49 protein-coding genes and 2 pseudogenes are annotated in these 50,573 nt (G+C 70.2%); 18 read left to right on the top strand and 33 right to left on the bottom strand.

What is annotated here, in order from left to right; genetic code table 11:
• Both EES42_RS27950 and EES42_RS27945 read right to left on the bottom strand, forming a co-directional pair.
• On the bottom strand, nucleotides 1-461 hold a 461-nt coding region (locus EES42_RS27950), incomplete at its 3' end, for an AMP-binding protein (protein ID WP_206433610.1).
• 88 nt (nucleotides 462-549) lie between these two features.
• Nucleotides 550-1,947, bottom strand: a complete 1,398-nt coding sequence (locus tag EES42_RS27945; protein WP_124721056.1) for a serine hydrolase domain-containing protein — start codon at nucleotides 1,945-1,947, stop codon at nucleotides 550-552.
• Nucleotides 1,948-2,178: 231 nt separating this feature from the next.
• On the opposite strand from EES42_RS27945, the gene EES42_RS27940 reads away from it, so the two are divergent.
• Nucleotides 2,179-2,952: an ABC transporter ATP-binding protein gene (locus EES42_RS27940; RefSeq protein WP_206433609.1), complete on the top strand. Its 774-nt coding sequence runs from the start codon at nucleotides 2,179-2,181 to the stop codon at nucleotides 2,950-2,952.
• An 11-nt stretch (nucleotides 2,953-2,963) separates the two neighbouring features.
• Nucleotides 2,964-5,522: an FtsX-like permease family protein gene (locus EES42_RS27935; RefSeq protein ID WP_124721054.1), complete on the top strand. Its 2,559-nt coding sequence runs from the start codon at nucleotides 2,964-2,966 to the stop codon at nucleotides 5,520-5,522.
• Between the two features lie 217 nt (nucleotides 5,523-5,739).
• On the opposite strand, the gene EES42_RS27930 is transcribed toward EES42_RS27935, so the two are convergent.
• The gene (locus EES42_RS27930) at nucleotides 5,740-5,958 is read right to left on the bottom strand and encodes an MbtH family protein (RefSeq protein ID WP_124721053.1); all 219 of its coding nucleotides are present in this window, start codon (nucleotides 5,956-5,958) and stop codon (nucleotides 5,740-5,742) included.
• A gap of 155 nt (nucleotides 5,959-6,113) precedes the next feature.
• Between EES42_RS27930 and EES42_RS27925 the strand changes: the two genes are divergently transcribed.
• From EES42_RS27925 to EES42_RS27900, 6 genes are all read left to right on the top strand, one after another.
• Nucleotides 6,114-6,920 carry an alpha/beta fold hydrolase gene (locus tag EES42_RS27925; RefSeq protein ID WP_124721052.1) on the top strand — a complete coding sequence of 269 codons (807 nt, stop codon included), beginning with the start codon at nucleotides 6,114-6,116 and terminating at the stop codon, nucleotides 6,918-6,920.
• 13 nt (nucleotides 6,921-6,933) lie between these two features.
• Nucleotides 6,934-7,614: a hypothetical protein gene (locus tag EES42_RS27920; RefSeq protein WP_124721051.1), complete on the top strand. Its 681-nt coding sequence runs from the start codon at nucleotides 6,934-6,936 to the stop codon at nucleotides 7,612-7,614.
• Nucleotides 7,615-7,739: 125 nt separating this feature from the next.
• A complete protein-coding gene (locus EES42_RS27915) occupies nucleotides 7,740-7,934 on the top strand; it encodes a hypothetical protein (protein ID WP_124721050.1) in 195 nt (64 codons plus the stop codon).
• A 19-nt stretch (nucleotides 7,935-7,953) separates the two neighbouring features.
• Complete coding sequence (locus EES42_RS27910) at nucleotides 7,954-10,269, top strand: TOMM precursor leader peptide-binding protein (RefSeq protein WP_124721049.1); 2,316 nt, start codon at nucleotides 7,954-7,956, stop codon at nucleotides 10,267-10,269.
• 70 nt (nucleotides 10,270-10,339) lie between these two features.
• A complete protein-coding gene (locus EES42_RS27905) occupies nucleotides 10,340-11,581 on the top strand; it encodes a sensor histidine kinase (protein ID WP_124721048.1) in 1,242 nt (413 codons plus the stop codon).
• 18 nt (nucleotides 11,582-11,599) lie between these two features.
• Entirely contained in the window at nucleotides 11,600-12,211 is a 612-nt protein-coding gene (locus EES42_RS27900) for a response regulator transcription factor (protein ID WP_124721047.1), read from the top strand.
• A gap of 108 nt (nucleotides 12,212-12,319) precedes the next feature.
• Here EES42_RS27900 and EES42_RS27895 read toward each other — a convergent pair whose 3' ends face one another.
• Nucleotides 12,320-12,973 carry a LuxR C-terminal-related transcriptional regulator gene (locus tag EES42_RS27895; protein ID WP_124721046.1) on the bottom strand — a complete coding sequence of 218 codons (654 nt, stop codon included), beginning with the start codon at nucleotides 12,971-12,973 and terminating at the stop codon, nucleotides 12,320-12,322.
• A complete protein-coding gene (locus tag EES42_RS27890) occupies nucleotides 12,961-14,127 on the bottom strand; it encodes a sensor histidine kinase (protein WP_124721045.1) in 1,167 nt (388 codons plus the stop codon). Before EES42_RS27890 ends, EES42_RS27895 begins: the two co-directional genes overlap by 13 nt.
• Nucleotides 14,128-14,304: 177 nt before the next feature.
• Between EES42_RS27890 and EES42_RS44945 the strand changes: the two genes are divergently transcribed.
• Nucleotides 14,305-14,478, top strand: a complete 174-nt coding sequence (locus EES42_RS44945; protein WP_164495340.1) for a hypothetical protein — start codon at nucleotides 14,305-14,307, stop codon at nucleotides 14,476-14,478.
• Between the two features lie 161 nt (nucleotides 14,479-14,639).
• Here the strand turns inward: EES42_RS44945 and EES42_RS27885 are convergent, their stop codons facing one another.
• From EES42_RS27885 to EES42_RS44940, 11 genes are all read right to left on the bottom strand, one after another.
• Complete coding sequence (locus EES42_RS27885) at nucleotides 14,640-15,797, bottom strand: agmatine deiminase family protein (protein WP_124721044.1); 1,158 nt, start codon at nucleotides 15,795-15,797, stop codon at nucleotides 14,640-14,642.
• Nucleotides 15,798-15,879: 82 nt separating this feature from the next.
• Nucleotides 15,880-16,689, bottom strand: a complete 810-nt coding sequence (locus EES42_RS27880) for an ABC transporter ATP-binding protein (protein ID WP_124721043.1) — start codon at nucleotides 16,687-16,689, stop codon at nucleotides 15,880-15,882.
• On the bottom strand, nucleotides 16,682-17,689 hold the full coding sequence (locus tag EES42_RS27875; RefSeq protein WP_241196623.1) for an ABC transporter ATP-binding protein: 1,008 nt from the start codon (nucleotides 17,687-17,689) through the stop codon (nucleotides 16,682-16,684). The genes EES42_RS27880 and EES42_RS27875 overlap by 8 nt, the downstream gene beginning before the upstream one ends.
• The gene (locus tag EES42_RS27870; protein ID WP_124721042.1) at nucleotides 17,686-18,540 is read right to left on the bottom strand and encodes an ABC transporter permease; all 855 of its coding nucleotides are present in this window, start codon (nucleotides 18,538-18,540) and stop codon (nucleotides 17,686-17,688) included. Before EES42_RS27870 ends, EES42_RS27875 begins: the two co-directional genes overlap by 4 nt.
• A complete protein-coding gene (locus tag EES42_RS27865; RefSeq protein WP_124721041.1) occupies nucleotides 18,537-19,496 on the bottom strand; it encodes an ABC transporter permease in 960 nt (319 codons plus the stop codon). Before EES42_RS27865 ends, EES42_RS27870 begins: the two co-directional genes overlap by 4 nt.
• Nucleotides 19,493-21,142 carry an ABC transporter substrate-binding protein gene (locus EES42_RS27860; protein ID WP_124721040.1) on the bottom strand — a complete coding sequence of 550 codons (1,650 nt, stop codon included), beginning with the start codon at nucleotides 21,140-21,142 and terminating at the stop codon, nucleotides 19,493-19,495. The genes EES42_RS27865 and EES42_RS27860 overlap by 4 nt, the downstream gene beginning before the upstream one ends.
• 19 nt (nucleotides 21,143-21,161) lie before the next feature.
• Nucleotides 21,162-22,187 (bottom strand): agmatine deiminase family protein, encoded by a 1,026-nt coding sequence (locus EES42_RS27855; protein ID WP_124721039.1) that lies wholly within the window; start codon nucleotides 22,185-22,187, stop codon nucleotides 21,162-21,164.
• 168 nt (nucleotides 22,188-22,355) lie between these two features.
• A complete protein-coding gene (locus EES42_RS27850) occupies nucleotides 22,356-24,053 on the bottom strand; it encodes an urease subunit alpha (RefSeq protein WP_124721537.1) in 1,698 nt (565 codons plus the stop codon).
• A gap of 119 nt (nucleotides 24,054-24,172) precedes the next feature.
• Nucleotides 24,173-24,886 (bottom strand): urease subunit gamma, encoded by a 714-nt coding sequence (gene ureA / locus EES42_RS27845; RefSeq protein WP_124721038.1) that lies wholly within the window; start codon nucleotides 24,884-24,886, stop codon nucleotides 24,173-24,175.
• 268 nt (nucleotides 24,887-25,154) lie between these two features.
• Entirely contained in the window at nucleotides 25,155-25,736 is a 582-nt protein-coding gene (locus EES42_RS27840; protein ID WP_124721037.1) for a TetR/AcrR family transcriptional regulator, read from the bottom strand.
• A gap of 221 nt (nucleotides 25,737-25,957) precedes the next feature.
• On the bottom strand, nucleotides 25,958-26,134 hold the full coding sequence (locus tag EES42_RS44940; protein ID WP_164495339.1) for a hypothetical protein: 177 nt from the start codon (nucleotides 26,132-26,134) through the stop codon (nucleotides 25,958-25,960).
• A gap of 30 nt (nucleotides 26,135-26,164) precedes the next feature.
• Between EES42_RS44940 and EES42_RS44935 the strand changes: the two genes are divergently transcribed.
• The 3 genes from EES42_RS44935 (at nucleotide 26,165) to EES42_RS27830 (ending at nucleotide 28,664) form a co-directional block, all read left to right on the top strand.
• The gene (locus EES42_RS44935) at nucleotides 26,165-26,338 is read left to right on the top strand and encodes a hypothetical protein (RefSeq protein WP_164495338.1); all 174 of its coding nucleotides are present in this window, start codon (nucleotides 26,165-26,167) and stop codon (nucleotides 26,336-26,338) included.
• 455 nt (nucleotides 26,339-26,793) lie between these two features.
• The gene (locus tag EES42_RS27835) at nucleotides 26,794-27,399 is read left to right on the top strand and encodes a TetR/AcrR family transcriptional regulator (protein WP_124721036.1); all 606 of its coding nucleotides are present in this window, start codon (nucleotides 26,794-26,796) and stop codon (nucleotides 27,397-27,399) included.
• Between the two features lie 110 nt (nucleotides 27,400-27,509).
• Complete coding sequence (locus EES42_RS27830) at nucleotides 27,510-28,664, top strand: agmatine deiminase family protein (RefSeq protein WP_124721035.1); 1,155 nt, start codon at nucleotides 27,510-27,512, stop codon at nucleotides 28,662-28,664.
• 561 nt (nucleotides 28,665-29,225) lie between these two features.
• On the opposite strand, the gene EES42_RS27825 is transcribed toward EES42_RS27830, so the two are convergent.
• Both EES42_RS27825 and EES42_RS27815 read right to left on the bottom strand, forming a co-directional pair.
• Nucleotides 29,226-29,903 carry a GOLPH3/VPS74 family protein gene (locus EES42_RS27825; RefSeq protein ID WP_124721034.1) on the bottom strand — a complete coding sequence of 226 codons (678 nt, stop codon included), beginning with the start codon at nucleotides 29,901-29,903 and terminating at the stop codon, nucleotides 29,226-29,228.
• 1,073 nt (nucleotides 29,904-30,976) lie between these two features.
• The gene (locus EES42_RS27815; RefSeq protein ID WP_164495337.1) at nucleotides 30,977-31,312 is read right to left on the bottom strand and encodes a Gfo/Idh/MocA family oxidoreductase; all 336 of its coding nucleotides are present in this window, start codon (nucleotides 31,310-31,312) and stop codon (nucleotides 30,977-30,979) included.
• A 222-nt stretch (nucleotides 31,313-31,534) separates the two neighbouring features.
• Here EES42_RS27815 and EES42_RS27810 point away from each other — a divergent pair.
• Nucleotides 31,535-32,026 (top strand): annotated as a pseudogene (locus EES42_RS27810) (transposase); the annotation flags it as partial.
• Between the two features lie 127 nt (nucleotides 32,027-32,153).
• Here the strand turns inward: EES42_RS27810 and EES42_RS46445 are convergent.
• From EES42_RS46445 to EES42_RS27790, 4 genes and pseudogenes are all read right to left on the bottom strand, one after another.
• A complete protein-coding gene (locus tag EES42_RS46445; protein ID WP_241196622.1) occupies nucleotides 32,154-32,540 on the bottom strand; it encodes a hypothetical protein in 387 nt (128 codons plus the stop codon).
• A gap of 11 nt (nucleotides 32,541-32,551) precedes the next feature.
• Complete coding sequence (locus tag EES42_RS27800; RefSeq protein ID WP_346775432.1) at nucleotides 32,552-32,749, bottom strand: hypothetical protein; 198 nt, start codon at nucleotides 32,747-32,749, stop codon at nucleotides 32,552-32,554.
• A gap of 63 nt (nucleotides 32,750-32,812) precedes the next feature.
• A pseudogene (locus tag EES42_RS27795) lies at nucleotides 32,813-33,039 on the bottom strand (hypothetical protein); the annotation flags it as partial.
• Nucleotides 33,040-33,113: 74 nt separating this feature from the next.
• Nucleotides 33,114-33,599 carry a hypothetical protein gene (locus EES42_RS27790; RefSeq protein ID WP_124721031.1) on the bottom strand — a complete coding sequence of 162 codons (486 nt, stop codon included), beginning with the start codon at nucleotides 33,597-33,599 and terminating at the stop codon, nucleotides 33,114-33,116.
• A gap of 215 nt (nucleotides 33,600-33,814) precedes the next feature.
• On the opposite strand from EES42_RS27790, the gene EES42_RS27785 reads away from it, so the two are divergent.
• On the top strand, nucleotides 33,815-34,180 hold the full coding sequence (locus tag EES42_RS27785; protein ID WP_124721030.1) for a PH domain-containing protein: 366 nt from the start codon (nucleotides 33,815-33,817) through the stop codon (nucleotides 34,178-34,180).
• 391 nt (nucleotides 34,181-34,571) lie between these two features.
• Here the strand turns inward: EES42_RS27785 and EES42_RS27780 are convergent, their stop codons facing one another.
• The 3 genes from EES42_RS27780 to EES42_RS27770 are packed head-to-tail and all read right to left on the bottom strand — an operon-like array spanning nucleotide 34,572 to nucleotide 36,506.
• The gene (locus EES42_RS27780) at nucleotides 34,572-34,772 is read right to left on the bottom strand and encodes a DinB family protein (RefSeq protein WP_124721029.1); all 201 of its coding nucleotides are present in this window, start codon (nucleotides 34,770-34,772) and stop codon (nucleotides 34,572-34,574) included.
• A 39-nt stretch (nucleotides 34,773-34,811) separates the two neighbouring features.
• On the bottom strand, nucleotides 34,812-35,999 hold the full coding sequence (locus EES42_RS27775; RefSeq protein WP_124721028.1) for a hypothetical protein: 1,188 nt from the start codon (nucleotides 35,997-35,999) through the stop codon (nucleotides 34,812-34,814).
• A 30-nt stretch (nucleotides 36,000-36,029) separates the two neighbouring features.
• Nucleotides 36,030-36,506, bottom strand: coding sequence for an ATP-binding protein (locus EES42_RS27770; RefSeq protein WP_124721027.1), 477 nt, complete (start codon nucleotides 36,504-36,506; stop codon nucleotides 36,030-36,032).
• Nucleotides 36,507-36,715: 209 nt separating this feature from the next.
• Here EES42_RS27770 and EES42_RS27765 point away from each other — a divergent pair, with 209 nt between their 5' ends.
• Together EES42_RS27765 and EES42_RS27760 are read left to right on the top strand one after the other, a co-directional pair.
• Nucleotides 36,716-37,540: a helix-turn-helix domain-containing protein gene (locus EES42_RS27765; RefSeq protein WP_124721535.1), complete on the top strand. Its 825-nt coding sequence runs from the start codon at nucleotides 36,716-36,718 to the stop codon at nucleotides 37,538-37,540.
• A complete protein-coding gene (locus tag EES42_RS27760; protein ID WP_124721534.1) occupies nucleotides 37,540-37,740 on the top strand; it encodes a DUF397 domain-containing protein in 201 nt (66 codons plus the stop codon). Before EES42_RS27765 ends, EES42_RS27760 begins: the two co-directional genes overlap by 1 nt.
• A gap of 122 nt (nucleotides 37,741-37,862) precedes the next feature.
• On the opposite strand, the gene EES42_RS27755 is transcribed toward EES42_RS27760, so the two are convergent.
• The 4 genes from EES42_RS27755 to EES42_RS27740 form a co-directional block, all read right to left on the bottom strand.
• Entirely contained in the window at nucleotides 37,863-39,368 is a 1,506-nt protein-coding gene (locus tag EES42_RS27755; RefSeq protein ID WP_323187724.1) for a sensor histidine kinase, read from the bottom strand.
• 35 nt (nucleotides 39,369-39,403) lie between these two features.
• Nucleotides 39,404-40,129 (bottom strand): response regulator transcription factor, encoded by a 726-nt coding sequence (locus EES42_RS27750; protein WP_124721025.1) that lies wholly within the window; start codon nucleotides 40,127-40,129, stop codon nucleotides 39,404-39,406.
• A 40-nt stretch (nucleotides 40,130-40,169) separates the two neighbouring features.
• The gene (locus EES42_RS27745; protein WP_124721024.1) at nucleotides 40,170-41,711 is read right to left on the bottom strand and encodes a streptophobe family protein; all 1,542 of its coding nucleotides are present in this window, start codon (nucleotides 41,709-41,711) and stop codon (nucleotides 40,170-40,172) included.
• 66 nt (nucleotides 41,712-41,777) lie between these two features.
• On the bottom strand, nucleotides 41,778-43,988 hold the full coding sequence (locus EES42_RS27740) for an MMPL family transporter (RefSeq protein ID WP_124721023.1): 2,211 nt from the start codon (nucleotides 43,986-43,988) through the stop codon (nucleotides 41,778-41,780).
• Nucleotides 43,989-44,391: 403 nt separating this feature from the next.
• Between EES42_RS27740 and EES42_RS27735 the strand changes: the two genes are divergently transcribed.
• Nucleotides 44,392-45,846 carry a sulfatase family protein gene (locus tag EES42_RS27735; RefSeq protein ID WP_241196621.1) on the top strand — a complete coding sequence of 485 codons (1,455 nt, stop codon included), beginning with the start codon at nucleotides 44,392-44,394 and terminating at the stop codon, nucleotides 45,844-45,846.
• A 36-nt stretch (nucleotides 45,847-45,882) separates the two neighbouring features.
• Here the strand turns inward: EES42_RS27735 and EES42_RS44930 are convergent, their stop codons facing one another.
• The 4 genes from EES42_RS44930 to EES42_RS27720 all read right to left on the bottom strand — a co-directional run bounded on the left by EES42_RS44930 (nucleotide 45,883) and on the right by EES42_RS27720 (nucleotide 50,291).
• Nucleotides 45,883-46,059 carry a hypothetical protein gene (locus tag EES42_RS44930; RefSeq protein ID WP_164495336.1) on the bottom strand — a complete coding sequence of 59 codons (177 nt, stop codon included), beginning with the start codon at nucleotides 46,057-46,059 and terminating at the stop codon, nucleotides 45,883-45,885.
• A gap of 82 nt (nucleotides 46,060-46,141) precedes the next feature.
• A complete protein-coding gene (locus tag EES42_RS27730; protein ID WP_124721021.1) occupies nucleotides 46,142-47,632 on the bottom strand; it encodes an amidase in 1,491 nt (496 codons plus the stop codon).
• A 104-nt stretch (nucleotides 47,633-47,736) separates the two neighbouring features.
• Nucleotides 47,737-49,044: an amidohydrolase gene (locus tag EES42_RS27725; RefSeq protein ID WP_124721020.1), complete on the bottom strand. Its 1,308-nt coding sequence runs from the start codon at nucleotides 49,042-49,044 to the stop codon at nucleotides 47,737-47,739.
• The gene (locus EES42_RS27720) at nucleotides 49,041-50,291 is read right to left on the bottom strand and encodes an MFS transporter (protein ID WP_124721019.1); all 1,251 of its coding nucleotides are present in this window, start codon (nucleotides 50,289-50,291) and stop codon (nucleotides 49,041-49,043) included. Before EES42_RS27720 ends, EES42_RS27725 begins: the two co-directional genes overlap by 4 nt.
• Nucleotides 50,292-50,407: 116 nt before the next feature.
• Between EES42_RS27720 and EES42_RS46440 the strand changes: the two genes are divergently transcribed.
• Nucleotides 50,408-50,573: AsnC family protein (locus EES42_RS46440; protein ID WP_241196675.1), on the top strand; the 166-nt coding region annotated here is incomplete at its 3' end.

The following is a 50,573-nucleotide window of genomic DNA, read 5'->3' as shown; positions in this document are numbered from 1 at the left end:
ACCAGGGTGACCTGCGGCGCGGTGGTGTGCCGGGTATCGAGGCCGAGGTTCTCCCAGCACACCGCCCGGCCGCCGGTGGCGACGACCGTCTCCGCGGTCGCGGCCTCGGCGAGCACCACGGCCGCGCCCGAGTCGGCGACCATGAACTCCAGCCGGTCCAGCGGGTATTCGGGGTCGAGCGGCACCGCTGCCGCACCCGCCTTGAGCACCCCGAGCAGGGCGACGACAGGGCGTATGCCCCGGTTCAGGCAGATACCGACGCGGGATCCGGGCACAACGCCCTCGTCCAGCAGCGCGTGCGCCAGCCGGTTGGCCCGGGCGTCGAGTTCCGCGTACGACACCCGTTCGCCGGCACACACCACGGCGGGCGCGTCCGGTGTGCGCACCACCCATTCGCCGAACACCTCCGGGAGCACCACATTCCCGAAGCCACCACCCTGCGAAGCCAACGACCCCAGCACCCGAACCACTCCCCCATGCATAGAAGTCAAAAAATTCAGACGAAAGAAAAGCGATCCGGACACGGAATTCGCGCTCCGGAAAGAGAAATCAGCCGAGGAGGCCGATTCCCTCCCGCACCTGCAGCCGCCCACCGCTCATGTACATTCCGCCGACCTGTCCTGTACGGGAATCCCGCACGAAGCAGTACAGGTCCTTGGATTCGTCGCTGCCGTGTCCGGCCTCGACGGATTCACTCTTCAATCGGAATTCCAGGCCCTGATGGAGTTCCAGCCGGGCCGGCCGCAGCCCGCCGCGGTCCATCAGCAATTCCCCGTGGCCGGCCCGGCGGACGGTGAGGAGGTCCGTGCCGGACCGGTATTCCCCGCACACCTCGGCCGCGGCGGCGTCCAGCGCGGAGCCGGAGAGCGGCCGGCCGAGGTCGGGCGCCTCGGCCCGGCCGACGTCGAAGCCCTTCGCGGCGAGCGCGTCGAAGAAGGCGTGGCCCATCTGGCGGCCGGAGGTGGCATTCGTCATCAGGGCGACCCCGATGCCCCGCCCGGGGTCGAAGCGCAGGGCGCAGCTCGCCCCGCCGGTGTTGCCGTCGTGGCCCAGCCAGCGCCGACCCGCACCGTCGGTGTGGACGGCGAGGCCCAGGCCCCAGCCGTCCGCCAGTCCGAACGCCGCCGAGCCGGGTACCGGGGTGCGAAGTTCGGCGAGCAGTCCGGGCTCCAGCACCGTGCTGCCGCCGGGCGCGAGATGGACGGCGGCGTAGCGCAGCAGTCCGGTCGCGCTGGACATCAGGGCTCCGGCGGGCACCAGTGCCTTGGGCAGGCCCGGCTCGTCGACCTGCTGCACCGATCCGGTCGGCAGATGCACCGCGTGCTGGCCGGCCACCGGTCCGGGCGCGGCGGCGCCGAGAAATCCGGGCTCGACACCGAGCGGGGTCAGCACGAAGTCCCGTACCGACTCCCACCAGGTCACTCCGGTCACGGATTCGAGGATCCGGCCGGCCAGTACATAGCCGAGGTTCGCGTACGAGAAGTGTTTGCCGGGCTCGCACACTGCGGGCGCGCCGGCCGACGCGGCGACACAGTCGCGCAGCGCGAGGTCGTCCTCGACGGGCGGCATGTCCGGCAGGCCGGCCGTGTGGCTCAGCAGTCGGCGCGGGGTCGCGGTGTACAGCGGGCTGTCGGGACTCCCGGCCAGTTCGGGCAGCAACGGCCCTACCGGCTCGTCCAGTTCCAGGTCGCCGTCGCTGACGAGCTGTGCCAGCAGCAGTGCGGTCGCGGACTTCGTCACCGAGCCCCACGGGAATACGGTGTCGGCCGTGACCGGCCGGCCCGACCCGTAGGTCTCTTCTCCGTATTCGAAGGAGGAGATCACTCCGCGCTCGTAGACAGCGAATTGCACACCGGGTGCAAGGTATTCGCGGGCGAGCGTATCGAGCAGCCCGGCCACTTCGCCGTGCGCGGGCAGCTCCATGGGAAATTCAGCGGATTCCGTCATCAGGTCCACCCAGGTCAATGAATAAGCGCCAGGCTAGCGACACCTCTATGCAGGGACCAAAGAGCTAAAGCCAGGAGTTAAACGGGCAGGTGGGCAGGTTATCGGACAGCGGACCGAGCAAAACCGGCCATGGTGTAGCTGGCTCCACCTTCATTACGGGATTCAGGGGGTTCGCCGCACATCATCTCTTCCCATAGTCTGATGCCGCTGACGAACGGGAGGGCGAGAAATATGACATCGGTTTGGCGCCGGTCTGCGACGACCGCGGACCAGGCAACGGGGGCCGCGATGCGGCTGGAGTCGGTGAGCAAGGCCTACGGCGATGGTGCAGGCGCGGTCACCGCACTGGACGACGTCTCGTTCGAGGTCCCACCCGGAACGTTCACCGCCGTCATGGGACCGTCCGGCTCGGGCAAGTCCACGTTTCTGCACTGCCTGGCCGGGCTCGACCGACCGACTTCCGGCCGTGTCTATCTGGGCGAAACCGAGTTGGGCGGCCTGAAGGAGTCCGCGCTCACGGCGGTCCGCCGCACGCGGATCGGCTATGTGTTCCAGGCGTACAACCTGATGTCGGCCCTCACGGTGAAGCAGAACGTGACCCTGGTGTCCCGACTGTCCAACTCCGCGGTCGACGAGGCCTGGCTGGCGGAGATTCTGGGGCGTGTGGGCATGGGCGAGCACGCGGACCGGTACCCCAATCAGCTCTCCGGCGGCCAGCAGCAGCGCGTGGCCATCGCCCGTGCGCTGCTGACCCGGCCCGACGCGGTGCTCGCCGATGAGCCGACGGGCGCCCTGGACACCCGCAGCAGCCAGGAGGTCCTGCGGCTGTTCCGCCAGATCGTCGACGAGACCGGCCAGACCGTGCTGATGGTCACGCACGATCCGGTGGCGGCGTCCTACGCCGACTCCGTGGTCTTCCTGGCGGACGGCCGGCTGGCGGGGCAATTACCGCGGCCGACGCCGGACCAGGTGGCCGACCGTATGACCCACTTGGGCAACTGGTAGGGCGGCCGAGAATGTTCGACATCGCGTGGAGCACCATCAAGAAGCGCAAGGGCGGGTTCATCGCGGCGTTCATCGCCGTGTTCTGCGGCTCCGCCGTCGTGACCGCCTGTGGCGTCCTGCTCATGTCCGGTCTGCTGTCCGGGGTTTCGCCCGAGCGGTACGCGGGCGCCGCAGTGATGATCGGCGGCAACCAGAGCCGAGAGGTCGCGCAGAACTTCGACCCGCACTACGCGGAGCGGGTCACCCTGCCGGCCTCGCTGACCGCCGAGGTCGCCGAGGTGCCCGGCGTACGGGCGGTCGTCGGCGACCGCACGGTCGGAATGAGTATCGCCGACCGCAAGGGCCGCACCCTGTCCCTCGACCACCCGCTGTTCGGACACGGCTGGGCCTCCGCGGCACTCGGCCCGTTCACCCTCGCCGAGGGAGCCGAGCCGCGCGGCGAGGGCGAGGCGGTGCTGGACACCGCGCTGGCCGGCAAGGCCGGGGTGAAGGTCGGTGACACCGTACGGCTGTCGGTCGGCACCACCCCGGCGAGCTACCGGGTCGTCGGCCTGGCCGCGCCGTCGAAGGCCGGCCTGAGCCGCCAGTCGGCGGTGTTCTTGACGGATGCGCGGGCAACGCAGCTCTCTCAGCGTCCGGACCGGCTCACCGCGATCGGCGTGCTTGCCGAGCCGGGTACGGACGCGGACGCACTGGCCGGCCGGATCGAGAAGGCGCTCGCGGGCTCCCGGGAACCGGTCGCCGTCCACACCGGAAAGCAGGTCGGTGACCTGGAGTTCCTCGACATGGGGCAGTCGCGCGGCTTCCTGGTCGCACTGTCCGCCTCCTTCGGCGGCACCGCTCTCGCCGTGGTGATCTTCGTGGTCTCCTCCACACTGGGCCTGGCCGTCCACCAGCGTCGCCGCGAACTGGCCATGCTGCGCGCCATCGCCGCCTCGCCCCGCCAGATCCACTCACTGATCGGCAGCGAGATCCTGATGGTCGCGGCGGCCGGTGCCCTGCTCGGCGCGGCACCCGGCTTCCTGATCGCGGGCGCTCTGCGCGACGCGTTCGCCTCCGTCGGAGTGCTGCCGGGCGACTTCGAGCTCTCGTACAATCCGGCTCCGGCCGGGGCGGCCGTGGTGCTGTGCGTGCTGGGCGCCCGGCTGGCCGGCTTCATCGCGGCCTTCCGCACCGCCAGGATCCAGCCGGTGGAGGCGCTGCGCGAGTCGCAGTCCGAGCCGCCGCGGCTGGGCCGGGTCCGGCTGAACGTCGGCCGCGGGCTGATCGTGCTCGGTCTCGCGGCGGCCGTCGTGCTGCCTGCGGTGATCCCCGGTCAGCTGGCGATCGCCGGTGCGGCCGGCTCACTGCTCATCCTGATGTTCGGCTGCGCGCTGATCGGCCCCCAGCTCGTGAAGATCACGGCAGCGATGATGGCACCGCTGCTGCGCAGTTTCCGGATCAGCGGCTATCTGGCGGCCGCCAACACCAGTGCCAACTCGCGTCGGCTCAGCAGCGCCGTCGTCCCGCTCGCGCTCGGCGCGGCCATGGCCCTGATGCAGCTCTCCACCCTCTCCACGGTCGAGGCGACCGCCGCGAAGCAAGCCGCGACCGGCGTCGTCGCGGACTACGTGCTGACCAGTGACTCCACCGGGCTCTCGACCGAACTGGCCGATTCCGTAAGGGCGGTTCCGGGTGTCGCCACGGCCACCCCCGTGGCCCGCTCCCAGGTGATGCTCAACTACCTGGAGGTGGACAAGATGGCTGCCCGTCCCTTCAGCGCCGAGGGCATCGACCCGCGCGGCATCGGCCGCACCCTCGACCTGGATGTGCGCGAGGGAGGCCTGGACGCGTTGACCGGCGACACCGTGGCGCTCAGCTGGATGGCCGCCGACACCGCGGGGCTCGGCATCGGCGACACCGCCGACGTCAACCTCGGCGACGGCGTCAGGAAGAAGCTCAAGGTGGTGGCCGTCTACGGCAACGGACTCGGCTTCGGCGACGTCACCCTCCCGCACGGCATGCTGACGGCGCACACCACCGACCGGCTCGATGCGGCCCTGCTGGTGACGGCGTCGGACACCGGCGACCGCGACCGGGTGGGGAAGGCCCTGGCCGAGCTCGCCCAGCGCACTCCGACCCTGAAGGTGCAGCAGCCGGACGAGTTCGCGGCGGTCCAGCAGGGCCAGTTCGCCCAGCAGTCGTGGACCAATCTGATCGCCAACTCCCTGCTGCTGCTCTATGTACTGATCGCCGTGGTGAACACCCTGGTGATCGCGACCATGGCGCGCAGCCGCGAGTTCGCCATGCTTCGCCTGATCGGGACCAGTCGGCGACAGACCCTGCGGATGATGTTCCTGGAGTCCTGGGTCGTGGTGGTCACGGCGATCGTCGTCGGCGTCCTCATCGCCGTCCCGCCCACGATCGGCAGCAGTCTGGCCATGACCGGCCAGGCCATGCCGCACGTGGACCCGCTGGTCTGGGCGGGAGTAGGGGCCTTCATCGCCGTGCTCGGCTGGCTCTCCATCGCCCTGTCCACGCGCTCGGCCCTGCGTACCCGCCCGATCGACGCGGTGTACACGGGTGAATAGCCGACCGCGGATGCGTCCGGACCGCGGATGCGGGTGTCCGGACGCATCCGCGGCCGACGGCGGGCGCCGACGCGGCTGACTCCACGTACGGGAGCCGCGTACGGGTGCCGTGTCCGACAGGGTGTTCACGACGACGACAGGGCGGGTGCTCCGGATTTCTCCGGGGCACCCGCCCTGTCGCTGTGGGGGGTGTGAGCATGCCCGTGGGGTCGGGCGGTCAGGCGGCGGCCTGTTCCATCGCGCTGATGAGGCTGGCCGGCCGCATGTCGGTCCAGTTCTTCTCCACGTAGTCCAGACAGGCCTGGCGGCTCTCCTCGCCGAACACGATGGTCCAGCCGTCCGGAACTTCGGCGAAGACGGGCCAGAGCGAATGCTGGTTCTCGTCGTTCACCAGAACGTAGAACGTGCCGTTGTCGTCGTCGAACGGATTGTCCATGAGTCTCCCCTTCGGTCGCGCCGATCGTGACCCCTCCGGTCCGGGCGGCGCAACGATTTAAGGCACGACCAAAACACGTGGTCCCTCCCGTACCCGGCCGATTACGTTGCCGAGCCGGAGCCACCCGGTTCCACGGCGCAGAGGAGGGCGTGACCGTGCCGGTCAGCACAATCAACGGAATCAGCCTCGGCTATGAAGTCACCGGCCGCGGTGAGCCGGTGGTGATGGTCATGGGCACCGGGGCGAGCGGCCGTGTCTGGCATCTGCACCAGGTACCGGCGCTCGTGGCGGCGGGCTACCAGGTGGTCACCTTCAACAACCGGGGTGTCCCGCCCACCGACGTCTGCACCGACGGGATCACCATCGAGGAGCTGGTCGCGGACACCGCAGGCCTGGTCGAACACCTCGGCCTGGGCCCCTGCCGGTTCGTCGGCACCTCGCTCGGCGCGCACATCACCCAGGAGCTGTGCCTGGCGCGCCCGGACCTGGTGACGGCGGCGGCGCTGCTCGCGACCCGGGGCCGCAAGGACGCGATGCGCCGGTTCCGCGACCTCGCCGAGCGGGAGTTGCACGACAGCGGGGTCACCCTTCCGGCGCGCTACACCGCGACCGTACGGGCGATGGAGTTCCTCTCCCCGGCGACGCTCAACGAGGACAAGGAGATCCAGGACTGGCTCGACCTGTTCGAGGTGTCGCCGGTCTCCGCGGCACCCGGATACCGGGCTCAGCTCAGCATCGGGATGGCGCCGGACCGGCTGCGTGCCTATCAGGCGATCCGGGCGCGCTGCCTGGTGATCGGCTTCGCCGACGACCTGGTTCTCCCTCCGCATCTGAGCCGGGAAGTCGCCGACACCATCCCGGGTGCCCGGTACGTCGAGATCGAGAATGCCGGTCATTACGGCTACATGGAGCGCCCGGACCGCGTGAACGCCGAACTGCTGCACTTTTTCGCGCGGAACTGAAGGAGGGCAAAACGTGTTTGTCAGAACGACCCCGCACATTCACGCGCTCGGCCTTCACCATCCACGTGTCTGGCGGCTGACCGCCGGCCGGCCGCTGCTGTCGGCGGAGGGGCTGACCGCCACCGAAGCGCTCTCCCACCACGACCCCGACCGACCGTTCCCGGACGGATACCGAAAACTTCTGGCCGAGTTGGGGCACCCCTCGGTGGTGCCCGCCGGCGAACGGCTGCGGGAACTCGTGACCGCTCGTGGCTGGAGATCCCATGGCGCGGTCGTGGATGCGGTGACCGTCGCAACCCTGCGTCACGGAGGCGGAGTCGGGCTGCACAAGGCCCCTCCTGCAGGGGACGGGCAGGACCTGCTGCTCACCCGCGCCACGGGGGACGAGCGAATCGTCCCCGCCTTCTCCAGCAAGTCCTGGCCCATTCCCGCCGGTGACCTCGTATACGGCCTGACGCGTGACGGCCGGGCCGTGGATCCGCTCGCCTGGCTGGGAAAGCGGGACTGCGACGCAGCCGCCCACCAGCTCGCGGCGGACACGCACGAGGCCCTTCTGGTGGTCCTCGGCTGTCCCGGCGAGAACGCCGGACACAGCGAGGAGATCGGCGCCACGGTCGCCGAAGTCCTGGCATCGGCCCAATTCGATTTGATCATGACGCCGGTTCCACACGGCGCTTTTGACGCGGATTCATAGACTCCGCTCAATTCATGACACGTTCGTCTCTTCACGGCGATTGCGGCACTGCCTGTAAGGTGCTGAGGCCGTGCAGAGCTGCTTGAGAATCACTCGACAACCATCCCTGGGGGGATCGAACCACCATGACCAACTCTGTCAACTCATGCAGCCGATTCGGTGAGCAGACTGCCACGGACACCATGCACGCCTCGGCACGCGGTCTGATCATCGAGGACCTCGACGGGTCCTCGGAGACGGGCGCCGCGATGCTCTCCATCTGCGTCGTGGCCGCCCCTGCCGCCACGGCCGTCGCGGCGGCTTCCATACGGTTCGAGTAGAGATCCGGACGGGGGCCCCATGACTCAGCGGGACGCAGAACACACCGTGTCGTCCGGAGGGGATGACGGGACGCGGCTCGGCTTCAAGAGCCACCTGCACGCGACCCTCGTTCCCGGGGAGGCCGCCTACCTCGTCTCCCATCGCGGCGTCACGGCACTGCACGGCCCACCCGCGGAGGTCCTCGTCCCGTTGCTGGACGGCAGCCGCAGTCCGGCAGCCGTCGTACGCGGGGCGGCCCCGTCGCTGACCCCGGCAGAGGTGCACGCGTCCCTGCGTGCCCTCGACGCCTCCGGGCTGCTCCGGCTGCGCCCGGCCGGCGCAGCCGGGGCATCCGACGGTTCCCGCCCCGACCTTGCGGCCGAGGCGTACTGGGACCTGGCCGGCCTCGACGGCGGCCGGGTCCCCGGCGAACTGGCACAGCGCACCCTGCGCGTGGTCACGCCACCCGGCATGGACCGGAATGAGCTCCTGGACGCCTGCCGTTCCTCGGGGCTCGCCCTCACCGCACCCGGCGGGGAGGCGGACCTGACCCTCGTCCTGTGCGAGGACTACCTCTCCCCGCAACTGCACGAGATCGACGCCGAGCACCGTGCGGCCGGGCGGCCCTGGCTGCTGGCCGGGCTCGGCTCCACCGCAGCCTGGATCGGCCCGGTCTTCCAGCCCGGCAACGGCCCGTGCTGGCACTGTCTGGCCACCCGGCTGCGCGGCCACCGGCACTCCGAGGAGCCGCTTCGGCGGAACCTCGGCCTGTCCGGACCGCCGCCGCGCCCTGCGGCCACCCTCCCGGCAGGCCGGTCCCTGACCGTGCAACTGGCCGTGCTCGAAGCCGCCAAGTGGCTGGCGGGCGTGCGCAACGACACCCAGAACTCCGTGAACATACTGGACACCCTCCGGCTGGGCGCTGCCGCGCACCCGGTCGCGCGGTTGCCCCAGTGCCCGGCCTGCGGGGACCCCGGCCTGGTGGCGATGCGGGCCGGCCGGCCGTTCGTACCGCGCTCGCGTCCCAAGACCGTGCTCGGCCTCAACGGCCACCGGGCTCTCACCCCGGCCGAGATGCTGCGCCGGTACGGCCCGCTGGTCGACCCGGTCACCGGGATCGTCCGGGAGATCCGGCGGGCCCCGGGCAGCCCGGACTTCGTCGACGCCTTCGTGGCCGGCGAGAATCTCGCCATGCGGAGCCCCACCCTGGCCGGGCTCCGAGCCGGACTGCGCTCGCTCAGCGGTGGCAAGGGCCTCAGCGAGGAAGAGGCCCGGACCAGTGCCCTGGGCGAGGCGGTGGAGCGTTTCAGCGGCACCCGGCATGGTGACGAGTCCGTCATCCGCGACACCTACCGTGCGCTGGGCGCGCAGGCGCTGCACCCGAACGCGAGCCAGCTGTACTCCGAGCGGCAGTTCGACGAGCGGAACGAGATAAACGCGCGGGGCGACCGGCTCCAGTACGTGCCGCCGCGCTTCGACGAGAACCGGCCCACCGACTGGACCCCGGTCTGGTCGCTCACCGAGGGCGTCCGGCGCCTGGTGCCCACCGCCCTGCTGTACTTCAGCGAAGAGCCCTCGCCCGACGGCCTGTTCGCCGACTCCAACGGCAACGCGGCCGGATCCAGCCCCGAGGACGCCCTGGTCCAGGGCTTCTTGGAACTGGTCGAGCGGGACGCGGTGGCCCAGTGGTGGTACAACCGGACCCGGCGGCCCGCCATCGACCTCGACGCCTTCGCGGAGCCGTACATCGACCGGCTCCGTGACGGCTACCGCTCGGTCCGCCGCGAGGTGTGGGCCCTGGACCTCACTTCCGACTTCGGCATCCCGGTGGTCGCGGCGCTCTCCCGGCGCACCGACAAACCGGCCGAGGACATCGTGTTCGGCTTCGGCGCGCACTTCGACCCGCGGCTCGCGCTGCGCCGAGCGCTGACCGAGATGGGCCAACTGCTGCCGCTGGTCGGCGAGGTCACCGCAGAGGGCACCGGCTACCGGGTCGACGACCCCGAGCCGCTGGACTGGTGGCTGCGTGCCACCGCCGCGAATCAGCCGTATCTGAGGCCCGACGGATCCCGCCCCAGCCGTCCGGCGGACTGGACGTACACCCCGACCACCGATCTGCGGAAGGACGTCGACCTGATCACCGAGGCCGTCCGGTCGCGCGGAATGGAACTGCTGGTCCTGGACCAGACCAGGCCTGACCTGGAACTTCCGGTAGTCAAGGTGATGGTGCCGGGGATGCGGCACTTCTGGCCCCGGTTCGCGCCCGGCCGGCTCTTCGACGCCCCTGTGGCGCTGGGGCACCTTTCGAGCCCGACGGAGTACGAACGACTAAACCCGGTTCCGCTGTTCGTCTAGCCCTTTATGCTCTCTGGAAACGTACTCAAGTTCGATGACGAGACAGATAAGGCTACGCACACACACAACCATGCCACGTCATGACGAGATCGATCCCCTTCAGCCGGCGGCCACACCGGGCAGAGCCGCGAGCGAGCCGCCCGACGTCGCGGAGCTTCCGGCACCCCGGCTGGCCCGCATCATCCTCACGGTCGCGCTGATCAGCTACCTGGGCGTCACGGTCATCAACCTGGTGGGTACCGACCTTCCCACCACTTCGTTACTGACCTCACTCGGCTGCCTGGTCCTCATCTTCGTTCTCCAGCTGAGGCATTCGAGCGCCGCCGTGCGCAGGGCTCCCGTCCTTCAGCGGAGCCTGACGCTCGGAGCCCAGACGCTGTTGACCTATCTGCCGATCGCGGCCTTCCACTCGCAGTGGGGCGCCATGGCCGGTTTCCTGGCGGGCTCGCTGCTGCTCCTGCTGCCGAGCCGGTGGGCCTGGCCGGCGTACGGCCTGGTCGGACTGAGCATGCTGATCCCGCCGACCCTGGACAACCTCTCCGTCCAGGAGACCGTCTACCTGGCGCAGTCGACCCTGCTGACCGGCCTGGTGGTCTACGGACTGTCCCGCATGGCGGCGCTCATCCAGGCACTGCACGACACCCGCAGCCAGCTCGCGGGCCTGGCGGTGGCCAAGGAACGGCTGCGCTTCGCCCGCGACCTCCACGACCTGCTGGGCTACAGCCTTTCGGCCATCACGCTGAAGGGCGAGCTGATCCACCGCCTGATCCCCTCCAATCCGCGGCGCGCCCTTGAGGAGGTCAGCGACGTACTCATCATCTCCCGCCAGTCGCTGGCCGATGTGCGCGTGGTCTCCAGCGGCCTGCGCAGCATGTCCCTGGAGCAGGAGATGCGTTCGGCCCAGTCCCTGCTGGAGGCCGCGGACGTCAAGGTACGGGTGGACATCCGGCTGGGCACGCTCGACCAGCGGGTCGACTCCGTACTGGCCGCCGTACTGCGCGAGGCCGTGACCAATCTGCTGCGGCATTCGCGGGCCGGTACCTGCGCCATGGCGGCGACCCAGGACGGCGACCGGGTGCGGCTGTCCGTGTCCAACGACGGTGTGGATCCCTCGTACCGAGATGTGTCACCCCACAGCGGCAGTGGTCTGGGCAATCTGCGGGAGCGGTTGCAGTCCGCCTCCGGCGTGCTGACGATCACCCGCGGCCCGGGCGGCACCTTCGAACTGGTCGCGGAAGCACCGGCGCGACCACCACGCAGATTCGCCGACCCCGACGACGCCGAGTTCGGCGCCCAGGACCACGCCGCCTGACCCGGGAGAACCTTCATCATGACGATCCGCATCCTGCTGGCCGAAGACATGAACATGGTGCGCGGCGCCCTGGTCGCCCTGCTGAACCTGGAGGACGACCTTGAGGTCGTCTGCGAGGTCGAGCGCGGCGACGAGATCCTCGACGGCGCCCTCCTGCACAAGCCGGACGTCGCCGTCATCGACGTCGACCTCCCCGGCATCGACGGGCTGACCGCCGCCGAGCGGCTGCGCAAGCAGCTCCCGGAGTGCCGCGTGCTGATCCTCACCAGCCTCGGCCGTCCCGGGGCACTGCGCAGGGCACTCGCCGCGCAGGTGTCCGGCTTCCTGCTCAAGGACGCGCCTCCCCAGGAACTGGCCGCCGCCGTAAGGAACGTGGCCGCCGGGAAACGGGTGATCGACTCCCAGCTCGCCCTCTCCGCGTGGAACAGTACGGAGAGCCCGCTGACCACCCGCGAGACCGAGGTCCTGCGACTGGCGGCGGACGGCCTGGAGCCTGTCGAAATAGCCGGACATCTCCAACTCTCCCTCGGCACCGTCCGCAATTACCTCACCACCGCGGTGACCAAGCTCAACGCCCGGAACCGGGTGGACGCCATCAAGATCGCGCGTGACGCCGACTGGTTGCTGTAGCGCAGTTGCCGCCGTCGCTGCAACGGACACTCGTCAGGTCCGAGTACGAGTATGGGGCCGGGCTTCGGCCGACGGTACCTCGCGGCTCATATGTCTGGCATGAATCTTTCACGTGTGGAATCGCTTGTTCAGGTAGGCGAGGACCGCCAGGACCCGGCGGTGTCCGCTGTCGCTCGGTGGCAGGCCGAGCTTGTTGAACACATTGCCGATGTGCTTGCTCACCGACCGTTCCGTGACCACCAGTTGGGCCGCGATCGTGGCGTTGTCCCTGCCCTCCGCCATCAGCTGGAGCACCTCGCGCTCGCGCCGGGTCAGTGAGTCGATCGGGTCGTCCCTGCGTTTCGCGAGGAGCTCCGCCACCACCTCCGGGTCCAGCGCGGTGCCGCCCGAGGAGACCCGCTCCAGGGCATCGAGGAACTCGTCCACCCGGCCGACCCGGTCCTTGAGCAGATATCCCACGCCACTCGCCCCGCCGCCCAGCAGTTCGGCGGCGTAGGTCTCCTCGACGTACTGCGAGAGCACGAGCACGGGCAGTCCCGGGATCTCCGCGCGCGCGGCGAGCGCCGCGCGCAGCCCCTCGTCCCGGAACCCCGGCGGCATCCGCACGTCCAGTACGGCCACGTCCGGTCGGTGCTCCAGCAGGGCGGGCAGCACTTCCGGGCCACTGGCCGCGACCGCCGCCACCTCGTGCCCGGCGGAGGTGAGGAGCAGTACGAGCCCCTCACGCAACAGGGCGTTGTCCTCTGCGATCACCACACGCACGGAAGCTCCACTTCGATCGCGGTCGGCCCCCCGACGGGGCTCGACACCTGCACGATGCCGTCGAGCGCGGCGATCCGCCGCCGCATGCCGAGCAGCCCACTGCCGCCGCTCTCATCGGCTCCGCCGCAGCCCTCGTCGCACACCGAGATCCTCAACGAGCCGGGGGTGCGCAGTAGTTCCACCCGGGCCCGGCGGGATCCACTGTGCTTGGCGGCGTTGGTCAGCGCCTCCGCGACCGAGAAGTACGCCGCCGCTTCGACCGCGGCCGGTGCGCGCGCGCCGCCCTCCACACCGTCGTCGGTCACCTCGACCTCCAGACCGCTGCCGGCGGCGAGCGCCCGTACCGCACCGACGAGCCCGCGGTCGGTCAGGATCGGCGGATGGATGCCGCGCACCACGTGCCGCAGTTCGGTGAGGGCCTCCTCCACCTGGTCCTGCGCATCGTCGAGCAGCTTGCGGGCTGTGTCGGGACTGTTGTCGTACGCCCTGCGCGCCAGCCCCACCCGCATCGACAGCGCCACCAGGCGGGCCTGCGTACCGTCGTGCAAGTCGCGTTCGATCCGCCGCAGTTCGGCGCCGTGGGCCGCCATGGCGCCCGCCCGGGTAGCCGTCAACTCCTCTACACGGTGCGCGAGTTCGGCGCTGCGCCGGGCATCGGGCGAGAGGTCCAGCAGGGAGCGGGACCAGGCGGCGTCCAAGTCGGCGAGCCGGCCGAGAAGCGGCAGCACCACGGCCCGGTGCCCCAGGACCCAGCACCAGACGCCGTCCACCAGAATGCCGAAGATCCACACGATCAGCGAGGCGTACGCCAGCAGCCAGCCGTAGAGCAAGTGGGCGGCCAGCCACCTCAGATCGCGGTACGTCCCGGGGTCCTTGACCGCCGTACGCACCCGCACGGGGAGGTCACCGACGAGCGGTACGTACGCCTCGGGGACCTCCTCCCCCGTCCAGTTCGCGACCTCGCGCCGTTTGGCTCCGGCGAGCCGGCGCAGCAGCAGGACCGTTTCGGGCAGGACGCCCGCGCCGATCACCAGCACGGTGACGGTCACGGTGAACGCCAGCAAGGGCAGGAACAGGAACGAGGCCAGGGCCAGGCCGGCCGATCTCAGCAGGTGCCGCGTCGCCCGCCATGCGAGCCAGAGCCTCTCTCTCATGGCCATCAGATTAGGTGACCGACAGGACATGCGAAGGCGTGTGCGCCACCCGGACCGTGGTGTATCGGGCTACACCATGGGTCCGGTAGAACGCCCCCTCGATCTGTGGCCCCGCGAACTGGCATCGTGGTTTCCGCAAGGGGCATCGGCCCCCACCGCTCGATGGAAGGAACGGTCATGAAGGCCCTGCTCTGGATCCTGCTCGTGGTAACCGTCGCCGCAAATGTCTCCACCAGCTTCGCCTTCGACGGCGGCAAGCAGGTCGCCATCAGCGTCTGCACCGGTACCGTCGCCATCGCCTCGGCCGCGGGTCTCTTCCTGATGCGCAACAAGCGCGTTAAGGGGTCCTGACAGCACGGTGCGAACGGTCGCGGTGCAACCGGTCGCGGTACGCACTGCCGCCCGCTCCGGGCCCGGCGCACAGCGCACCTTCTTCCCGCAGCCCGGGCAGTGCCCTGCCCCCGGGGGCAGGGCACTGTTCCAGAGGCAGGGATTCCGCGCTCCGTTCGCGCCTACGGCACGGGCTGTTGCTGGGTGACGCAGTGGATGCCGCCGCCTCCCGCGCCCAGCCGGTCGATGTTCAGCTGCTCGACGGTGCGGCCGGGATGGAGCCGGGCCAGTACGCCCTTCGCCGCCGCGTCCGCCGCGGCATCACCGAACTGGCCGCAGACGACAGCGCCGTTGCACAGGTAGTAGTTGGCGTAGGAGGCCAGGAAGTCCGGGTCGGTGGACCGGATCCTGTCGTAGTCCGGGCCCTGGAGTTTCATCACGTCCATCGGCCGGCCGGTGGCGGTCGTCGACGCGGTGAGGACGCGGTGCTGTTGGCGCGCGTCCTTGGCGTACGCGTCGTTGTCCGACGCGAGCGGCATCTGGACGAGTGCCTCGCCCTCGGCGAGGAAGCGTGAGGTGGCGTCGACGTGGTCGTCGGTGATGTCCTGCCCGTACACGCCGTCGAACCAGATGACCTCGGACGCGCCGTATGCGTCGCACATGGCGTCCTCCAGGTCGCCCTGCTTCATGCCGGGGTTCCGGTTGCCGTTGAGCAGGCTGCTGCGGGTCGCCATCAGGGTTCCCGCACCATCCTGCTCGACGGCTCCGCCCTCGCCGACGAAACCGGCCCGGGTGAACGGCACACCGGCGTACGCGGCGATGCGTTCGGCGACCAGTGCGTCCTTGCCGTGGGTCTGCCTGCCGCCCCAGCCGTTGAAGTTGAGGCCGACCGCGTCGAGGCCGCCTGCGCCGTCGGTACGGAAGACCGGGCCGGTGTCGCGCGCCCAGCAGTCGTCGACGGGGATCGAGCCGAGGACGGTGACCGAGGAGCCGCACATCGACCGCGCCCTGGCCGCGCTCGCGGAGTTGGCGCACATGATGACCGGTTCGTACTTGGCGATGGTGCGGGCGATCAGCGCGATGTCGGCCTGTACGCCGCCCAGGCTTCCTCCGCTCCAGATCGCGGTGCTGTCGGGCCAGGCCATCCAGGTACGGGTGTGCCGGACGTCCTCGACGGGGACCCGGAAGGCGCCGGCGACGGGTGCGCGGGCAGGCTCGGCACCGGCCCTTCCCTGCGCCGTGGCCAGGGCCGTGCCCGCGACGGTCAGTCCGGCGGCCACCAGGAATCCGCGCCTGCTCGGACCCGGTTTCACGTGCGATCGGGCGGTGCTCTCGTTCATGTGGTGCCTCCTGATGTCTGCTACGGAAGTCCTGCGGGAGGTCCGCAGGGCGTGGGGCCGTGTGGAGGTACGGGGGTGAAGGTCACAGGGCCCTTCGGGCGGCCGCGATCCTCTCCGGATCCCAGCCGGGGCGCGGCACGGAATCCATGAGCAGGCGCGTGTAGGGGTGGCGGGGCCCGCCGAGCACGTCGGCGGTCGCGCCCGCCTCGACGACGCGGCCGCGGCGCATGACGATGACGTCGTCGGTGACGCAGCGGACCACTCCGAGGTCGTGGGTGATGAAGAGGTAGCCGATCGGTGTCCGTTCCCGGATGTCGGCGAGCAGGTTGAGGATCTGCGCCTGCACCGACACGTCGAGCGCGGCAACCGCCTCGTCGAGGACGAGCACCGCGGGCTCCACGGCGAGCGCCCGCGCGATGGCCACCCGCTGGCGCTGGCCGCCGGAGAGCCGACGGGGCAGCGCCTCGGCGGCTCGGCTGCCGAGGCCGACCTGGTCGAGCAGTTCCCGCACCCGCCGTCCGTGGTCGATGTGCGGGAAGTGCAGACGCAGTGTTTCCCGCAGCACCGCCCCGACGCTCGTTCGCGGGTCGAGGGAGAGATAGGGGTCCTGGAAGACCATCTGTACCTCGCGGGCCCGGGCCAGACGCTGTGCGCGACCGCGTACGCGAGGGGTGCGGGACCTGCCGCGTACCCGGATCTCGCCCGCGTCGGCCCGCTCCAGGCCGACGATGATCCGGGCCGCCGTGGTCTTTCCCGAACCCGATTCCCCGACGATGCCGAGGGATCCGCCCTCGGGCACCGCGAAGGACACGTCGTCCACGGCCCGGACCGCGCCGAAGCTGCGCCGCAGACCGCTGACTTCCAGCACCTTCACGTCCGTGGGCTCAGGCATCGGCGCTCCCTTCGAGCAGCTCGCTGTGGTGGCAGGCGGCCCGGTGCTCCGGGTGTCCCGGGACGGGCCGCAGCTCCGGGGGCCGCTCGTCGCACACCTCGGTGGCGAGCGGGCAGCGGGCGGCGAAGGCGCAGCCGGTCAGGGCGGTGCTCAGGCCGGGGGGCCGGCCCTCGATCGCGCTGAGTCTGCCGCCGGTTCGCTCCAGGCGGGGCGTGGAGGCCAGCAGGGCCGCCGTGTAGGGGTGCCGCGGGTGCTCGAAGAGCTGCTTCGCGGGGCCGTGTTCGGCGATCCGGCCCGCGTACATGACATACACGCGGTCGCTGATGGCCGCGGCCAGGTCGAGGTCGTGGGTGACGAACAGCAGGGCGGTGGCGAAGCGTTCGCGCAGCCGGGCGAGGAGTGCGACGACCTCGGCCTGTGTGGTGACGTCCAGTGCGGTGGTGGGTTCGTCCGCGAGCAGCAGGGCGGGTTCGCCCATGAGCGCCGCGGCGATCATGACGCGTTGCAGCATGCCGCCGGAGACCTGGCCGGGGTACTTGCGCAGGACGGTGTCGTCGAGGCCCACCGCGCCCAGGAGTTCGGTGGCGCGGGCGGTCGCTCGCGCGCGGGCGGCCGTCCGGGTGGCGCGGACGCCCTCGGTGAGGAAGTCGCCGATGCGGCGCAGCGGGTTGAGGGCGGCGCGCGGGTCCTGGAAGACCATGGCGACCGTGCCGGTGCGCAGGGCGCGCAGCCGGTCGGCGTCGGCGGTGAGCACGTCGTCGCCGTTGACGCGGACGGTCCCCTCGGTGACGGCTCCCGGCGGCAGCAGGCACAGTGCGCTGCGTGAGGTGAGGGTCTTGCCGGATCCCGACTCGCCCACGAGGGAGACGGTCTCACCGGGGGCGACGGTGAGGTCGACGCCGTCGAGGACGGGGCGGGCCGTGCCGGGCAGGGTGAGGCGGAGCCCCCGGATGTCGAGCGTGCCGGCCTGGGTGGCGGGTGCGTTCATGGTTGTGTTCATCGGTCTCTCCTGGCGACGCGGTCGGCCCAGCGCTCGCCGACGACGTTGAACGCGACGACGGTCAGCACGATGACGACGCAGGGCAGGATCGCGGACAGCGGGTAGCCGTGCTGGACGGCGGTCTGGCCGTCGAAGACCATGCGGCCCCAGTCGGGGGTGAGCGCGGGAATGCCGAGGCCGAGGAACGACAGCCCCGCGAGGTCCATCAGCGCATAGCCGAAGTTGATGGTGGCCTGGGCGAGGACGACGGGGGCGATGTTGGGAAGGACGTGGCGCAGGCAGATCTGGAGCGCCGAGTGGCCCTGGACCCGGTAGGCGCTGACGTAGGGGCGGGCCCGTTCTGCCAGGACCAGGGAGCGGGTGAGGCGGCTGACGTAGGGCAGGTAGGCGATGGCGAGGGCGATCACCGGGGCGAGCAGGCCCTCTCCGTACACCGAGATGATGAGGATCGCGAGCAGCATGCCGGGGAAGGCGAAGACCAGTTCGGTGCTGCGGGAGAGCAGGGAGTCCAGCCGGCCTCCGCGCCAGGCCGCGGCGGTGCCGACGGCGACCCCGGCCAGGGTGGAGAACGCGACCACCTCCAGCGGCCCGAGCAGCGAGGTCCTCGCGCCGAGCAGCAGCCGGGAGAGGGTGTCACGGCCGGCGGCGTCCACGCCGAGCGGATGGTCGGCGGAGGTACCTGCCAGCGCACTGCCCAGATCGACGACGTTGGGATCGTGCGGCACCAGCCAGGGTGCGAGCACCGCGGCGGTGACGACGAGGACCACCAGGGCCAGGCAGATCAGGTGGAGCGGTGAGCCGGCGGCGCGGATCCCGGACAGGCCGGGCCGGCGGGTGAGTACGGCGGTCATGCGGCGGCCCCCCTGGTACCGAGCGTGAGCCGCGGGTCGGCCAGCGGCAGCAGCAGGTCGACGACGAGGTTCACGGCCATGAACAGGGCGACGACGATCAGCGCGATGGCCTGGACGGTCGGGAAGTCCTTGGTGGTGGTGGAGAGTTCGAGAAGCTGGCCTATGCCGCCGACGCTGAAGGCGGTCTCGACGAGGATCGTGCAGACCAGGAGCGTGGAGACGACCAGGCCGCCGGTGGTCAGGATGGTGCCGAGCGAGTTGCGGAACGCATGACGGCGGATCACCTGGCGTTCGGGGACGCCCCTGCTGCGGGCCACGGTGACGTGTTCGCTGTCGAGTGCTTCGAGCATGGCCGAGCGGGTGACCCGGGTGAGCATGCCGATCAGGTAGAGGGCGAGTGCGACGGCGGGCAGCGTCAGGTGCCGGAGCATGTCGACGGGACCGTCGCCCGAGCCGCCGCTGGGGAACCAGCCCAGGCGCACGGCGAACAGACCTTGCAGCAGCACGGCCGCGACGAAGGAGGGGGTCGCGACGGCGAACGTCGTGGCCACCAGGACGGCGGAGTCGGTCGCCCCACCACGTACGGCGGCCAGTCCGCCCAGGAACAGCCCGACGAGCACCACCACGGTCAGCGACATCGCGATCAGCAGCAAGGTGGTGGGGAGCCGGTCGGCCAGCAGGCGGGACACATCGGTGCGGTAGGTGATGGACCGCCCGAAGTCGCCCTGCAGGACGTTCCCGAGCCAGGCGAAGTACCGTACGGCGAACGGATCGTCCAGGTGGTACTGGGAGTTGATGGCGGCGAGGGCTTCGGGCGAGGCCGAGCGGCCGGAGAGCAGGAAACTCGCCGGGCTGCCGGGCGCCAGGTACATCGCGCCGAAGACCACGAACGAGGCCGCGAACAGGGTGGCAGCCATCTCGGCCGTCCGCCGCACCGCGAATACGACGAAGCTCATTCGGCGGCCCCCACTTCGGCGGCCCACGGCTGGTACATGTACGAGATGGTCGTGGGGGCGCCGGTGATCCTCTTGTTGAGGAAGAGGGCGGTGGGCCATTCGGCCACCGGGATCCACAACAGGCTCCGCGCGGCGCGCCGGTGGGCCTCCGCCTCGATCGCCAGCCGCCGCTTCGGATCGTCCACGGCACCGGCCCGGTCGACGAGTTCGTCGTACGTCTTGTCGCTGTGCCCGGCGAAGTTCAGGTAGGAGCCGGTCCTGAAGTTCGTCAGGACGTCCAGCGGATCGGTGATCGAGTCGTAGTACGTGAGCGGGAACATGTCGATGCCCTTACGGGCTCCTGGGTCGGTGAACAGCGCGGTGAACGCGTTGGGCGCGATGGACTTGAGCCGGATGTCCAGGCCGATCCGGGTTCCGGCCGCCTGGACGGCGGTGGCGAGGAGCGAGACGTCCTGGCCGATGGAACTGGTGGCGACGGTCAGGGTCTTGCCGGTGGCGCCCGCCTCCTTGACCAGCGCCTCGGCCCGCGCGATGTCCGGGGCCGCGGGGCGCATGCCCTCGAAGGCCCGCTTCCTGGTCCGCTCCGGCGCGTCCGCCCAGGCGGCACGGGTGGTGAGCGCGCCGGTGGGGGTGCCGGCGCCGCCGAGGCCGACCTGGACGAAGCCGGAGCGGTCGAGGGCCAGCGAGAGGGCACGCCGTACGCGGAGATCGGCGAGCGGGCCCCGCATGTTCGTGATGGCGACATTGACCGTGCTGAGGCCCTCGCCGAAGTACAGCTCGCCGACGCCGCTGCCGCGCAGCCGGGTGTAGCTCTCGGTGGGGATGAGATAGCTGCCGTCGGCCTCCCCGCTCAGCAGGGCGTTGGTCCTGGCCGAGGCGTCGGGCAGGAAGCGGAACACCGCCTTGCCCGACCTGGCCCGGCGTCCCCAGTAGCCGTCGAAGCGGTCGAGCTCGATGGACTGGCCCTTGCGCCAGGTGCCGAGTTCGAACGGTCCGGTGCAGGCGAGGCCGCCCGAGGTCCCGTAGTCCTTTCCGGCCGCCTCGACGCCGTCCCTGGAGGCCACCGCTCCGGCGGCGGTAGCCATGTACTGGGGGAACTGCGAGTCGGGTTTCCTCAGCTCGACGGTGACCTGGAGCGGACCCGTCTTCCTGACGGAGGCGACGTTCTGGAAGGTCTGCGCCCACGCGGCGGCGTTGTCCGGGTCCCGCTGCCGGTCCAGGCTGAACACCACGTCGTCGGCGGTCATCGTCCCGCCGCTGTGGAAGCGCACTCCCTCGCGCAGGTCGTAGACCCAGGTGGTGGGGTCGGGGTGCGATGCCCTGCGGGCCAGGCCGGGCTCGGTGGTGAGCTCCGGCGTCCACCGCATGAGGCTCTCGCACACGTTGGAGAGCACCATGTTCTGCGGGTAGTCGAACGCCACCGTGTAGTCGAGCGTGGGCGGTTCGGCGTAGAGGGCCCAGGTGAACGAGCCGATGTCGCCCTTGGCCCGGGGCGTGGACGCCGACATCGCGAAGGAGTCGGGTGCGTTCCGGGGCGGGCCCGCGCACGCCGTGAGCGAGGCGAGCGAGACCAGGGCGGCCGCCACGGCGGCGGGACGCCGGCGCCGGCCGCGTCTCACGGCGCGGTACGGGGGTGATGTGGTCATGGGGGCGCTCACCCGGACATCACGCGCCGGGGTGCGCGGCGGGGTGCGCGGCGGGGATCTGCTGGGTGATGCAGTGCACTCCCCCACCGCCGTACGCGACGGCCGCCGCCCTCACCCCGACGACCTTGCGACCCGGGTACGCCGACGCGAGCACCGCGAGGGCTGCCTCGTCCTCGGGCAGCCCGGCCACCGGGACGACCACCCCGCCGTTGGCGACGTAGTGGTTGAGGTACGACACCTCGACCTCGCCACCGGCCACCTCGACGAACACGGTCTGCGGAACGTCAATGATCTCCAGCGGGCGTCCCTGGGCGTCGGTGCCGGCTTCAAGGACGGCGCGGTTGGCGCGCATGCGGGCGTGATCGGGGTGCGCCGGATCGTCGGGAAGCGAGACGACGACCTTGCCGGGGGCCGCGAACGCGCAGACGCCGTCGACGTGCCCGTCCGTCTCGGTGTCCAGCAGTCCGCCGTACGGAAGCCAGATGACCTTGGTGACGCCGAGGCGCGCCTTCAGCTCGGCCTCGATCGCGGCACGGCTCATGTCCGGGTTGCGGTTGGGGTGGAGTAGGCACTGCTCGGTGGTGATCAACGTGCCCTCGCCGTCGACCGTGATGGACCCGCCCTCCAGGACCATGCCGGAGGGAATGCGTTCGATGCCGAGGTGGTCGAGCAGCAGGCCGCTGATTCGGTCGTCGGCGTCGTACGGATGGTGCTTGCGGCCCCAGGCGTTGAAGCGGAAGTCGACCCCGGCGCGGCGGCCCTCCCGGTCGAGCACGAACAGCGGGGCCGAGTCGCGGAACCACGAGTCGTCCAGGGGCAGTTCGACCACGGTGACACCGTCGCCGCACCGCACGCGGGCCTCGTCGCCGTGGCCTGGCGGCGCGACCATGGTGACCGGCTCGAACTCGGCTATGGCGCGGGCGACTTGCGCGTACTCCCCCTTCACCTGGTCGAGGACGCTTTCCCAGAGGTCGACGCGGGTGGGCCAGGCCATCAGGCAGCCCTCATGCTCGGACCATTCGGCGGGCATACGGAACGAGGTCATCAGGTATCTCTCTCTTGCTCTTGCTCTTGCTCTTGCTCTTGCTGAACCGGACGGGTGAATGCCGGTATCGGGCCGGGGGGAGCGGCGCGCCCGTTGGCGACGCGACGGGAGGCGGCGCGCGTTACGGAAGGCGGTGCATCGCTCACGCCGCGGGGGGGGTGCCGCGTGTCACAGGAAGTAGAGGCGGCTCAGGGAGACCGAGTCGGCGGGTTCCGAGCGGATCGGATCGCCGTCGAGGGTGACCAGGCCGGTACGCGCGTCCACCTCGACCTGACCGAGCCGGTCGTTGCCGACCATGTCCGCGGGACCGATGCCCCGTGCTCCGCGCACGGCGACGCGGCGGCGCCGGGTGGCCATCGCGTCGTGGGGCCTGCCGAAGGTGCCCGACTCGGCGGCGGCCCGGCTGACGAAGGCGACCGAGAGGTCCGCGGGCGCGGCGCCGTGAGCCCCGAACAGCGGCCCCAGGACCAGCGGTTCGCAGCTGTCGGTCGCGGCGTTGGGGTCTCCGGTGACGCCATGGGCGGGGACCCCGGACTTGAGGACCATCTGGGGTTTCGCACCGAAGAACGGCGGCCGCCAGAGCACGATGTCTGCCATCTTCCCGACCTCGATGGAGCCGATCTCGTGCGCGAGACCGTGGGCGATGGCGGGGTTGATGGTCAGCTTCGCGATGTAACGGAGGACGCGCGCGTTGTCGTCCTGCTCGCCGTCACCCGCCATGGGCCCCAGCTCGGCCTTCATCTTCCCGGCCATCGCGAAGGTACGGCGCACGGTCTCGCCCGCCCGCCCCATGCCCTGCGCGTCCGACGACGTGATCCCGATGGCGCCCAGGTCGTGCAGCACGTCCTCGGCGCCCATCGTCCCGGCGCGGATCCGGTCCCGGGCCATCGCCGCGTCACCGGGCAGATCGGTCTTCAGATCATGGGCGGAGACGATCATGCCGTAGTGCTCGGCCACCGCGTCACGCCCGAACGGCAGCGTGGGATTGGTCGAGGAGCCGATCACGTTCGGTACGCCCGCCATCTTCAGTACGTTCGGTACGTGACCGCCGCCGCACCCCTCGATGTGGAAGGCGTGAATGGTCCGCCCCTCCAACACCTTCAGGGTGTCCTCGACGGACAGGCACTCGTTCAACCCGTCACTGTGCAGGGCGACTTGTACGTCATACTGCTCCGCGACCCGCAGCGCGGTGTCCAGCGCACGGGTGTGGGCGCCGAGGTCTTCGTGCACCTTGAACCCGCACGCCCCGCCCTCGGCGAGGGCCTCGACGAGTGGGGCGTCGTCCGAGGACGAACCCCGGGCGAGGAAGCCGATGTTGACCGGCCAGGCGTCAAAGGCGTTGAACGCGTGGCGCAGCGCCCAGGGCGAGTTGACGCCGACGCCCCACATCGGCCCGAACTCCTGGCCGATGATCGTGGTGACGCCGGACGCGAGAGACGCTTCCATGATCCGGGGCGAGAGCAGATGGACATGGGTGTCGACGGCGCCCGCGGTCGCGATCAGTCCCTCGCCGGAGATGATCGTGGTCCCGGTCCCGACGACCACATCGACGCCGTCCAGGGTGTCGGGGTTGCCCGCGCGGCCGATGGCATGGATGCGGCCTTCCCTGATGCCGATGGACACCTTGCGGATGCCCAGCACGGCATCGATGACGACGACATTGCTGATGACGACGTCACAGGTCGCACGGACCGCTGCGGCCTTCAGATGGAGCCCGTCACGCGCCGTCTTGCCGAACCCGGCAAGGAACTCGTCACCCGGCTTCTGGGAGTCGGACTCCACCCGGATCACCAGGCCCGAGTCCCCGAGCCGGACGCGGTCCCCGGCACGCGGGCCGTGCACGGAGGCGTACTCGTACGCGTCGATGTGCCGGCTGCCAGGCGCGCAGTGCTCGCTGTGTTCTCTGCGATTTCTGCGATCGCTGCGATCGCTGTGTTCTCTGCGATCGCTGCGATCGCTGCGATCGCTGTGTGCGGCGGGCCCGCTCATGCCCGCGTCCCTTCCGGCCGGTCGCTGGGGGTCGCGCCCAGGTAGCCGCAGGCCGCCGCCCCGCGCAGCGCCGCCTGCTTCGCTCCCGGGGCGTCGAGGGGCCCGTCCACGAGTCCGGCGAAGCCGATCGCGATCCGGGCACCGCCGATCGGCACGAGTCCGACCTCGGCGGTCCCGCCCGCGTCGAAGCGGGTGGACGAGCCGGCGGGGGCCGCGAGGCGCATTCCGTAGGCGGCCACCCGGTCGAAGTCCAGGCGCGGATTGGCTTCGAAGAAGTGGAAGTGGGACGTGACGCTGACGGGCACAGCCGCGGTATTGCGTACGGTCAGCGTCACCAACGGCTCGGGGGTGGCCGCGACAGCCGACGCCGGCAGTACGGCGCCGGGGGCGTCGTCGCGCCGGAGCCGCGCGCCGAACGGGTCGCTCACGACGGCGAGTCGCGTGCCGTCGTCGAAGACGGCCTCCACCTGGATGTCGGTGACCACATCGGCTACGCCCGGCAGGACGTCGCCGGGACCGAGCACGGTGCGCCCGCGCTCGACGGCCGCGGCCAGACGCAGCCCGTCCCGCGCCGCCTCACAGACGGTGTCGGCGATCAGGGCGGTGGCCTCGGGAACGTTGAGCCCGAGTCCCCGCGCACGTCGGGACCGGGCGAGCTCCGCTGCGGTGAACAACAGGAGCCGGTCACGTTCGGTGGGCGTCAGCGGCATGGATTCATTCCTCGCTCCGGGAAGTGCAGTGGGCCGGGAAGTGCGGTGGGCCTCAGCGGCACGGCGGTGAGTTCGGCGGCGGGCCTGGCGGCATCACTGTGGCATTGACTGAATTTTCAGTCAAGAGTTCGGAGACAAAGGAAAACGCCCGGCTGTAGACAGAAACAGGGCGAGGACGGGTAAGGACAGGCGAGGGCAGGGCGGGCCCGAGAAAGAGCGGCAGGAGCCGCGGGAGGGCGAGAGCGGGGGCGCGGGGCGGGGGCGGGGGCTACTTCTCCCGCAGCAGCGCCAGCTCGGCATCGATCGCACCGCGCACCAGGTCACGCGCGTGATCGATCTGCAGCCCGCCGCTGAGCCAGCGCATGCTGAGCCCCTCCAGGAGAGCGGTGAGCCGCTCGCCGGCCGCGGCGAGGGCGGGCGCCGGAGTCATCGGCCGCACCTGCCCGAGCAGGGCCGCCACATCCTGGACCCACACCAGCGTCGCCCGGGCGAGGTCCTCGCGCAGCACCTCGTCGAAGACGGCGCTGGCCCGCAACTCGCCCCAGGCCGAGCTGTTCTCCCTGACCTCCGCAGTGTCCTGGAGCTCCAGCAGGAGGATCTCTTCCAACTCCTCGCGGGGTGCGAGCGGTTCGGCGTCCGGGTCACGGCCGGTGGTGTAGCGCTCGGCCCGGTCGTTGATGAACTCAAGGGTGTGGCGCAGGATCCCGGTGCGATCCTTGAAGTGGTAGTAGATCAGCCCGGTCGAGACGCCCGCTTCGGCTGCGAGCTCCTCGACGCGCAGGCCGCGGACACCGCGTCGGGCGATCAGCCGTGCGGCCGCTTCGAGGATCTGAGTAGTGCGAGGCGCCATGGATCCGAACCCTACCGGGCGGTCCACGGCCCGGTGATCCCGGCCACCGGCGGGCGCGCGGGGCCAGGCCGGGGGCGCGGCCGGGCGTCAGTCACCCCTGTGGTGGCCGCTCGTGACCACCGCGACGGACCCTTCGCCGGGCAGTGCCTCGACAGAGCCGCACGGTGGCGGTGTTCTTCGCGTCCGGGCTGCGGACGCAGAAGGGCCGCTCGTCGGCCGGCTCACCGAACCGGAGCGTGGTCGCCCGGTTCCGTCTCGATGCCCCGTACGCAGTCGGCGGGACTCAGCACGTATCCGGCGGCCACGAAGGCGTCGCTGTCGTCGGGTAGGACGAACTCGTCATCGGTCCGCTCCAGGTACCGGGTGGCCGTCTCGGCGGGGACGGCCTTCCCGGCCACGAGATCGAATTCGCAGCCCGGGTCGGGGCGGTGAGTCCGGCGTCCGCGCAGTCCGGCACGTACGCGGCCTCGGACGACGGTGCGGTCCGGGACGGCGGTGCGGTCCGGGACGGCGGCGTCGAGGGAGTGCGGAACGGCGCACAGGGTCGGCGGGGCTCGTCGGAGAAGCCCCGCCCCGTGTCCGAGCGCCGCTCCGGCAGGTAGTACGCCGCCCCGCCGACGGCCACAAGAAGCACGACCCCGACCACCAGGCCGCCCACGGTCCGGCGACGTCACCCACGGCGGGGACGGCGCCGCTCGGACCCGGTCCGCGCACCGTCCCCGGAGGCCCGACCGGCGCCGGGAACAGGCGGCACAACTGGGACGACGGTCAGTGCGGGCCGGGCGTGGAGGCGGTGGCCGCCGATCTCGCGGGGGTCGTCGGCCGACAGGGGCGAGTGGGCGGACCGCGCGCCGGGAGGCTGAGAGGACAGGCGGTGTCTCTTTCGGCGAGAGGGCAGGGCCGCTGCGAGGCGGGCAGTGCGGTACGGGCCGGTTGCAGCACGCGGCGCGGCGGCGGCCACGGGCCGCCACCGGGACGATCGCGCAGTTAACTAAAATTTCAGTCAACATGAGACGATGCGGTCCGTCGATCAGCCGGCACATCGGAAGGGCATGACGTGGAGGCGGACCGCAGGACGGCCATCCTGGAAGCGGCGGCCAGAGTCATCGCCCGACGTGGGGTCCGGGGCCTGCGGGTGCCCGAGGTCGCCGCCGAAGCCGGCGTCTCCACCGCGCTCGCCTACTACCACTTCAAGGACCGCGCAGGCATCCTGCACCGGACGCTGGAGTTCATCAGCGACCGGGCCGAGCGCTGCACCGTGGACCGACCGGCCCGGGAGTACGACAACGACCCCCACCGCGACCTCGAACGCTCCCTCCTGCTGGAGTTCCAGGACCGGCCCGAAGTGCGCGAGAACAGCATCGCCTGGGGCGAGTTGCAGGCCACAGCGGTCTTCGACCCCGAGCTTCGCGCCGCACTGGCCGGGGCCCGCCTGATCTGGATCGGCGAACTGACCAGCACCCTCGCCCGCATCCGGCCGGCCGCTCCCGCCCCCGCACTCACCGAGTCCGCCGAACGGCTCACCGCCACCCTGGAGGGCCTCAGCACACGCTGGCTGAGCGGACTGCTGTCCACGGGCCACGCCCGCGAACTGATGCGGGACGCCATAGCCATGGAACTCCCCGGTCGACCAGCCCCACACCACCCTTCCCTCTTTGACTGACTTTTCAGTTAGTGCCACAGTGGACGAACGAATGGGGAAGCCCCCCACTCACCGAGCGCCCCCGCACCCCGGCAGCTAGCTTGGCCCCATCACACTCATCGGAGCTCACCGTGCCCCACCATCTCCCCTCCCGCCGTTCGGCCCTCCGCTCGATCGCCGGGATCGGTGCCGCGGTCCTGGGCGCCTCGTCCTGCGGCCCCGGCGAGTCGGCGACCGGGCCGAGCGGCACCGGCAACGAGGACGCGATGACGAAGGGACGGCGAATGGGCGCCGAGTGGGAGAGCCACGCACGCACCTTCATGTCGTGGCCCGCCCTGGAGTCGGTGTGGGGTGAGGATCTCCGTTACGTGCGCGAGGACATCGCCCGCATCGCCCACGCCGTCGCGGAGTACGAGTACGTCGTGATGCTGGCCAGGCCCGACCAGCAGAAGGCCGCCCAGAAGGCGTGCGGCCGCGACGTCGAGGTCGTTCCGCTCGCCGTCGACGACCTGTGGGCCCGCGACACGGTGCCCGTGTTCGTGGAGGACGACGGCAAGGTCACCGGCATCGACTTCAACTTCAACGGCTGGGGCAACAAGCAGCAGCACACCAACGACGCCCGGGTGGGCCGCACCCTCCTGACCGCGTACGACATCCCCCGCAGCAAGGCCCCACTGATCGCCGAGGGCGGCTCCTTCGAGACCGATGGCGAGGGCACCCTCCTCATCACCGAGAGCTCGATCGTCAACGACAACCGCAACCCCGGCAAGAGCCGGGACCGGATCGAGGCGGAACTCAAGCAGACCCTGGGCGTCAAGAAGGTCATCTGGCTGGCCGGCGTACGCGGCCAGGACATCACCGACGCCCACGTGGACAGCCTCGTACGCTTCACCGCCCCCGGCGTGGTGCTCCTGGACAAGGCCCACCCCGACACCCCCGCCGACTCCTGGTCACGCGCGGCCGACCAGGCGAAGTCCGTACTGAGCAGGGCGACGGACGCCAAGGGCCGCCCCTTCGAGATCATCGACCTCCCCCAGCCCGACCTGTACGAGATCACCGGCGAGGGCGACGACTTCGTGTCGACCTACGCCAACTTCTACGTGGCCAACGATTCGGTCTTCATCCCCGGGTTCGGCGACCGAAAGTCCGACAAGCGGGCCAAGAGCATCCTGCGGGAGCACTTTCCCGGGCGTGACATCGTCCAGATCAACATCGACACCATCGCCTCCGGAGGCGGCGGCATCCACTGCTCCACACATGACGAACCGGGCAAGCCGGTCGACTGACCCCCGCCCTGCGGAGCAGCCGCTTCCACGATGCGGGCCCGGCCGGAACAGGTCTCGGCGGGACCGCCGAGACCGATCGTCTTCGGCCGGGACCGACCGTGGGTCCGGTGCCCTGGCAAGACCCGGTGCACCTCCTGGCGTTCGGGTTCGGTGGCGGACTCGCAGTCGAGGCACAGGTGCTCCGGGGCGGCCCGCCACTCAGCCGAAAGCGACCCGCAGCGCCACCTGCCGCGGTACCGACAGGCTCCCCAACCGGTCCAGCACGGGTGCCCACAGTCGGTACAGCCCGGCGAAGCGGCTCCATCTCCGACTGCACGCCCGCGAACTGTACGACCCGGGCTCCCGCCCACCCCGACCGCGTCGACGAGCCGTGCGAGCCGTACGCTCTCGGCGCGTCGATCGACGAGTCCGGCCGGGCAGCCAGGGATCCGCAATCACCGCTCACGCCCCCGGATCGCCCGGCCCCTCACACCGTCGGCCATCGGCATCAGCGGTCGGTTCATGACACCGGGAAGATGGCCAACGCGGCCGGATCTCCGTATGGGCCGGGCACACGGCCCGTCAGACACCTCGCCAGATGTTGTCGAAGGCCGCCTGTTCCACATCCCGCCGCTGCCGTACGGCCGCAAGCTCCAACTCCGCGTCGCCGACCGCGGCCAGCACCGCCTCCACGCCGTCCGGCAGGTCCACGGACTCAGCGGAGCCATCAGAGCCACCGAAGCCGTCGGAGCCGTCGGAGCCGTCGGAGCCGTCGGAGCCGTCGGAGCCGTCGGCGGATTCGTCATGAATCAGTACGGCTGCCACCAGAGCGGTGAGCACGGGCTCCTCCGCCGTCAGCCGGCCGGCCGCACGACGACGCTCGGGCGAATCGACGAGTGTGGGCTCACTGCCCGCCCGGAACGGCAGCCTGCGGCCTCGCTGCCGGGTGAGCAGCCCCTCCTCCTCCAGAGCGGCCTGGTAGGCCGAGAACAAGTCGCGTCCCCGCCGCCACAGCCAGTCGTCCACGGACTCGTACGGCTCCTCCCGTACCAGCACCGAGGCGGCGGCCCGCAACAGCGCGTCGTCGGGCGCGTCCACGCCGGCCGGCACGATGTGGTCGCCGTCCAGTTCTGCGGCCCCGGCGTCGACCAGGTCGATCAGTTCGGCTCCCGCGAGCCCGAGCGACAGCTCGCCCTGGCCCGGCGGCCGGCCGGATGCCGGGTCCAGGGCTACGAACATCAGGTCACGCGGTGTGGTCATGCTCAGCTCCTGCTGTCTGCGGGCGCGGACCGGGACGGCCGACAGGGCCCGATGTGGTCGCAGAACGGTGCGTTGCGGGTGGCCCCGCAGCCACACAGTACGGCTCGGGTCTCCTGCCGCGCTGGATCGTGAACGCGAGCCCCTGCCGGGACGGACGGGTCGCCGGTGCGCCCTCTTCTCGCACGACGTGCCGCCGAAAGGCACCACGTCTTTCCGCTCCCCCGCCCGGGCACTGCCGAGGCGCGCGACTCCCAGGCGGAATCGCAGGTCGGACCGCATCGAAAGTCCACTCGCTCACAACGCCGCCAGCAGTAGTCCGCCCCACACGTCGACCGAGCCTGTCGTACGGGTGGATAGCGGTTCGTCCGCTCACAGTCCCGAAGCGCAGACGGCCATGGCGGCCCGGCAACCGGGACCGCATCGCGGTCGTGCCTGTTGCTGCAGCGAGTTCGCCAACGATGTCGTATTCGAGGGTGGTCACTTCACCGTCGATGTCTTTGACGACTACCTTGCCAAGGCTGTCGTGCTCGAACCGAAAGTCTGGCCGAGGCTGTTCGTCCTTGAGGTCATCCGGTTGGCCGCGTCGTAGGTGTGCGTCACGGTGCGACCGTCGAAGTCGGACTCGGGCATGAGGCATCCGGCCGGATCGTGCTCGTAGTGCCACTCCGGGCCCTGGGGATTGATGACACCCGTCATACGCAGGTTGGCATGCTACGGATGTGCCACATGACGTCGTCTCCTTCGTCGACGAGTCGGCGGCCGCGAGCGGTTCGGGGACACGCCCGACGCACTGCCCGCGCCGCCGGGCCCGGGGCTCCGATTGACGGCATGGCCGGGGCGGTGTGACGATGCGCCGATGTCGGACCTGCACGCCCGGATGGCTGCCCGGGTCGGTGACCTCACGGCCGTCGTGGTCGCGCGCTGCGCGGCGGAGGCACCGTTCTACGGGGCGCTGCCCCGCGCCACCCTCCAGGGCGAGGTGGCGCGGTCCATCGCGGCGGTGCACGCGCTGTTGCTCAGGGCACTGCGCGACGGCGACGGGGGTCCGATGGGGCCGGTCGATCTGACCCGGCTCATCGAGTGGTCGGCGCGCCGGGCCGAGGAGCGCGTCGGGCGAGCGGCTTGTCGACGAAGACCGGAAGGCCCGCGGCCAGAAAGGGGATCGCCTGCTGCCGGTGGTTAGCGCCGTCCCGGTCCGCGACGACGACCGCGTCGACCAGCGCGATCAGGGCGGCGGGCTCGTCGACGACCGCCGCGATCCCTCCGACGGCCGCCAGCGCGTCGTTGCGCCGACCGCGACCACCACCGAGAGCCACCACGCGCGCGTCGCCGCCGGCCTTGCCGACATTGAGGTGGCGGACGATCTGGTCGACATGGCTGTTGTCGGTACCGACGATCCCGATGCGCATCCGGAGAGCTTCCCTTCGAGGTGACAGGCTCGGGCCGGTCCGACGGATCATGGCCGGAGTCGCCCGGCCGATGCGGCACGGCGCGGTACACGGTCGAGTTTCGCACAGCCGCCCAGGTGTCCGAGGATGTCCGGTCCACGGAGCATCCGACGAGGGCACGGCTCTCTGCGTGCTCTGCGGATCAGCGCCCGGCCCTTCGCTGACGCGTGCGGGGGCTGCCCGGGCGCCTATCTGCCGGGGCTGACGATGCAGCGGATTGCCGACCTCTACCCGGGTGAGGCGAAGACGGACGCGAAGGACGCATTCATCATCGCGGACGCGGCCCGCGCGATGCCGCACACGCTGCGTGCGATCGACGGCGAGGACGAAACGATCGCGCCGAGCTGGAGATGATCGTGGGCTTCGACGACGACCTCTCAGGGGAAGCGACCCGGGTCGCGAACCGGCTCCGCAGCCTGCTGCCCCAGATCCATCCCTCGCCGGAGCGGGTGCTGGGCCCGCGGTTGCAGCACCCGGCCGTCCTCACCCTGCTGGAACGGTTCGGCTCCCCGACCCAGATACGCAAGGCCAGCAGAGGAGACTGGTCACGCTGCTGCGACCGAAGGCCCCGCGGATGGCCGAGCGGCTGGTCGAGGAGATCATCGCTGCCCGGACGAGCAGACCGTGACGGTCCCTGGCACCGAGGCGGCCGCGTCGATCGTGCCGGGCCTGGCCGGATCCCCGGCCCTGCTCTGCCTTGCCGGACGCCGGGCCGACGTCCTGTTCGCGATGCTCCGCGACGGAACCCTCTACTAACCCCAACCTGCACGATCAGCTTGAGCAGACAGCATGCTGAAAGCGTTCACGAGCCTGGCTGACCTGCGAACTCCCGGTACTCGTCCACGAGCCGGAAGAAGGCGTCAAGCGGAGGTTCGCCAGGCAGGTTCTCCATGATCGCAACGTCCCATCCGGTCGCCATCGGCCATCCACGGGTCCTGCTGAGCCAAGAGGCAAACCCTCCACTTCCACGGTGGAACTCGAACGCCTCAGCGCCATCATGGACCTGAAGCGCGAGGTGGTAGCCGAACATCATCACCGCCAGTTCCTGCAACGAGCCGTTACGCACCCATGCATTCGGCCTCTGCCGAACGGCATCCAGCAGGTCATAGACGTCCCGCCACTCTTCGACGGCCCGCGGCTTCGGCCCTCCACCTGACGCCCCCACCGCATCCCCCTCCCCAGCTGACATCCATCAGCAAGCTAACCCGCCACCTTGACGAACTGCATAGGGGCACCCCCATGCACCCAGGCCCGGGGGTTGCGGGCGTAGTCGCAAAGCCGGCGTTCGGCGGTGGCCCGGGGGCGGGTGTGCCAGGTGTGGCGGAGGTAGGCATGGAGGGCCTCGCCGGGCATACCGGGCTCTTCGGCGGCGGGCATGCCGAGGTAGGCGCTGACCACTGGTCCAACTCGCCATAGCGGCGGTCGAATTCGAGGTGCTTCATGGACACGGTAGCGCAGCCTCTACGGGTAGGTCGGGTCGGTGGTGAGGACGACGAAGCCGTGCGGGCTGCTCGGCTCACGCCTGAGGACCACGCGCGCGGCCCGTACGTCCACCGAGTCGCGTCCGGGGAGCATCATCGCCTGTGGAGCAGGACCCGGCGGCCCACCGGATCGTCGTGGGACGACCAGGAGGCCTCGGTGGTGAGGCGGGGGCGGGCGCCCTGGGCGAGCCGGCGGTGGATGTGCTGTCGTCATTCACGGCGATCAGACCGGCGTCCCAGTCATATCCGCTGAAGGGGGCGTGGCTTCGGGACGGCTGTCGTTAGAAGTCGGGAAGGTCGCCTTTCCAGCCGAAGTTGGTGTAAAAGCGGATGTCGACAGGGAAACGCGAAAGGACCACTTCAGCCCGGCGCTCCCTCTGTGGCCTGTACTTCTCCCACCCAAAAGTTCTGAAGACGTCCACGCCACTTGCTGTGACTCCGAGCAGAACAAGCAGCGACCGCACCGATTCCCTGGGGAGTTCTCCCACCCGCCCGCTGTAACGCTCCACATCCGCAGGCGTGGAGGGTGTGTCCCACCACAGGTAGAGCGGGTTGTCCAAGCGCTTTACCTCACCCCTGTAGCGGTCGATGGACTCCCAGCCCCGGGGATCCCGGGGGTCCCGGGTCTCAAGACGCATGATCGACCCGACGTCGAACCACCATTCTTCGTGTGCGCGCCGAGCGACGCCGACGAACGTGCAGAGCCATTCGTACATCTTCAGCGCATCCGACCAGGTCTGCGTATCGAGCTCGTCTTTCCGCATCATTGCTCCACTATTTCGGCGCCGAGGTGTGGATGCCGAAAGGCGGGCAAACGTTGGACAACTTCGCCGTCGCCCACTTCGGGCACCAGAGGTGATCACCAGGTGATCGACCGCTGCCCCGCAAATGGGGCTCGAAGCGCCAGGGAACTCGCCTGCGAACCCACCCGTTCACTGAACGACCGAAGGACGGAACGGCAGGACGACAGACGGGGACCCCAGTGGCACTGTTCGGCAACGCGCACACCATCGATCCGGACAAGGCGGCGCGGGAGTACGCCCGGCTGCTCGGCCAGGGCGAGCAGATCCACGGCGCCTATCAGCTGATACGGGACGCCATCCTGCTCACGAACCAGCGCATGATCCTGATCGACAAGCAGGGGCTGACCGGCAAGAAAATCGAGTACCACTCGCTGCCGTACCGCAGCATCACGCACTTCTCCGTGGAGACGGCCGGCCACTTCGACCTGGATGCCGAGCTGAAGATCTGGGTGTCGGGGAGCTCGACGCCGATCGAGAAGACCTTCACCAAGGGGGTCAACATCTACGAGGTGCAGGCGATTCTGACGCAGTTCGTCGCACGCTGACCGCCAGGCGGCTGTCAGACCTTCGTCTCCGCGATTCACTCACCCGAACGCTCTGCCGACGCCCGCCTGGACCTGCTTCCCGAGGCGGAAAAGACTCTGCTGTTGCCGGCCCACTCGCAGGACACCGACCACCGTCCGCAGGCGGAGATGGCAGCCTCGTTCCGGTACGCATTCGGCGCGGCGCAATATCCACGTCACCAGTGAACCGAAGCGGGTGGTACCGACGCCGGGTTCGTTACTTCGGTTGCTCGGGCGACCACCGCGGGTCGCGGCCCAGCGCCGCAAGCAGGCGGTCCTCGGCGCTCGCCGCACCGGCAAGCTCGACCGCTGGGCGGACCGAGGCACCGGGCCGCTCCCGTGACGGCCCGTCGGGCACCTCCTTGCGGGCCGCCTAGGCAGCGGCGCGTACGAGATCCTGGTCGTACGCCGCCCGGATGCCGAGCGACGCCGCGACGTCCCAGCCGTGCACCACGTAGTCCACGAGGTGGAAGCCGATCGCACGCGGGGCTGCGAACCGGCGGTCGAGCTCCTGGTTCCTGCCCTTCGGCACGTCCGCGATCACCTCCGCGTCAGTCACGTCCGTTTCGGTCATGGTCAGCCCTTCCGAGTCGTTCTGTCCGTTCCGGCCTCCTCACCCAGCCGGCCGCGATCCTCCGGTCGCAGTCGGACGGTCGGCGCAGCGGGGACACGGCAGCGACGGTGCCGGGTGGCTCGGCTCCTCACCCATCGCCTCGGGTTCTCGGGCAGTGGACGAACGGCCGGTGAGAAGCTCTCCGCCCCGATACAGGACCTCACGAAGCGGCGGCCAGATCGCGGCAACACTGGCGACGCCCGCAACAGCCAATAGGCCCGACGCCTCTCCGCCTCCCGGGAAAAGGAACGCCCCGGCAAGCAGCCCCGCGGCCACCGCCAACCTGCCCGCACCGGCCAGCAGCCGGCTTCTGAGAGGCTCGGTCGAGGAACCCGCACCCTCGGTCTCCGGAACGTTCGCGAGGAGTTGGGAGTCGACGATGACCAGGCTGTCCCGCCGGGCACGCGCGCGGCAGCTGTGCCGGAGTACGTCGGCGACGAGCCGGGACAGGTCACGCTCAGCGGCGGATCGATCCGCACCTCCACCGAGGAGGTAGCGCTGGTCGCCCTCGGCGAGTGCCATGATCAGGCGCTCCGTGGTGTCCCTCACGCTCTCTCGGACAGCGGGTGGCATTGTGCGGGTTCCGTGCCGGGCATGGGCGCGCAGGACGTTGCAGAGGCGCCGGAACTGCTTGCCGTGGGCATCGAGGGCTGAGCCCTGCGCACCACGCCGGACCGGGATGAGCAGTGCTTCCAGGAAGTGGATCGCTTCCACCGTGACGGCCCCGGCCGGGTCGGAGACCGTGGTGGCCCGTTCGTCGGCAGCCATGAGCGCGATGGAGACACTGCCGAACCCGGCGACGGCGGCGCACATCCAGAACGGCACGCCCTCCTCGGTCCGGGCGAACGAAGTCGCCCACCAGAAGGGGAGCACAGCAAGCAGGAGGGGTACCGCCTGGAGAAGCACGGCCCCGCACCGACCGGCGACGATGCGGTGCCACCGGTCGACGAGTTCATCTTTGTCCGGCCTGCCTTCCGCCGGTACGCCCTGCTGCCCCAACGCCGCGAGCAGCGTCTCGACCCGCTTCTCGCACGCGCCACGCCGGATGTGCTTCATGCCAGGAATCCGGTACAACGCATTGCCCAGCACACGGGTGCGGGTTTGCCACAGCATGGCGATCCACACCGCTTCGAAGAAGGTCCAACAGCCCCAGAAGAACGAGATGTTCAGGAATTCCGTGCGCGTCATGGCAGAAAGCGTCGCAGACGGTACTGACAGTCAGGTCAGGGCGACCTCGCACCAGACGGTCTTGGTGTACGGGTCACTGTCGGTGGCGCCCCAGTGGGTGGACAGGGCCTCGACAAGGAGGAGGCCCCGGCCGGTGTCCAGGTCGGGGAACGGCGGCGGAATCGCGCCGGGAGCGGGTGGGCGGCGCTCGGGACGCGCGTCCGTGACTTCGATACGGAGGGCCTGCCCTCCTGGGCGGAGGGTGAGCCGCAGGCGGAAGTCGCGGCCCCGTACCCGTCCGTGCCGCACCGCGTTCGTGGCGAGTTCGGCCACGAGAAGGCTCACAGTCCGGTTGGCCTCCGTGTCGTACGGCCAACCCCAGCGGTGCAGTTCCTCGGCCGCGAGGCGGCGGGCGAGGCGGGCGCCGCGCGGTGTGGCCGAGAGAAGAATGGCGAAGTGGCGGGCGGGAGCGGTGTGTTGCGTGGGCCCGGGGCGGAGTGCCGGCGAGTGGGCAGTATCGCGATTCATGTCACTCAGCGTGGTCGGCCACCTCTACCCTGACCAGTAACGACGGCGGTACGCAACGTCACTGTCCGGGTGCTGTGCGGCTCTGTCCGGGCGGCGTGGCGTTACGCGGTGCCCTGACAAGGAGTTGGGTACGCACGTGGCGGACGTGGCGGACGTGGAGGTGCGCGAACGTGGGTGTGACGGAGCAGGGAACGCAGGGCGGCGACGGGATGGAGCCGTACGACGGTGACGACGAGGAGTCGGCGGCCGTACTGCGGACGATCGGCCGGGTCGTGAAGTCGTGCCGCGAGCGGAAGGGGCTCACCCAGGCCGAGTTGGGTACGGCCATCGGCTACAGCGAGGAGCAGGTCTCCTCGGTGGAGCGGGGGCGGCGGGCGCCGAGTGAGGTGTTTCTGGAGAAGGCCGACAGGGTGCTGGGGGCCGGTGGGCTGATCGCGGGGTTGAAGAAGGACGCGGAGGAGGCCCGGTTTCCGAAGAAGGTGCGGGATCTGGCGAAGTTGGAGGCGAAGGCGGTTGAGCTGTGCGCCTACGCCAACTCCGTCGTCCACGGCCTGCTTCAGACGCCGGACTACGCGAGGGCGCTGTACGGGATGCGGCGTCCGCCCTTCACCGAGGAGGAGGTCGAGCGCCTTGTCGCAGCGCGCTTGGGACGCCAGGAGATCTTCGACCGGCAGCCCGCGCCCGTGTTCAGTTTCGTTCTGGAAGAGGTGACGCTGCGCCGTCCGCTCGGGGGCAGAATGGTGATGCGGGAGCAGCTCGAACACCTGTTGGGTGTCGGTCGGCGACGGAACGTGGAGATCCAGGTGATGCCCACGGATCGGGAGGACCATGCCGGCCTCGCGGGGTCGCTTCAGCTTCTCCGGCTTGAGAAAGGGGGCACCGTGGGGCACAACGAGGTCCAGCTCACCAACCGGCTGATCTCCCACCCCAGGGAGCTCCAGATCCTTGAGATCCGCTATGGCATCATCCGGGCCCAGGCCCTCACACCTCGTGAGTCGCTGGCCTTCATCGAGAAAGTGCTGGGAGAAACATGATGACCAACCCCTCGGGGAACGGTTCCGCGCTGGAGTGGTTCAAGAGCAGCTACAGCACGAATGACGGCCCGGAGTGCGTGGAGGTCGCCTTCGCCCCCAGGACCATCCACGTACGCGACTCGAAGCATGCGCAGGGCCCCCAGCTCGCCTTCGGGCCCCGCCAGTGGGCCGCCTTCGTGTCGTACGCCACCGATCACTGAGGCACGACCACCTACTGACGCCCCGTGTCCGGTTCCGTACCGGGCGCGGGGCGTCGGCGCGTCCGGCGGCCGGGACCGACGCGAGCCGAAGGGGCGGCCGGTCCTGAACTCCGCCGCGGAGGTCAGGGATCGATGCGCAGCTGTGGCAGCAGCACTCTGAAACGGCATCCTTCGCCCGGTGCCGAGCGCAGTTCGATGCGGCCGCCATGCGCGGTGACGAGTGCGTGGACGATGGCGAGCCCGAGCCCGGAGCCTCCGCCGGCCACGCGGCTGCGTGAGTTGTCCGACCGGTAGAAGCGCTCGAAGACCCGCTCCTGTTCGTCCGGCGTCAGACCCGGTCCACCGTCCTCGATCTCCAGTACCGCATGGCCGTCGAGGGAACCCACGCCAATGCGGATGTCGCTGTCGGGCGGTGTGTGGTTCAGCGCGTTGCCGACCAGGTTGCTGACCACCTGGCGCAACCGCGCCTCGTCCGCGAGGGCCGGAGCCGAGGTGGCCTTCCCCCCGTCGGGGCCGGTCAGACCGACGGACCGGGTCGGGGCCATGGCCTGGATGTCGTGCAGTGCGTCGACGGCGAGGGTGCGCAGGTCCATGGGAGCCAGGTCCAGCGGGTACGGAGTGGGGGTTCGCGGTGATGACCGTGTCAGGAAGTTGCTCTCGTCGAGTTTCGCGAGCAGCAGCATGTCCTGGACGAGTCTGCCCAGACGTTCGGACTCCCGGGCTATGCGTTCCATGGTCTCGTCGACGCTCTTCCGGGTGGGCAGCGCGCCCATGCGGTAGAGGTCCGTGTAGCCCTTGATGCCGACCAGCGGGGTGCGCATTTCGTGACTGGCGTCGGCCACGAAGCGACGCATCCGCGCCTCCGCCTCCTCTCTGGCCTGGAAGGCGGTCTCGATCTGGACGAGCATCCCGTTGAGCGAGGCCGTGAGCCGTCCGGTCTCCGTGCGCGGTCCGGCCAGTGCGGGCACGCGGCGGGACAGGTCGCCGTGGGCGATGGCCGTGGCGGTCTCCTCGATACGGGTGAGGGGGCGGAGTCCCGATCGCACGGCGAGCCAGCCGACCGCCGTGAGGAGGCAGACCAGGATGCTGCCCACCATGGCGGAGATGCCCCGGATCTCGTTCACGGTGTCGTCCACCTGGCTGAGCGAGGTCGCCACGATCACGTTGCTGGGCGGATCGGAGGTGCCCGGGGGGCCGTTGGGCACCTGGTGAGGCACCGCGATGGCCCGCCATCGCCCCGAACCGTCCTGGGAGTCGACGGTGAACGGTTCGCCCTGGCGCGCGTCGACGGCTTCGGTGTCGAGAACGGGGAGATCAGGGCCGCCTCCGGGCGGTTCCTTCTCCGGGCGGAGCGTGTTCAGGGCATTCCCCCGATCGTCCGTGTACAGGACCACGAGGCTGCTGAACTGATTCCACTGCGAGGGGAGTTGTTGGCTCCGCAGGGGTTCCAGGGCGCTGGCGGGCAGCCGGGCGCAGATCTGCGTGGTGATCTCCAGCCGGGAATCGGCCTGCTTCATCAGGTAACCGTCCAGCGCCTTGATCACGAAGAACCCGTTGGTCAGCAGGCCGACGGCGAGCAGGGTTGCCGCGAGGAACAACAGGCGGGCACGGAGGGAATACCGATTCACGACCGGACGGATCCTGGAAATCGTCATACGCAGGATCACGCGCGCGGACCGCGCACGACGTAGCCGATCCCGTGAACCGTGTGGATGAGTTTCGGACCGCCGTTGTCGATCTTGCGCCGCAGATAGCTGATGTAGTTGTCCACGATGCTGGGGTCTCCGCCGAAGTCGTAGCGCCAGACGTGTTCCAGGATCTGCGGCTTGGTCACTGTGCTCCCCGGGTTCGAGAGGAGGAAGTGCAGGAGCCGGAATTCGGTGGGGGAAAGCCGGATCGGGACTCCCGCTCTGGTGACCTGATGCCCCTCCGGATCGAGTTCGAGGTCGGCGATCATCAGGGTCGCCCGGGGGTTTCCCTTGGTCCTGCGCAGGATGGCCTGGATGCGGGCGATCAGCTCTTCGAGGTCGAACGGTTTGGTGACGTAGTCGTCGCCACCCAGGAGGAGTCCGTTGACCTTGTCCTGGGTGGCTTCCCGGGCGGTGAGAAATATGACGGGGATGGGGCCGAGGCGGTCGGTGGCCGCCGGGTTCGGCTGTTCCCGCAGGCGCCGGATGACTTCGAAGCCGTCCATGTCGGGCAGCATGACATCGAGCAGCACCAGGTCCGGCGGGTGCTGCGACGCCCTGTCCAGGGCCTGCTCGCCGTTGGCGGCGGTGTCCACGGTGAAGCCCGCGTAGCGCAGTGCGGTCGGAAGCAGCTCGCGGACGGTCTGCTCGTCGTCGACGACGAGCAGATTCCCGCCGGTGGCCGGAAGGGGAGTGGTCATGCTCGGCATCCTGGACAGCAGTGGTCGCCTTGCGGCGCGGTCATGAGTTCTTGGCCGCGGCGGCCCGGGGCTGCGGACGTCCCGGATCCGAGGAAGGGCCCGGACGGTTCTTCGCCCCGGATACCGCGGGTGATCGCCGCATCCGGCGAAAACGGTGGAGATGGCTCCCGGCGTACCCTGCGGCGCCGCCGAGGATGCTGCCGGTGAGACAGGCCAGGAGCCAGTCCCCGCTCAGGTCCGCCTCGGCACCGCCCATCTGCATGCCCATGATACTGATGCCGAAGGTGCCGGAGGCTGTGGTGAGCCAGGAGAGCAGCACGGTGCACAGGGAAGTGATGATCGCGATGCGCATCGCGATCTGCAGATGGAAGCCGAGCAGGGCGTTCGCCGCCGCGCGTGCGGTGGGGACGGGCGTGCGGGCGGTGGTCCGGTAGCCGCAGACGAGCAGCACGGTGAGCAGCAGGGCAAGGCCGATGGCCCACAGGGGAATGCCCGCGACCGCGATGTCCATGACGTTCTTGCCGCGGGGCGGGGACGAGGGGGTGGCCTGGCCCTGCCCGAACATGGCTCCCATTCCCCCGCCCTGGCCCTGTTGGCTCTGCATGGTGCCCTGCCAGGCAGAACCTTCCCCGGCGGTCAGGAGGACGGCCAGGAGGTTCGGCGCGAGAAGCAGGAGCGCTCCGCCGGCCTTCGCGGCGGCGCCCGGCATCTCACGGCCGGTGAGCGACAGGGCGACCAGCACGGCGGACAGCGTCAGCGGGATGAGGACCAGGACCAGGAGGACTCCGGAGACCGCCGAGGTGGCGGGGTTCCATTTGCGCCGGATCCCGGACATCGCCAAGGAGCGTGGCAGGCAGGTGCGGCGGGCGGCGATGCAGCCGATGCCCAGGACGACGAGCGTCCAGACGAGCCCCTGGACGGCCACCGCGGCTGTATCGACGTCGACGGCGATGTCCTTGACGGCCTTGCTGAGGCCCTGGCCGCCACGGCCGCCGCCTCCTTTGCCCTGGCCCAGCTTCTCGGTCACGGATTCCGGTAGCCGCAGCTTCCCGGACGACAGGGAGGCGGTCACCGCGAACGCCGTCACCCCGGCAAGCACCGCACCGCCGAACCGGGCCCCGAACAGCGCCCCGGCGGGCCTGCGGCGCCCCTTGAGCGGCCGGAAGAAGAGCGTGGCGAGCACCACGGAGCCGACGAGCGTGAGCGTCAGCGGCATGAGGTCGATGCCTCCGGCCACCTCCAGCTTCATGCCCCCGGCCCCTCCCGCACCGCCCAGAAGTCCACCCAGGCCACCGCCGGGAGCATCACCCCCGCCCACGGTTCCGCCGCCTCCCGACGACAGCGTCAACGTGCCGCCCACAGCCATGCTGACGACCATCGGGACCAGCAGGCTCAGCGGCCCGGCCGATTCGGCGTGCAGGCTGTTCAGCGCCGCGTACGCGAGAAGCGTCATCACGGCGACGGCGGCTGTGACGGAGGCCGCCCCTTCCAGGATGTGGCGGGTGACTGTGCCCGGTCCTTTCGACGCGGCCGCCTTTTCCGGTGCTGCCACCGCCGCCTTCACCACCTTCGCCGTGTTCATGTCCTTTGTCGCCTTTGCTGTCTTCGTCGGGGTAGCCATCACGGGCTCTCTCTCGGCCCCGGGCCGTCAGGACCGGGCGCCGGGGAGAGCGGCGATCTCATCGGGTTCGTCCTCGGCCCGCAGGCCGTCCCCTTCGATGTCCACACGGGGAAGTACGGCTTCGAGGCGCAGCGGCAGCCACCACGCCTTGTCGCCCATGAGGGCGAGTACGGCGGGGACAAGGGTCATCCGTACGACGAAGGCGTCGATGAACACCGCGGCGGCCAGGCCGAATCCGATGGTCTTGACCATCTGTTCGTCCGACCCGATGAATCCCGCGAACACGGCGATCATGATCAGTGCCGCGGCCGTGACCACCCGCGCGCTGTGCCGGAATCCGGTGACGATCGCCTCGCGAGCCGTGTGGCCGCCGATATACGCCTCGCGGATACGGGTCACCAGGAACACCTCGTAGTCCATGGCAAGACCGAAGACGATTCCGACCATGAAGATCGGCATCATCGACATCACGGGCCCGGGGTCGGTGACCCCGATCAGCGAGGAGAGCCAGCCCCACTGGAAGACCGCGACGACGGCCCCGAGGGAGGCGGCGACGGAGAACAGGAACCCCAGGGCGGCCTTGAGCGGCACCGCGAGGGAGCGGAAGACCATGATGAGGAGCAGGAAGGCGAGGCCGACGACGAGGGCCAGATAGGGCAGGAGCGCGTCGTCCAGCTTCTGCGACACGTCGATGTTCATCGCCGTGCTGCCGGACACCATCAGCCGGCCGCCGTCCTCGCCCATGACGTCGCCGCCTGCGTCACGGATGGCATGGACCACGGCCTCCGTCTCGGCGCTGCCGGGCCGGGACTCCGGTATGACGGTGATCATCGCCGTGTCGCCGGCCTCGTTGAAGCGGGGCGGGCTGACGGTGGAGACGCCGTCGATGCCCTTCAGTACGGCGGACACCTCGCTGACGGCCTGCTTCGGGTTGTCGCTGTCCTTCGCGTCCGCGACGGCGAGCAACGGTCCGTTGAAGCCGGGGCTGAAGTTCTCCGAGATCAGGTCGTACGCCCTGCGTTGTGTGGTGCTCTCCGGCTGGGAGCCCTCGTCGGGCAGTCCGAGCTGAAGGGACGCCGCGGGGACAGCCAGTGCGCAGAGCGCGACCATGCCGACGACGAGCACGGGCACGGGGCGGCGGATGACGAATGCCGCCCAGCGGCTGCCCATGTTGCGTACTGCCTCGGCGCCCTCGGCGGCCCCGGCGCGTGCCGCCTTGTGCCGTGTCCGGGGCGCCTTGATCCGGCGCCCGGCGATGCCGAGGAGTGCGGGCACCAGGGTCAGCGCGACGAGCACGGCCAGGACGACGGTCCCCGCCGCCGCGACACCCATCTTCGTCAGCAGCGGGATGTCGACCACGGCCAGACCGGCGAGTGCGATCACCACGGTCAGACCGGCGAAGACGACCGTCGATCCCGCGGTGCCGAGCGCCCGCCCGGCCGCGTCCTCCGGACGCCGCCCCTCCGCCAGCTCGCTGCGGTAGCGCGACACGATGAACAGCGCGTAGTCGATGCCGACCGCCAGGCCCAGCATCATGGCCAGCACGGAGGTGGTGGAGTCCAATTCGAGGGCCGAGGCGAGTGCGGTGATGGAGCACACACCGATGGCGACGCCGATGAGAGCGGTGACCAGCGGCAGCCCGGCGGCGATCAGCGAACCCAGGGTGAGCAGCAGGACGACGGCCGCGACGGCGAGACCGATGGCCTCGGCGGCGTGCGAACCCTTGCCGCCCTTCTGCGTCGCGCCGCCGGCCTCGACCGTCATCCCCGACCGCGAGGCCTCGGCCACCGCGTCGGCGAGCTCGTCACGGGAGGCTTCCGACAGCTCGGCCGCGGAGACCTCGTAGCTGACCTGCGCGTACGCGGCGGCCTGGTTGCCACTGACGGCCTTCGTCTTGAACGGGTCGGTGACCCGGTCGACTTCGGCCCCTGAGGCGAGTGTCTCGACCGCGGTCCCGATCGCTTCACGCAGGGCCGGTTCGGTGATCCGGTGGCCCTCGGGGGCCTTGAAGACGACCCGTGCCGTCGCTCCGTCGGCCTTCTGCCCCTCGAAGCGCTCGTCGATCAGATCGTAGGCGCGCTGGGATTCGGTGCCGGGCATGGCGAAGGTCGTGGGACCGGAGGCGGGGGCCTGTGCGGCGGCCACGCCGCCCACGGTGAGGAGCGAGATCCACAACAGGACCACGAGATAGCGGTGCCGGAAAGCGAACCGGCCGAGTCTGTAGAGAAGGGCTGCCACGCGTGGCTCCTGAAAGAGGGATCGGTGATCTGGTGACTGCCGGAACGGATGACTGTGCGGGCGCGGCTTGTTGGGCACTTGCCCGGCATGTGGAGTTCCCGGCGGGCGGCACGTGCTCGAAGTGGCCCGTACAGCGACCGGGGTGTCGTCATCCGTCGGCGTGGCTGCACTCTCGCAACCCCACATCGCCGCTTCCGGGGAATTCCTGGGAGTTTCCTGGGAGTTCCAGGCCACTCCTGTCCCGAATTGCCCCGGCTATCGGATGACTTCGCCTACCCCGGCGGCCGTGAATTCCCAGAGAACGCACAGAACCTGGCGGCACCGAATGAAACAGCGCTGTCCGCCGCGACCAGACTTTTTCCCCAGCACCGCATCAGCGTCGTGCCCGGTAAAGGAGCGAACTGTGCCCAAGCCTGAACAGAAGCTGTCCCGACGAGCGTTCGGCGGCGCCGTCGGAGCGGGAGCGGCTGCCGCGATAGCCGGCCTGCCCGCCACCGAGGCCCAGGCCGCGGCGACCACGCCGGCCGCCGAGGAACGGCCCTTCCGCGCATCCCCGGACCGGAAGTCCAAGCGGCCGAACCTGCTCTACATCCTCGCCGACGATCTCGGTTGGGCCGATCTCTCCTGCTACGGCTCGCCGAACATCAAGACCCCGAACCTCGACCGACTCGCCGCACAGGGCGTGCGGTTCACCGACGGCTACGCCGGCTCGTCGACCTGCTCGCCCACCCGGCTCAGCCTCTACACCGGCCGCTATCCGGGGCGTACGGAGGCCGGGCTGGAGGAGCCGATCATCGAGAAGTCCACCGTCGGTCTCGAACCCACCCATCCCACGCTGGCCTCGCTCCTGGGCGGAGCCGGGTACACGACGGCGATGATCGGCAAGTGGCACTGCGGCTTCCTGCCCGAGTACTCCCCCACCAAGTCCGGCTGGGACGAGTTCTTCGGGAACTTCGGGGGCGCCATGGAGTACTACTCGAAGCTCACCAGCGACAGGCGGTACGACCTGTACGAGGGCGAGACGCCCTACAAGGACCTGCGCTACTACACCCGGATCCTCACCGAGCGGGCGAGCGAGTTCATCGAGCGCGACCACGACAAGCCGTGGCTGCTCAACCTCAACTACACGACCGCGCACTGGCCCTGGATCGCCGAGGGCGACACGGAGGAGGCGGCGCGGCTGGAGAAGCTCGTCCTCGAACTGCCGCTGGAACAGGCTCAGCTCGCCCTCGCGCACATGGACGGCGGTTCCTTGGACAAGTACCGGGAGATGGTCGAGGGTCTGGACCGTTCCGTCGGCGAGGTCATGCGGGCCCTCAAGCGGTCGGGGCAGGACCGCGACACGGTCGTCGTCTTCTCCAGCGACAACGGCGGCGAACGGTACTCCCACAGCTGGCCGCTCAGCGGCAGCAAGTACGCGCTGCAGGAGGGCGGAATCCGGGTGCCGACCATTCTGCGGTGGCCGGCCCGGATCGGCGGGCACCAGGTCAGCCACGTCCCCGTGTTCACTCCGGACTGGACCGCCACCTTCCTCGACACCGCCGGGGCCCGCCCGGACCCGGCCACCCCGCTGGACGGCGTCAGCCTCACCGGATACCTGCTGCGCGGCGAGGAGGCACCCGAGCGGGACCTCTTCTGGCGCACCCGGGAGGAGCGGGCGCTGCGCCGCGGCAAGTGGAAGTACCACCGCGCGGCGAAAGCCAGGTACCCGCACAAGAACGGCAAGGACGCGCTCTTCGACCTGGAGCAGGACCAGCGGGAGTGCGCCGACCGGTCGGCGCACGAACCGGAGCTGGTGGCCGCGCTCGGAGCGGCCTGGGAGAAGATCGACGCGGGTCTTCTGCCCTATCCCGCATAGGAGTTGGGGGCAGGACAGCGGCGGCAGACACCGTGGTCACAGGCCCTTGCCCCAACGAAAGCCGCTGTGACCGCTCGTACCGTCAGGCGTGTCGGAGGTGCGGGCGGCCACGCGGTAGCGGTTGCGGTTGCGGTTGCGGTTGCGGTTGCGGTTGCGGTTGCGGAAGCGTTGCCGTTGCCGTTGCCGTTGCCGTTGCCGTACGACGCGTGGCACATGTGCGAGCAGGGAACACGCCGCGCCGAAATAGACGCTGTCCCGGCTGCAAGGTCGAGCCGGTCACCCACCAAGTACCTGGTCAGGGCCGGCGATCAACCGCGGCCGACTGCGCGAGAGGTGCCGTCAGGGCGGTCGGCCGATGGGCCGGGGTGTAGGCCCAGGGGCGGAGTTGCTCCAGGGTTTTACCGATACGGAAGACGGTCGGGTCGTCGTAGGTGTGGCCGACGATCTGGACGCCCGTCGGAAGGCCCCAACTGGAATGACCGCTGGGCACGTTGAGAACGGGGCAGCGGTTGTTGATGTTGAAGGGCAGGGTCATCGGCGCCCACATCGGCTCGCCGTGGTCCTCGCCGTTCACCACCAGGCGGCCCAGGAGACCGTCTCCGGCGGGCAGTCCCGGGACGGCCGTGGTCGGACAGATCAGGGCGTCGAAGGGGGCCATCGCCTCGCCCAGTTCGCGCTGCAGCCGGGTCTCGACGCGCAGGCCGTCGAGGAAGGTGACGCGCTCACGGGCGACGGCCATGGTGTCGGCGAAGGCTGCCGCGTAGTCCGACATCCGGTCGCGGTGCTTCTCTTCGATTTCGCGGACGAGGGCGCCGAAGATGGTGGAGAAGTGCCCTGCGGCACTGATGAGGAGGTCTTCCTTGGTCCACGGGAGTTCGATCTCCTCGACGATCGCGCCCGCGTCGGTGAGGGCGCGGGCGACCGCGCGGGTGTTGGCCTCGATCTCCGGGTGGACGTCGTAGGCACCCAGGCGGAGGCACAGGGCGATGCGCATCCCCGCGACCGCGTCGTACTCGGCCGGCAGGACGAGCTTCGGGCGCAGCGACACATGGTCGCGCGGGTCGGGGCCGGCCAGCACGTTGGCGAAGGCGATGCAGTCGTCCACGGTTCGTGCCATGGGGCCGTCGCCTCGGTAGTGGTCGGCGGACAGCGGTGCGACGCCGGGGATCCGGCCGTAAGGGGCTTTGTAGCCGACGGTGCCGGTGAAGGCGGCGGGGATACGGGTCGAGCCGCCGATGTCGGAGGCGGAGGCGAGCAGCGCCGTACCGGCCGCGAGGGATGCACCGGCTCCGCCGGACGAGCCTCCGGGGGTGAACTCGGGGTTCCACGGATTGCGGGTGACGCCCCACAGACGGCTGTGGGTGAAGGTGGTGATGGAGAACTCGGGGGTGGCGGTGCGGGCATGGATGATGCCGCCCGCGTCCAGGATCCGGTCGATCACCGGGGCGTTCTCGGTCGCTGTGTTGCCGACGTTGACGAGCGAGCCCTCGGTGAGGGAGCGCCCGGCGATGGCGTGCTTCTCCTTGGTGGCCACCGGGATGCCTTCCAGCGGGCGCGGCGCCAGTCCGCCCTTGCCGAGGAAGCGGTCCTCGGCCTGCCGGGCCTGTTGGAGTGCCTCGTCGAAGAGCTGCTCGGTGAAGGCGTTGACGACCGGTTCGGTCTGCTCCGCGCGTTCGATGACCGCGCGCATCAGCTCCACCGGGGAGAGTTCGCGGGCGTCGAAGAGCCGTCGCGCCTCGGTGGCGCTGAGGTAGGCGAGATCGGTGCCGGAGCCGTTCGAATTCATGCGGACGTCCTTTTCGGATGAGGAGATGGGGAGAAGAGGTGGGAAGCGGCCTCGTGGCGGTGCCGGCCATCCGGCCGCCGGCGGTATCCGGATCGAGAGGCACGTCACCTCTCCTGGCGGTCGGAAGCACGGTCGTCCTCGGTGCACAGCCAGTGGGCGGCCGCCGCGAGCAGCGCCGTCACGCCGGTGTGGATCGTGGGCTCCGGAACGGGGGCGAAGTACGGGGAGTGGTTGGCGGGGACCGTGTCGGGAAGACCGTCCGTCAGCAGGGTTTCGGGGGTGCGGTGCTGGAACAGTGCCGGGTCCGCGCCGCCGAAGTGCCAGAAGACCGAGGGGACACCGAGAGCCGTGCCGAAGACACCGAAGTCCTCGCTGCCGGTGAGGGGCTCGGGCAGGGTGAAGACCCGTTCCTCGCCGATGACTTCGGCGATCGCGGTCAGTACGGTGCCCGTTGCCGCGGTGTCGTTGACCGTGACGGGGAAGGAGTTGAGACCGGTGATCTCGGGTTCCTCGGGGGCCCCGGACGCGGCAGCCTCGGCGCGGACGATCCGTTCGACGGCCGCCAGGACCCGGTCCCGTACCGCGGGAGTCATGGAGCGGATGTTGATCCGCAGCTCCGCGGTGTCGGGGATGATGTTCTCCTTCGTCCCGGCGTGCAGCGATCCGACGGTCACCACGGCGGTCTGCGCCGCCCCCACCTCCCGGGAGACAACCGTCTGCAGCCGCATGACGACCGCGGCGGCCATGACGATCGGATCGACGGTGGTCTCGGGCGTGGACCCGTGTCCGCCACGGCCGTGGAGGCGGACCCGCAGGCTGTCGGAGGCGGCCATCACCGGCCCGGGGCGGGTGCCGACGAAGCCGACGGGGGCCGGGGCCACATGCTGGCCGAGGCAGATGTCGGCGCGCGGGAACCGCTCCAGGAAGCCGTCCTCGATCATGGCCGGTGCCCCGCCGACCTCCTCGGCCGGCTGGAACACGGCGACGACCGTGCCGCGCCATTCCGCACGGGCGCCGGCGAGTTGGTCGGTCACGCCGAGCAGACAGGTGACGTGCATGTCGTGGCCGCAGGCGTGCATGACGGGAACCTTGTTGCCCTCGCTGTCGACGGCGGTCTCCCGGGAGGCGTACGGCAGTTCCGTCCGCTCCTGGACCGGGAGCCCGTCCATGTCGGCGCGGAGCAGGACCACCGGGCCCTCGCCGTTGGCCAGGACCCCGACCACGCCGGTGCCGCCGACGCCCTCGGTGACCTCCCAGCCCTGCTTCCGCAGCCGGTCGGCGACGACTCCTGCGGTACGGAACTCCTGGAAGGACAGCTCGGGGTGGGCGTGCAGGTCCTCGTAGAGGGCGCGCAGGCCGGGCAGCCGGTCCGGGAAGCCGGACAGCAGGCGGGAGACGGAGGCGGCGGTCATGAGTGCTCCTTTGCGGGTGCGGGGAGGTCGGGCAGGCCGGTGGCGGCCCGGAAGGAGGCGGTGTCCTGCGGGGTGAGGAGAGCCATCACGGCGGCGATGGCCGCGCCGAGCACCAGTGAGGCGAAGGCCACCTTGAAGGAGAAGGCGTCGGCGAGCGCACCGATGACGGGCGGGGCGACCATGCCGGCCACCTGGCCGCCGAAGACGATCGCCCCGCTGCCCACGCCGATGTCCTCGGCCGCCAGCCCACCCAGCGGAACGGCGAGGATCGGCATGTAGCAGAGGGAGACGGCGACCGAGGCGAACGTGCCGAAGACGACGAAACCGGTGAGCGACGGCGAGAAGACCATGAAGAGCAGCGTGACGGCGGCCACCGTCATGCTGGGCACGATCACCTTGCGGTGATGCCCGCCCAGCCGGTCCGAGAGCCGGCCGCCCACGACGATCGCGCCCGCCGCGGCGAGGGCCGGGATCGCCACGAGAGCTCCGGCCGAGACGAGGGAGACGCCGTACTCTTCGCTGAGGTAGGACGGGATCCAGGTGTTGAGACCCCAGACGATCATGCTGTAGCCGAACATCATGGCGCTGAAGCGCCAGATCACGCCCAACCGCAGAACGCCCCCCGCGCGCCGCCGGGCGACGCGGGTCTCCGGCTCCGTGAGCGGCAACGGCGCCGGGAGCCACACACGTATCGCCACCAGGACGAAGACGCCCAGGGCCGCTGTCGAGAAGAACGCCGAGCGCCAGCCGAAAGCGGCGATCAGAGGCGCAACGAGGAGCGGGGTGAGAACGCCGGCGAGCGCGTTGGAGCTCATGATGACGCCGTTGGCTCCCATCCGTTGCGCCGGTGTGGTCCGCTCGACGAGGACCTTCATCGAGGCCGGCGGGAAGACGCCCTCGGCGGCACCGAACGCGAACCGCATGAGCAGCAGGACGGCGAACGACCAGGCGAGGCCCGTCAGTGCGGTGAACACGGACCAGGACAGCAGAGCCCAGAGCATGACCCGCTGGGCGCCGTACCGGTCGGCGAGCATCCCGCCGGGTATCTGACACAGGGCGTACGCGAGAAAGAACGCCGAGACGATCAGCCCCTGCTCCCCCCGGCCCACGTCGAACTCGGCTCCGATGGAGGGCAGGGCCAGATTGATGACGAGCCGGTCGGCGTAGTCGACCAGCCAGGCGATGAACAGCAGCACGATCGTGATCCGGACGGTTCTCCGGGTGGACTGCGGGGGCGGAGCAGACACGCGGCACTCCTTCGACTCCGGGTGACCGAGGCTGGGCATCGGCCGGAAGTGCCCCTACGATCCGGTCTGTGACCGGACTTCCCGGAGAATTGCAGGAAAACATCTTGGGAGGAGCCATGGCCCCCGATTCCCGCGAGGCCGGTGAGGGCGAGCACTTCTCCGAACTGGATCTGGCTCTCGTCGACGCTCTCCAGGCCGCTCCCCGGGCACCGTGGTCCCGGATCGGCCGGGCACTCGGCGTGGACGCGACCACGGCGGCCCGCCGCTGGGAACGGCTGCGCG

Origin of the sequence: Streptomyces sp. ADI95-17 (genome assembly GCF_003846175.1) — a bacterium.
Taxonomy (GTDB): Bacteria; Actinomycetota; Actinomycetes; order Streptomycetales; family Streptomycetaceae; genus Streptomyces; species Streptomyces sanglieri.
This window is presented reverse-complemented; position numbering and strand designations above follow the sequence as displayed.

What these genes read in the sequence shown, in the direction of transcription:
- EES42_RS27945 (WP_124721056.1), bottom strand. Translation starts at nt 1,947, where the DNA reads ATGACGGAATCCGCTGAATTTCCCATGGAGCTGCCCGCGCACGGCGAA.
- EES42_RS27940 (WP_206433609.1), top strand. Translation starts at nt 2,179, where the DNA reads ATGACATCGGTTTGGCGCCGGTCTGCGACGACCGCGGACCAGGCAACG.
- EES42_RS27935 (WP_124721054.1), top strand. Translation starts at nt 2,964, where the DNA reads ATGTTCGACATCGCGTGGAGCACCATCAAGAAGCGCAAGGGCGGGTTC.
- EES42_RS27930 (WP_124721053.1), bottom strand. Translation starts at nt 5,958, where the DNA reads ATGGACAATCCGTTCGACGACGACAACGGCACGTTCTACGTTCTGGTG.
- EES42_RS27915 (WP_124721050.1), top strand. Translation starts at nt 7,740, where the DNA reads ATGACCAACTCTGTCAACTCATGCAGCCGATTCGGTGAGCAGACTGCC.
- EES42_RS27910 (WP_124721049.1), top strand. Translation starts at nt 7,954, where the DNA reads ATGACTCAGCGGGACGCAGAACACACCGTGTCGTCCGGAGGGGATGAC.
- EES42_RS27905 (WP_124721048.1), top strand. Translation starts at nt 10,340, where the DNA reads ATGCCACGTCATGACGAGATCGATCCCCTTCAGCCGGCGGCCACACCG.
- EES42_RS27900 (WP_124721047.1), top strand. Translation starts at nt 11,600, where the DNA reads ATGACGATCCGCATCCTGCTGGCCGAAGACATGAACATGGTGCGCGGC.
- EES42_RS27890 (WP_124721045.1), bottom strand. Translation starts at nt 14,127, where the DNA reads ATGAGAGAGAGGCTCTGGCTCGCATGGCGGGCGACGCGGCACCTGCTG.
- EES42_RS44945 (WP_164495340.1), top strand. Translation starts at nt 14,305, where the DNA reads ATGAAGGCCCTGCTCTGGATCCTGCTCGTGGTAACCGTCGCCGCAAAT.
- EES42_RS27885 (WP_124721044.1), bottom strand. Translation starts at nt 15,797, where the DNA reads ATGAACGAGAGCACCGCCCGATCGCACGTGAAACCGGGTCCGAGCAGG.
- EES42_RS27880 (WP_124721043.1), bottom strand. Translation starts at nt 16,689, where the DNA reads ATGCCTGAGCCCACGGACGTGAAGGTGCTGGAAGTCAGCGGTCTGCGG.
- EES42_RS27875 (WP_241196623.1), bottom strand. Translation starts at nt 17,689, where the DNA reads ATGAACACAACCATGAACGCACCCGCCACCCAGGCCGGCACGCTCGAC.
- EES42_RS27870 (WP_124721042.1), bottom strand. Translation starts at nt 18,540, where the DNA reads ATGACCGCCGTACTCACCCGCCGGCCCGGCCTGTCCGGGATCCGCGCC.
- EES42_RS27865 (WP_124721041.1), bottom strand. Translation starts at nt 19,496, where the DNA reads ATGAGCTTCGTCGTATTCGCGGTGCGGCGGACGGCCGAGATGGCTGCC.
- EES42_RS27860 (WP_124721040.1), bottom strand. Translation starts at nt 21,142, where the DNA reads ATGACCACATCACCCCCGTACCGCGCCGTGAGACGCGGCCGGCGCCGG.
- EES42_RS27855 (WP_124721039.1), bottom strand. Translation starts at nt 22,187, where the DNA reads ATGACCTCGTTCCGTATGCCCGCCGAATGGTCCGAGCATGAGGGCTGC.
- ureA (WP_124721038.1), bottom strand. Translation starts at nt 24,886, where the DNA reads ATGCCGCTGACGCCCACCGAACGTGACCGGCTCCTGTTGTTCACCGCA.
- EES42_RS27840 (WP_124721037.1), bottom strand. Translation starts at nt 25,736, where the DNA reads ATGGCGCCTCGCACTACTCAGATCCTCGAAGCGGCCGCACGGCTGATC.
- EES42_RS27825 (WP_124721034.1), bottom strand. Translation starts at nt 29,903, where the DNA reads ATGACCACACCGCGTGACCTGATGTTCGTAGCCCTGGACCCGGCATCC.
- EES42_RS27815 (WP_164495337.1), bottom strand. Translation starts at nt 31,312, where the DNA reads ATGCGCATCGGGATCGTCGGTACCGACAACAGCCATGTCGACCAGATC.
- EES42_RS46445 (WP_241196622.1), bottom strand. Translation starts at nt 32,540, where the DNA reads ATGTCAGCTGGGGAGGGGGATGCGGTGGGGGCGTCAGGTGGAGGGCCG.
- EES42_RS27790 (WP_124721031.1), bottom strand. Translation starts at nt 33,599, where the DNA reads ATGATGCGGAAAGACGAGCTCGATACGCAGACCTGGTCGGATGCGCTG.
- EES42_RS27780 (WP_124721029.1), bottom strand. Translation starts at nt 34,772, where the DNA reads ATGACCGAAACGGACGTGACTGACGCGGAGGTGATCGCGGACGTGCCG.
- EES42_RS27775 (WP_124721028.1), bottom strand. Translation starts at nt 35,999, where the DNA reads ATGACGCGCACGGAATTCCTGAACATCTCGTTCTTCTGGGGCTGTTGG.
- EES42_RS27770 (WP_124721027.1), bottom strand. Translation starts at nt 36,506, where the DNA reads ATGAATCGCGATACTGCCCACTCGCCGGCACTCCGCCCCGGGCCCACG.
- EES42_RS27765 (WP_124721535.1), top strand. Translation starts at nt 36,716, where the DNA reads ATGGAGCCGTACGACGGTGACGACGAGGAGTCGGCGGCCGTACTGCGG.
- EES42_RS27760 (WP_124721534.1), top strand. Translation starts at nt 37,540, where the DNA reads ATGACCAACCCCTCGGGGAACGGTTCCGCGCTGGAGTGGTTCAAGAGC.
- EES42_RS27750 (WP_124721025.1), bottom strand. Translation starts at nt 40,129, where the DNA reads ATGACCACTCCCCTTCCGGCCACCGGCGGGAATCTGCTCGTCGTCGAC.
- EES42_RS27745 (WP_124721024.1), bottom strand. Translation starts at nt 41,711, where the DNA reads ATGAACACGGCGAAGGTGGTGAAGGCGGCGGTGGCAGCACCGGAAAAG.
- EES42_RS27730 (WP_124721021.1), bottom strand. Translation starts at nt 47,632, where the DNA reads ATGAATTCGAACGGCTCCGGCACCGATCTCGCCTACCTCAGCGCCACC.
- EES42_RS27725 (WP_124721020.1), bottom strand. Translation starts at nt 49,044, where the DNA reads ATGACCGCCGCCTCCGTCTCCCGCCTGCTGTCCGGCTTCCCGGACCGG.